Source organism: Micromonospora sp. NPDC002717 (assembly GCF_040295705.1).
Taxonomy (GTDB): domain Bacteria; phylum Actinomycetota; class Actinomycetes; order Mycobacteriales; family Micromonosporaceae; genus Micromonospora.
This window is the reverse complement of sequence record NZ_JBEOVW010000023.1, coordinates 54,807-95,600: the sequence shown is the minus strand read 5'-3', so window position 1 is coordinate 95,600 and position 40,794 is coordinate 54,807. Positions and strand designations below refer to the sequence as shown.

Here is a 40,794-nt window from a genome sequence, read left to right as displayed (position 1 = left end):
GCTGACGGGCTGACGGGCTGACGGGCTGACGGGCTGACGGGCTGACGGGCTGACGGGCTGACGGGCTGACGGGCTGACGGGCTGACGGGCTGACGGGCTGACGGGTCAGCCGTCAGCCCGTCAGCGGAGTCAGGCGTCGGCGCGTTCGCGCCACTGGGTGAGGGCGATGCCGTGGCCGTCCGGGTCGCGGAACGCGGCCGCCCACACCTCCAGCTTCGTGCCCCGGTTGACCACGCGGGGGGCGTACGTGAACCGGACGCCGGACCCGCGCAGCCGCTCGTACGCGGAGTCGATGTCGTCCACCTCGAGGTTGACGTGCACCAGGCGGCGGCTGATCGGCGCCGCCTCGGTCACCTCCCGCAGCACCAGCCGGGTCGTCCCGGAGGCGAGGACGGCGTTGCCGGAGCCCCGGTCGACCTCGGTGAAGCCCAGGTCCCGGTAGAAGGCCAGTGAACGCGGCAGGTCGGTGACCAGCAGCGTCAGGCCCACCCCGGCGATCGGCGCGCCGAGATCGTCCTCGTCCTCCACGACCCCGGTCTCGTCGTCACCGATGGTCGCCTCGGGACCGAAGATCGCCTCGTCCAGCTTCTCCGGGCTGATCCGCTCCTCGCGCGCCCGGTCCCGGGGCGGGATCGGGTCGTCCAGGGGCAGGTCGATCGGGTCGAGCGGCTCCGCCGGCGCGGGCGGGTCGGTGCGCCCGCCGGCCGGGGCCGGGGGGTCGAACCGCTCCTCGGCGGGCGGGCGGGGCGTCGGGGTGGCCCGGCGTGGCAGGGTGCCGGTCGTGGACTGTTCGACGAGGGTGCCCTCCAGCACGACCGGCCCGCCGGGGCGCTGGTGCACCACGACGGGCTCGCGCTCCTCCGGGTGCCTGACGGGCTCGCCGCCGAGCGGATCGCCCAGCGGGTCGACCAGCGGCTCGCGGAAGTCGTCCCGGAAGTCGTCGTCCGGCGCACGGTCGGCCCACGGCGGCGCCTCCTGCTGGAGCAGCACGTCGTCCAGCGGGTCCGGGCCCGCGTACTCGGGTGGGAGGTCGGCGGCGACGGTGGCGGCGGACTCGGCGTGGGTGGGCACCTCGTCCCAGAGCACCCGGACGTGCCGCTGGTCGTCCAGGGCCACCCGGATCGGCAGCGTCTGCCCCAGCGACGGCCACTTCGCCACCGGCACCCGCGGCTCGATGATCTTCTTGGAACGGGGCGGCAGGCCCGGCGCGTCGATCACCAGTTGCAGCTCGCAGCGGCCGAAGGCGTACTGGGTGGGTGGCTCGGAGGCGCTGTGCACGTGGCCCACGCCGACCACCCAGGTGCGCCCGCCGCCGCGCACGGTGGCCAGCGCGATGGCCAGCACCAGCAGGGCGACCCCGAGCGCCACGATCGCCCAGCTGGTCATGCCCAGCCCGAAGAGGATCACGAAGGTGGCCACGGTGCCGAGCACCGCGGCGATCAGCTTGCGTACCGGCGCGATGGGCCGGTTCCCGCCATTCGCCACTGTGGACCTCCCGGGGGTCAAGGGCCAGGCTAGGCCGGATCGGCCGCCGGGGGAAAGACCGGCCGCCGCGCCGGCGCCGGGACCGGGTCGCTAGGCTGACCGTACCCAGCCCGACCGCCTTTCGCGCACAGGAGGAATCCAGCGTGTCCAGCAGCAGCCCCGATGAGCGCACCCTCGTACTGATCAAGCCCGACGCGGTCCGCCGCGGGCTGGTCGGCGAGGTGATCTCCCGCTTCGAGCGCAAGGGGTTGCGGATCGACGCGCTGGTGTCCCGGACCATGGACGCCGCGCTGGCCGACGAGCACTACGCCGAGCACGTGGACAAGCCGTTCTACCCGCCGCTGAAGGACTTCATGACCGGCGGCCCGCTGGTGGCGCTGGTGCTCTCCGGCGACCAGGTCATCGACGTGGTGCGGGGGCTGGTCGGGTCGACCGACGGGCGCAAGGCGGCGGCCGGCACGATCCGCGGCGACCTCTCGCTGTCCAACCGCGAGAACCTGGTGCACGCCTCCGACTCGCCGGACAGCGCGAAGCGCGAGATCGCGCTCTGGTTCCCCGAGCTGGGCTGACGGCCGACCGACGCCGCGAGCAGCGGTCGTGCCGGACCCGGCACGACCGTCCGCTCAGGGCGTCCGCCGCGACGCGTCCAGGCTGTCGACCGGCACGACCGTCCGGTCAGGCCGTCCACGGCAGCTTGTCCGGGTTGCCGACCACGTAGAACCCGGTGATCCGGCCGCCGGCCGCGCCCAGGGTCAGCGCGTACCTGCCGCCGTCGGGGCGGATGATCAGGGCGGCCGGCTGGCCGTTGAGTTCCAGCCGGCGCGCGGTGAAGTGTCGGCCCGGGCCGTACAGGCCGACGAAGAAGCGGGCGACCCGGTCCGCGCCGGTGACGGGGTTGCGCGCCGCCTTGACCCGGCCGCCGCCGTCGGTCCAGGCGATGGCGTCCCTCGCCACCAGCCCGGTCAGCGCGGCCAGGTCACCGTCGCGGGCGGCGGCGAGGAAGGCGTCCAGCAGCCGTTCCTGCTCGGCCCGGCCGGCGGTGAACCGCCGCTGGTCCTGCCCGATCCGGGCCACCGCCCGGTGGTGCAGCTGCCGGCAGTCCGCCACCGACCGGTCCAGGATCTCCGCGATCTCGGCGTACGGCAGGTCGAAGGCGGTGTGCAGCACGTAGACCGCGCGCTCCGGCGGGGTGAGGCGTTCCAGCAGGTGCAGCAGGGCGGTGGAGATCGAGTCGCGCAGCTCGACGGAGTCCAGCGGCCCGAACGGTGACGGCGCGGTCGGCACCGGCTCGGGCAGCCACGGCCCGACGTACGTCTCCCGGGCGGCCCGCCGGGCGCGCAGCCGGTCCAGCGCCAGGTGGGTGACCACCCGGGACAGGTAGCGGCGCGGCTCGGCGACCGCCGCCCGGTCCGCCCCCAGCCAGCGCAGGTACGCCTCCTGGAGCACGTCCTCCGCGTCGTGCCGGCTGCCGAGCAGGCGGTACGCCAGGCCGAGCAGCATCGGCCGGTGCGCCTCGAGCGCACCGGCCGCCTGCGTCGCGTCGGTGACCGTCACACGTCCGTCGGGAGTTCGTTCCGGCAGGTCACGGCGATACGGTTCCACACGTTGATTGTCGCGATGGCCATCAGCAGGTCGACCAGCTCCTTCTCGGGCCACACCTTCGCCGCCGCGTCCCAGACCTCGTCGGGTACGCCGTGCTCGCCGAGGCGGGTCACCGCGTCGGTGAGCGCCAGCGCGGTCCGCTCCCGCTCGTCGAAGAAGGGCGCCTCGCGCCAGGTGGAGACCGCGAAGAGCCGCCGGCTCGACTCGCCCTCGGCGAGCGCGTCCCGGCTGTGCATGTCGACGCAGAACGCGCAGCCGTTCAGCATCGACGCCCGCATCTTCACGAGGTGGAGCACGGTGTGGTCGACGTTGGCCCGGACGTACTTCTCGAGCCCCAGCACCGCGTGGTACGCCTCCGGCGCCACCTTGGCCGCGTTGATCCGCTGCATGACAACCTCCCTGATCCGTGGTGGTGACACCGACACGACGACACGACGGGGGTTCGGCGTGACGGTCCGGGCCTGTGACGCCGGTCATGCCGGCCGGACCACCGACCACCCCGGACCACCGGAGTTCCGGCCCCGGTCACCCGGCACGCCGCCGCCGGTCATCTCCGCCCGGTAGACCCACGGGGGCAGTCCCCGATCCGGGAGGAACGATGACCGAACTTGACCGACGTACGTTGCTGCGCGCCGGCCTGATCGCAGGTGCCGGTGTCGCCGGCGGCGCCCTGCTCGGCGCGCCCGCCGCGCCCGCCGCACCGGCCTGGCGGCCGACCGGCCGACCGGTGCTCACCCACGGCGTGCAGAGCGGTGACGTGACCGCGGACTCGGCGCTGGTCTGGACCCGCGCCGACCGTCCCGGTCGGATGCTGGTGGAGGTGAGCCGCCGGCCGGACTTCCGCGGTGCCCGGCGGGTACGCGGACCGGTGCTCGACCCGACCGGCGACTTCACCGGCAAGGTGCGGCTGCGCGGGTTGCCCGGTGGCGAGCGGCTGCACTACCGGGTCCGGGTGGAGAGCCTGGACCGGCCGGGACTGGCCAGCGAACCGCTGACCGGCACGCTGACCACCGCCCCGGGTCGGCACGACCGCGGGGACGTCCGGTTCGTCTGGACCGGTGACATCGCCGGGCAGGGCTGGGGCATCGCCCCGGACCTCGGCGGCATGTCGATCTTCCGGGCCATGCGGGCCACCCGGCCCGACTTCTTCCTGTGCAGCGGCGACACCGTCTACGCCGACGGCCCGCTCGCCGAGACGGTGACCCTGCCCGACGGGCGGGTCTGGCGCAACCTGGTCACCCCGGAGAAGAGCAAGGTCGCCGAGACGCTGGCCGAGTACCGGGGGCAGTTCGCGTACAACCTGCTCGACGAGCACCTGCGCGCGTTCGTCGCGGAGGTGCCGCAGATCAACCAGTGGGACGACCACGAGGTGACCAACAACTGGTACCCGGGGGAGATCCTGACAGACGCGCGGTACACCGAGCGCCGCGTCGACGTGCTCGCCGCCCGGGCCCGGCAGGCGTTCGACGAGTGGCTGCCGGCGCCGGTCGACGGGCCGCGGTACCGGCGGCTGTCGTACGGGTCGCGGCTGGACGTCTTCGTGCTGGACATGCGGACCTGGAAGGACCCCAACGACGGCAACACCTACGCCGACCCGGCGCGTGGCCTGCTCGGCCGGGAACAGCGGGAGTGGTTGATCCGGGAACTGACCCGGTCCCGGGCCACCTGGAAGGTGATCGCCGCCGACCTGCCGATCGGGCTGGTGGTGCCGGACGGGGCCGCCGCCCAGGAGGGCGTCGCGCAGGGCGACCCGGGCGCGCCGGCCGGGCGGGAGCTGGAGTTCGCGCAGGTGCTCGGCGCGGCGCACCGGGCCGGGGTGACCGGGATCGTCTTCCTCACCGCCGACGTGCACTACACCGCCGCGCACCACTACGACCCGGCCCGGGCGTCGGTCGCCGAGTTCACCCCGTTCTGGGAGTTCGTCTCGGGGCCGGCGCACGCCGGCGCGTTCGGCCCGAACGCCCTGGACGGCACGTTCGGGCCGAAGGCGGTCTTCGTCAACGCTCCGCCGCGGGCCAACACCTCCCCGGCCGAGGGCTTCCAGCACTTCGGTGAGGTCGCCGTCGACGGCGCGTCCGGCGCCTTCACCGTCCACCTGCGCGACCGCGACGGGGTCTCCCTCTGGACGACCACCCTGCCCGCCCCGACCCGCTGACCTCGCCGTCCGCCCGTCGACCATGAGGCTGTCGCCACCACCCGCCGGGGCACCGTGACAGCCGCATGGTCGACGCGGGTGGGATCAGCGGGTGTCGAGCAGCGCCCGGCGGCGAGCGGCCGCCGTTACTCGGCGGCGATCCCGGCGGGCGGTCGGGTAACCTTGACGGCCGTAAGGCGATGACCCGGCCATCACCGGCGAGCCTCCGGAAGAACAGCCGGGTGACCGGCCCAGTAGAACCGGACGGGTCCGGCCCGTCACAGCCGGCCAACGAGCGGGCGGTCGATCCTGACCGCCAAGCGGGGTGGTACCGCGGGCCACCCGGGGCGCCGGCACGGCGTACCGGATCGGCTCGTCCTCGCAGACCCACACGACCGTGAGCTGCGCGAGGAGAGCGACCCCCGATGGCCTATCCGTTGCACGACCCGACCGCCGCCGTCCCGGCGAGCCCGGACCTGCCCGCGGTCGAACGCCGGGTCCTGGAGCACTGGACGGCCGACAAGACCTTCGAGGCCAGCGTCGAGGCCCGTCCCGCCGGCACGGACGGGAAGAACGAGTACGTCTTCTACGACGGCCCGCCGTTCGCCAACGGCCTGCCGCACTACGGCCACCTCTTCACCGGCTACGTCAAGGACGTGGTGCCGCGCTACCAGACCATGCGCGGGCGCCGGGTGGAGCGGCGCTTCGGCTGGGACTGCCACGGCCTGCCCGCCGAGGTGGTCGCCGAGAAGCAGCTCGGCATCACCAGCAAGGCGGAGATCCTCGACCTGGGCGTGGCCCGGTTCAACGAGGCGTGCCGCACCTCGGTGCTGGAGTTCACCCAGGACTGGGAGCGCTACGTCACCCGGCAGGCCCGCTGGGTCGACTTCGCCAACGACTACAAGACCCTCGACCTGGACTACATGGAAAGCGTCATGTGGGCCTTCAAGACCCTGCACGACAAGGGTCTGGTCTACGAGGGCTTCCGGGTGCTGGCGTACTGCTGGCGCTGCGAGACGCCGCTGTCGAACACCGAGACCCGGATGGACGACGTCTACCGGGACCGGCACGACCCGACGCTGTCGGTGTGGTTCGAGCTGACCCCCGACGAGAGCGCGCCGGAGCTGGTGCGCGGGCCGGTGCGGCTCGGCGTCTGGACCACCACGCCGTGGACCCTGCCGTCCAACCTCGCGCTCGCCGTCGGCCCCGACATCGAGTACGCGGTGCTGGAGCGCGACGGCGCGCGGTACGTCGTCGGGGCGGCCCGGCTGGCCGCGTACGCCAAGGAGCTGGAGGGGTACGAGCAGGTCGGCACCGTCTCCGGCCGCGATCTCGTCGGCCGCCGCTACACCCCGCTGTTCGACTTCCTCGTCGAGCAGGCGGGCCCGAACGCCTACCAGGTGCTCGGCGCGGAGTTCGTCACCACCGAGGACGGCACCGGGATCGTGCACCTGGCCCCGGCCTTCGGCGAGGACGACCAGAACACCTGCAACGCCGCCGGCATCCCGACCATCGTCACGGTGGACGACCACACCCGGTTCACCGCGCTGGTCCCGCCGTACCAGGGCGAGCAGGTCTTCGACGTCAACAAGCCGGTGATCCGGGAGCTGAAGGAGCGGGGGGTGGTGCTCAAGCAGGACACCTACACCCACTCCTACCCGCACTGCTGGCGCTGCGACACCCCGCTGGTCTACAAGGCGGTGTCGTCGTGGTTCGTCGCGGTGACGCAGTTCAAGGACCGGATGGTCGAGCTGAACCAGCAGATCAACTGGACCCCGGGGCACATCAAGGACGGCTCGTTCGGCAAGTGGCTGGCCAACGCCCGCGACTGGTCGATCAGCCGGAACCGGTTCTGGGGTTCGCCGATCCCGGTGTGGAAGTCCGACGACCCGAACTACCCGCGGCTGGACGTCTACGGCTCGCTGGAGGAGATCGAGCGGGACTTCGGCGTACGCCTGACCGACCTGCACCGGCCGGCGGTGGACGAGCTGGTCCGCCCCAACCCGGACGACCCGACGGGGAAGTCGATGATGCGCCGGGTGCCGGAGGTGCTGGACTGCTGGTTCGAGTCCGGCTCGATGCCGTTCGCCCAGGTGCACTACCCGTTCGAGAACCGCGACTGGTTCGAGCACCACTACCCGGGCGACTTCATCGTCGAGTACATCGGGCAGACCCGCGGCTGGTTCTACACCATGCACGTGCTGGCCACCGCGCTGTTCGACAGGCCGGCGTTCCGCAACTGCCTCAGCCACGGCATCCTGCTCGGCTCCGACGGGCGCAAGATGTCCAAGAGCCTGCGCAACTACCCGGACGTCTACCACGTGTTCGACTCGTACGGCTCGGACGCGATGCGCTGGATGCTGATGTCCTCGCCGGTGCTGCGCGGCGGTGACATGGCGGTCACCGAGTCGGGCATCCGGGACGCCGTCCGGCAGGTGCTGCTGCCGCTGTGGAACGTCTGGTACTTCTTCTCGCTCTACGCCAACGCCGACGGCCACACCGCGAAGCGGCGGGTGGACTCCACCCACCTGCTCGACCGGTACGTGCTGGCGAAGACGAACGAGCTGGTGTCGACCGTCGGCGCGCAGATGGACGCGTACGACATCTCCGGCGCCTGCGCCACCGTGCGGTCCTACCTGGACGCGCTGACCAACTGGTACGTCCGGCGCTCCCGGGACCGGTTCTGGTCCGGCGACGCGGACGCGTTCGACACGCTCTGGACGGTGTTGGAGACGCTGTGCCGGGTGGTGGCGCCGCTGGCGCCGCTGACCGCGGAGGAGATCTGGCGCGGGCTGACCGGCGAGCGGTCGGTGCACCTGACCGACTGGCCGGACGCGGCGCAGTTCCCGGCCGACCACGAGCTGGTCGCCGCGATGGACGCCACCCGGGCGGTCGCCTCGGCGGCGCTGTCGCTGCGCAAGGCCAAGGGGCTGCGGGTGCGGCTGCCGCTGTCGAAGCTGACCGTCGCCTCCCCGGCGGCGGAGCAGCTGCGACCCTTCGCCGACCTGGTCGCCGACGAGGTCAACGTGAAGGCGGTGGAGTTCACCGGCGAGGTGTCCGCGTACTGCCAGCAGGTGCTGACGGTGGTGCCGCGCGCGCTCGGCCCCCGGGTCGGCAAGCAGGTCCAGCAGGTCATCAAGGCGGTCAAGGCGGGCGAGTGGGAGCTGGTCGACGGCGCCCCGGTGGCCGCCGGCATCACCCTCGCCGAGGGCGAGTACGAGCTGCGCCTGGTCGCCGCCGACGCCGAGCACTCCGCGCCGCTGCCCGGCGGCGAGGGCGTGGTCGTGCTGGACACGGAGGTCACCCCCGAGCTGGCCGCCGAGGGGCTGGCGCGGGACGTCGTCCGGGTGGTGCAGCAGGCCCGCCGGGACGCCGACCTGGACGTCTCCGACCGGATCGCGCTGCTGCTGTCGGCCTCCGAGGAGGTGCGCGCGGCGGTGGCCGGGTACACCGACTTCGTCGCCCGGGAGGTGCTGGCCGACTCCGTCGACTTCGCCGACGGGGTGGCGGGCTTCACCGGCGAGGTCGGCGAGGGCGACCGGGTGACGGTCGCCGTCCGGCGGGTATGAGGCACTGAGACGGTGGCGGTCCGGCGTGCTCCGCCGGGCCGCCACCACCGGCCCCGCCCGCGCCCGACAGGCCCGCTCACCAGCCGGTCGGCCCGCCACCCCCGCGGGGCCACGTGGACCCGTCCGCTACCGTGACACCGCCTGCCCGCACACGATCCGCCGGAGGACCAGTGCCCCTGCTCTACACCATCGGCAAGCTCACCGTGGCGCCCGCGCTCCGGTTGGCCTTCCGTCCGACCGTGGAGGGGTTGGAGCACATCCCGGAGACCGGTGGTGCGATCTTCGCGGGCAACCACCTCTCCGTCGCCGACGAGCTCTTCCTCGGCACGGTCGTGCCCCGGCACCTGGCGTTCTGGGCCAAGTCGGAGTACTTCAAGGGCACCGGCCCGAAGGGCGCCTTCTCCAAGTTCGTGCTCACCGGCCTGGGGGCCATCCCGGTCGAGCGGGCCGGCGGCCGGGCGGCGCTGGCCGCGTTCGACGCCGCCATCCCGGTGCTCAAGGCCGGCGACCTGGTCGCCGTCTATCCCGAGGGGACCCGCTCGCCGGACGGCCGGCTCTACCGGGGGCGCACCGGCGCGGCCCGGCTGGCGGTGGCGGCCGGCGTGCCGGTCATCCCGGTCGGCATGATCGGCACCGACAAGGCGCAGCCCATCGGCACCCGGGTGCCCCGTCCCGGCCGCGCCAAGATCACCGTACGGTTCGGCAAGCCGCTGGACTTCACCGGCCGGCCGGACGACCGCACGTCGCTGCGGGAGATCACCGACGAGATCATGACCGAGATCCAGAAGCTCACCGGCCAGGAGTACGTGCCCCGCTACGCCCCGCCCCGCGCGCAGCCGCCGCTCGCCGGGGAGCCGGGCGCCGGCTGAGCTGTCACGGTGCGGCGTCGCCGCGCCGCTTCTCCTGGCGGACGACGTCGTCCACGTCGCCGAGCCGGCCGAGCTGGGCGATGGCGCGGGCCATCCGCGCGTTGGGCGGGATCCGGTCGCGGTTGCGGGCCAGGAAGGCCCAGTAGCCGGCGGTGTACGGGCACGCGTGCTCGCCGACCCGCTTCTTCGGGTCGTACCGGCAGCCGCCGCAGTAGTCGCTCATCCGGTTGACGAACGCGCCGCCGGAGACGTACGGCTTCGTGCTCATCCGGCCGAGGTCGGCGTACTGGCTCATGCCGACGACGTTGACCGTCATCACCCAGACGTAGCCGTCGACGAAGCTGCGGTGGAAGAAGTCCACCATCTCGGCCGGACGCCAGCCGCGCTGCAACCCGTAGTTGCCGAGCACCATCAGCCGCGGGATGTGGTGCACCCAGCCGTGGTCGCGCAGGTCGGCCAGGACGTCCGACAGGCAGTGCGCCTGCACCGCGTCGGCGTCGAGGTCGCGGAACCAGTCCGGCACCGACCGGCGGGCCGTCAGCTCGTTGCTGGCCTGGTAGCCGGGGCCGAAGTACCAGTACAGGTTCCAGACGAAGTCCCGCCAGCCGATCAGTTGCCGGACGAAGCCCTCGACGCTGGCCAGGGGCGCGCCGTCCCGGTGGTACGCCTGCTCGGCGCCGCGGACCGCCTCCATCGGGTCGAGCAGGCCGAGGTTGAACGAGGACGACAGCAGGCTGTGCGCCAGCCACGGGTCGCCGGCCAGCATCGCGTCCTCGTACGGGCCGAACTGGGCCAGCCGGTGCCGGAGGAAGTGCCGCAGCCGCGCCGTCGCCTCCTTCGTGGTGGCCGGGAACCGGCGCGGGCCGTCCCGCCCCACGAACCGGATGCCCTCCCGCTCCCAGCGGTCCAGGTCGGCCCGGACCTCGGCGTCGATGTCGTCCTCCTTCGGCATCGGCGGGGCGGGCAGGTCCAGGCGTTCGGCCCCCTTCGGCGGCGGCCGGCGGTTCTCGACGTCCAGGCTCCACCGGCCGCCGACCGGCTCGTCGGAGTCGACCAGCACCCGGTGGTGCTCGCGGGCGAACCGGTAGAACGCGTCCATCCGCAGCGCGCCCCGCTTCGCGTCCGCCCACCGGGCGAAGTCGTCCAGGGCGGTCACGAAGCCGCGCGGCGGCAGCACGGTGACCCCGTCCAGGCCGCGGACGAACTCCAGGGCTGCGCGCGAGGTCGGGTGGCACACGTCCAGCGGCTCGCGTACCTTCCGCAGCCCCTCCCGGTAGGTTTCGGTGCGCAGGAAGATCGCCTGGTCGCCCAGCTCCGCCGCCCGGTGACGCAGGGCGGAGAGGACCAGGTGCGCCTTCTGCCGGTGGAACGCGCGGCGCCGGAAGACCGCCTTCGACTCGATCAGCAGCACCGGCTGGCGGCGGTCGTCGAGGAAGTGCGGCCCCAGCTGATCGGCGAAGAGCCAACGCCGCGGCATGCCCGGATTGTCCCCCGGGAGCCAGCTTCGGCGGGGGAAGAAAGGCCCGGTTCAGCCCTGTTTGGCGGTAACGATTTGGTCCCGCAGGGTGCCGAGCAGGGTGGCGCTGTCGTCGACGGAGAGCCGGGTGAAGACCGCGGTGGCGATGCTGCCGTGGTCGACGGAGGTGCAGACCACCACGTCGCCGCCGTCGACGCGGCCCACCGCGCAGCGCGCGTGCCGGCCACGTACGCCGGTGTCGACCTCCTGCGCCTCGCCGAGGGAGTACTGCTCGGTGAGCCGGGTGATCTCGTCCTGCGCGTCCGACTCGGGGGTGAACCGGAAACCGGTGCCGCCGAAGACCGTCACCCGCTTGCCGCCGGGCGTGCCGTAGACGCCGGCGAAGGTGTCCTCGGCCAGCCAGTGCGCCTTGCGTACCTCCGCCTCCAGTTGCCTGGCGGTCTCCTTGCTGCGGCTGTCGTCGCGCAGCCGCAGGTCGGCCACCTCGGCGGGCAGGGCGGCGCTGGCCGGGTACTGCGTGACCATCGGCGTCCCGTAGTAGGCCGGGCAGCCGCAGCAGCAGGCCAGGGTGAGCAGCAGCACCCACGGCCAGCGGCGACGCTTGCGGACGGCGACCGGGACGTACCCCTTGGGGGCCTGGAAGCCGGGCGGCGGCCCGGCCGGCGGCGTCTTCGCCCGCCGCTGCCTCGGCGGCGCGGGCGGCGGGGGCGGGGCAGGCGCCGGCCGCACCGGGACGGGCGCCCGGGAGGCCGGCGGCGGGGCCGGGTAGGCGACCGGCGGCGGCGACACCGGGTAGGCGACCGGCGGCGGGGCGGAACGCGGCGGGGGCGGCGGCGCGGGGGAGCGGATGGGCGGTGCCGGCGGCACGGGGTGTGACCGGGCCGGTGGCGCGGCCGGGTACGGCAGCGTGGGTGGCAGCGGCGGCAGTTCGGCCGGCGGCAGGTCCCACCCGCCGGTGTCCGCGCCGGCCCACGGGTCCACCGGGGTGCGGTGCTCGGGCGGCTCCGTCGGGCTCGGCGGCACCGGCGTGGGCTCGGCCGACTCGCCCCAGGCCCGCTTGCGCGGCGGCGGGGGAGGGACGGGCGCGGAGCCGCTCCACCGGGGTGCGGGGGGCTGCTCGTCGGCGGGGAGCATGCGGGTGCCCTGCGGTCCGGCAGTCGGGCGGTCGGTCGGCGGTTCGTCGGCGGGGAGCATGCGGGTGCCCTGCGGCCCGGCCGCCGGGCGGTCCGTCGCGGGCCGGTCGGCGGGGAGCGGGCGGGTGCCCTGCGGTCCGGCGGCGTCGGCGCCCTCCGCTCCGGCGGCGTCGGACCCCTCCGCTCCGGCGGCGTCGGACCCCTCCGCTCCGGCGGTGTCGGACCCCTTCCCTCCGGCGGCGTCGGACACCTTCGGCCCGCTGGCGAGGGCGCCGTCCGGGGCGGTGGCCGCGTCCTGCCGGGCGTCGGCGGTGCCCTGCGGAGCGTCGGCGTCCGGCGGGGCGGTGGCGGTGGCGGCGTCCGGCGGGGCGGTCACGTCGGCGTCGGCGCGGTCGGTCGCGGTCGCCTCCGACCCCTCGACGGGCAACTCACGGGTGCCCTCCGGGCCCGTGGGGCCGGCGGGGGCGGAGGCTGCGGGGGAGGACGTGTGCTCCTCGGTGACCGCCGGATCCCGGCCCTGGTCCGGGCCCGGGATGCTCCCGTCGGCCGGCCGGTCCGGTCCCGGCTGCGGCTGCGGCATCGCGGCAATCTCCTCTCGCGCCGGTCCGAGGTTAGTACCGACCCGCCAGCGCGGCGATCCCGGCCACCGCTCGGGCGGCAGGGGCCGGGCCGACGTCCGGTCGGAAGCTGTGGCGACCGACCGGCCCGCGCGGCGGCGTCCGCGCGGTCGCCGCCGACGGGGCGCGTACCCTTGGGCATCATGAGCGTCCCGTCCACCACGCCGCGTCCCGTCGCGGCCAATTCCGTCTGGCCCCGGCTGGAGCCGCTGCTGCCCCAGGTGACCAAGCCCATCCAGTACGTCGGTGGCGAGCTGGGTGCGGTGGTCAAGGACTGGGACACCGCAGCCGTGCGCTGGGCGCTGATGTATCCCGACGCCTACGAGGTCGGCCTGCCCAACCAGGGCGTGCAGATCCTCTACGAGGTGCTCAACGAGCTGCCCGACGTGCTCGCCGAGCGGACGTACGCGGTCTGGCCGGACCTGGAGAAGCTGATGCGCGCCCACGGCGTGCCGCAGTTCACGGTCGACGCGCACCGCTCGGTGCGCGACTTCGACGTGTTCGGCATCTCCTTCTCCACGGAGCTGGGCTACACCAACCTGCTCAGCGCGATCGACCTGGCCGGCATCCCCATGCTCGCCGCCGACCGCACCGACGCCGACCCGGTGATCGTGGCCGGCGGTCACGCCGCCTTCAACCCGGAGCCCATCGCCGACTTCGTCGACGCCGCGGTGCTCGGCGACGGCGAGGAAGCCGTCCTGGAGATCACCGCGATCGTCCGGGAGTGGAAGGCGGAGGGCTCCCCGGGCGGGCGCGACGAACTGCTGCTGCGCCTGGCCCGCACCGAGAGCGTCTACGTGCCGCGCTTCTACGACGTGGACTACCTGCCCGACGGCCGGATCCAGCGGGTCGTGCCGAACCGGGCGGACGTGCCGTTCCGGGTGCACAAGCGCACGACCATGGACCTGGACGCCTGGCCGTACCCGAAGAAGCCCCTGGTGCCGCTCGCCGAGACGGTGCACGAGCGGTACGCGGTGGAGATCTTCCGGGGCTGCACCCGGGGCTGCCGGTTCTGCCAGGCCGGCATGATCACCCGGCCGGTGCGCGAGCGCTCCATCACCACCGTGGGGCAGATGGTGCAGCAGGGGCTGGAGTTCTCCGGCTTCCACGAGGTGGGCCTGCTGTCGCTGTCGTCCGCCGACCACTCCGAGATCGGCGACATGTGCTCGGGCCTCGCCCAGCAGTACGAGGGCACCAACGTCTCGCTCTCGCTGCCGTCGACCAGGGTCGACGCGTTCAACATCGACCTCGCGCAGGAACTGTCCCGCAACGGGCGGCGCACCGGCCTGACCTTCGCGCCGGAGGGCGGGTCGGAGCGGATTCGCAAGGTCATCAACAAGATGGTGTCGAAGGAAGACCTGATCCGCACCGTCGTCACCGCGTACACGAACGGCTGGCGGCAGGTGAAGCTCTACTTCATGTGCGGCCTGCCCACGGAGACCGACGAGGACGTCCTCGAGATCGCGGACATGGCGCACGAGGTGATCAGGGCGGGTCGGGCGGCCACCGGGTCCAAGGACATCCGCTGCACCGTCTCCATCGGCGGTTTCGTGCCGAAGCCGCACACCCCGTTCCAGTGGGCGTCCATGGAGCGGCCGGAGGTCATCGACGGCCGGCTCAAGCTGCTCAAGCAGGCGATCAACTCGGACCGCTCGCTGGGCCGGGCGATCGGCTTCCGCTACCACGACGGCGAGCCCTCGTTGATCGAGGGCCTGCTCAGCCGGGGCGACCGCCGGGTCGGCGCGGTGATCCGCAAGGTCTGGGAGAACGGCGGCCGGTTCGACGGCTGGAGCGAGCACTTCTCCTACCAGCGCTGGGTGGAGGCCGCGGCCGAGGTGCTGCCGCAGTTCGGGGTCGACCTCGACTGGTACACCACCCGCGAGCGCGACGAGCTGGAGGTCCTGCCCTGGGACCACCTGGACTCGGGCCTGGACAAGGACTGGCTCTGGCAGGACTGGCAGGATTCGCTCAGCGAGTACGAGCAGGACGACTGCCGGTGGACCCCGTGTTTCGACTGCGGCGTCTGTCCCGCCATGGACACCGAGATCCAGATCGGCCCGACCGGGAAGAAACTCCTCCCGCTCACCCCGATCAACGGCCTGAAGCTCCCCACCAGCGCCCAGCAGTAGCCCGCCGCGGGCGGGTGGCGCCCTCGCGCCGCCCGCCGCGCACCGGGTCGATCATGCGGCTGTCGTCAGCGGCACGCGCGTTGTCGCGCGGGTGCCTTCACGACCAGCCGGTCTCTGACACCGAGGAGCACGACGATCAGTAGGAAACCACAGCCAGAGGGCGGCCAGGCCCCGGTCGTCCAGCGCGTCCGGATCCGGTACGCCAAGCGCGGTCCGCTGCGCTTCACGTCGCACCGGGACTTCGCCCGGGCGTTCGAGCGGGCGCTGCGCCGGGCCGGCGTGCCGATCGCCTTCTCCCAGGGCTTCACCCCGCACCCCAAGATCTCGTACGCCAGCGCGGCCCCCACCGGCGTAGCGAGCGAGGCCGAATATCTGGAGATCGGCCTTCGTGAGCCGGTCGACCCGCAGGAGCTGCGCGCCGCCCTGGATGCCGCGCTCTCGCCGGGGCTCGACGTGCTCGACGCCGTCGTGGCCGGCGGCGGGAGTCTTGCCGACCGGATCGAGGCGTCGCACTGGCGGATCGAGCTGCCCGAGGTCGACCCCGCCGTCCTGGAACGGGCGGTTTCCGCCTTCACGGCCGCGGACGAGGTGCTCGTCGAGCGGATGACCAAACAGGGCCGGCGCACCTTCGACGCCCGATCAGCGGTGATTCACATCGATGTCGCGGCGTCGACGGAGACGCCTTCCGGGGTCCCGGCCGTACCGTGTGCGATACTCGAACTGGTCGTGCGGCAGGTCACCCCCGCCGTGCGGCCCGATGACGTCCTTTCCGGCCTCCGCGTGGTGGCCGACCTGGAGCCGCCGGTCTCCCCGAGGGTGATCCGGCTGGCACAGGGCACGTTGACCGCGCAGGGTGCGATCGCGGATCCGTTGGACGCGGACCGCGACGGGGCAACCATCGGTGAACGCTGACCGACGGTCGGCGTTCAGGCAGGCAGACTTCGGCGGTCGCGCACCCTGCGTGCCCGGCGGAAACACTTTTGCGGCAACCCTGCGTGGCAGCGCTCACCCGCGCCCGGGGCAGCCAGAACTGGAGAACGTCCATGCTCGAGAACGAGCCCGAGGGCGGCGAACGGACCGGTTCACAGCCGGCCGACGAGACCGCTGACAACAGCACCACCGAGAACGCCACCGGCGCGAGCGGCGCCACCGAGGCGGGGAGCACCGCCGGGGCGGAGAACGCCGCCGTCGGCACGGCGGACGCCGGAGCCACCGAGGCGGGACAGGCCCCGGTCGCGCCCGCCCGACGCCGTACCACCCGGCGCCGCGCCGCGCCCCTGAACCAGCCCGAGCAGACCGACGCGCCGGTGCAGGCGTCGACCGAGGCCGTGCCGGGCAGCGCCGAGGCGCCGCAGGCCGAGGTGCTCGCCCCGGTCACCGGCGACCTCGACGCCGCCCCGAAGGCGCCGCGCCGCCGCCGCAAGGCCACCACCGCCAAGGCCACCGGGGAGCCCACGGCGCAGGCCGAGGAGCCCGCGGCGCAGGCCGCCGGAGAGCCGTCGGCCGCGGTGGAGGAGGCCCCCGCCGAGGCGGCGAAGCCGGTCAAGGCCACCCGTGCCCGCCGGAAGAAGGCCGCCCCCGCGGCGGCCGAGCCGGCCGCGGAGACCCCGGCCGGCACCGCCGAGCCGGCCGCCGGTGACGAGGCCGCCCAGGCCGCGCCCGGCGAGGCCGAGCAGCCCGGCCGGGCCGAGCCGCAGGCCGGCACCGAGTTCGGCGCCGCCGCGCCGCCCGCCACGGCCGGCGGCGCGGAGACCCGCGCCGGCGAGGTGCCGCCGGGCGCCGCGCCCGCAGCGGAACCGACCGCCCAGGAGGAGGAGGCCGCCGCCGAGCCGGAGCCGCGTACCCGCCGCCGGCGGGCCGCGCTCTCCGCGCCCACCGTGCTCTTCATGGCCCCGCAGCCGGAGGAGATGCCGCTGGCCCGGGTCGTCACGCCCGCCCCCGCCGCCGTGGAGCCCGCCGCAGAGGAGGAGCCGGCCGAGCCGACCCGCCGCCGCCGGCGCGGCCGCCGCGACGTCGAGCTGGCCGAGGCCGTCGAGGCCGAGGAGGAGCCGACCGAGGAGGCCGAGGAGGCCGCCGAGGACGAGGAAGAGGACGAGGACACCGCCGCCCGCCGTCGCCGCCGCCGGGGCCGCCGGGGCCGGGGCCGGGGCAAGGGCGGCGCGGAGGACATCGAGGACGAGGAGGCCGAGGAGGCCGCGCAGGCCGAGGCGGAAGAGGCCGAAGGCGAGGAGGACGAGGAGGCCGAGGGCGGCGACGCGCTGACCCGCCGTCGCCGGCGGCGCCGTCGCCGGGGCGCCGGCGACGTCGAGGCGGGTGCCGACGACGGCGTGCCGACGGTCGTCAAGATCCGCGAGCCGCGCAAGACCGTCGACGAGGTGCAGGGCGTCTCCGGCTCGACCCGCCTGGAGGCCAAGCGCCAGCGCCGCCGCGACGGCCGCGAGCAGCGCCGGACCCGGCCGCCGATCCTCAGCGAGTCGGAGTTCCTGGCCCGCCGGGAGGCCGTCGACCGGGTGATGGCGGTACGCCAGCGCGGCGACCGGACCCAGATCGCCGTCCTCGAGGACGGGGTGCTGGTCGAGCACTACGTCACCCGCAACTCCTCCGGCACCATGGCCGGCAACGTCTACCTCGGCAAGGTGCAGAACGTCCTGCCCAGCATGGAGGCGGCCTTCGTCGACATCGGGCGCGGCCGCAACGCCGTGCTGTACGCCGGCGAGGTGAACTGGGACACCACCGGCCTGGAGGGTCGGGCCCGCTCGATCGAGCAGGCGCTGCGGTCCGGCGACTCGGTGCTCGTGCAGGTCACCAAGGACCCGATCGGCCACAAGGGCGCGCGGCTGACCAGCCACATCGCGCTCTCCGGCCGGCACCTGGTCTACGTGCCCAACGGCAACGCCTCCGGCATCAGCCGGAAGCTGCCCGACACCGAGCGCAAGCGGCTGCGGGACGTGCTGAAGAAGCTGGTGCCGGACGGCGCGGGCGTGATCGTCCGGACCGCCGCCGAGGGCGCCAGCGAGGACGAGCTGGCCCGCGACGTCAAGCGGTTGCAGGCGCAGTGGGAGGACATCCAGGCCAAGGCGGCCGAGGGCGGCGCCCCGGTGCTGCTCTACGAGGAGCCCGACCTGGTCATCCGGGTCGTCCGGGACCTGTTCAACGAGGACTTCCGCGAGCTGGTGATCGAGGGCGACGAGTCGTACGACGTGGTCGAGTCGTACCTGTCGCACGTCTCGCCGGACCTGGTCGCCCGGCTGCGCCGGCACGTCGGCACCACGGACGTCTTCGCCACGTACCGGATCGACGAGCAGATCCTCAAGGGCCTGGACCGGAAGGTCTTCCTCCCGTCCGGCGGCCACCTGGTGATCGACCGCACCGAGGCGATGACCGTGGTCGACGTCAACACCGGCAAGTACACCGGCGCGGGCGGCAACCTGGAGGAGACGGTCACCCGGAACAACCTCGAGGCCGCCGAGGAGATCGTCCGCCAGCTCCGGCTGCGCGACATCGGCGGCATCGTGGTGATCGACTTCATCGACATGGTGCTGGAGTCGAACCGCGAGCTGGTGCTGCGCCGGCTGACCGAGTGCCTGGGGCGGGACCGCACCAAGCACCAGGTCACCGAGATCACCTCGCTCGGCCTGGTGCAGATGACCCGCAAGCGGATCGGCGCGGGCCTGCTGGAGGCGTTCAGCGAGACGTGCGAGTGCTGCAAGGGCCGGGGCCTGATCATCCACACCGAGCCGGTGCCGGAGAAGCCGCGCTCCGGCGGCGGCGCGGGGGAGAAGGTGAAGGCGGTCGCCTCGGCGGTCGCCGCCCCGGCGGCCGAGCAGGGCGGCGGGGCGTCCCGGAAGCGGGCCCGCAAGAGCGCGCCGGCCGAGCGGACCGTGGCCGAGGTCACCGAGCCCGACACCGCGACCAGCCCGGACGCCGACTACCACGACACCATGGGCTACGACCTGTCCCGCTACGAGACGGACACCCCCGCCGCGCCGGAGATCGCCGACAGCCAGACGGGCGAGTCCGCCCGGCTGGCCGCCCCGGACGACCCGGACGCGCTGGCCGACACCGACGGCGACGAGCCGGAGGGCGGCTCCGGCCGGCGCCGGTCCCGGCGCAGCGGCGCGCGGCGGCGCACCCGGCCGTGACCGGCTGAGCAGCCCGGCGTTTGGCAGGGCCCCTTTCCCGGCAATGTCCCGGGGAGGGGGCCTTGTCGTATGGTCGATCCCCGGCCACGATCGGCCAACCCGGTCAGGAGAAGAACTATGCGCCGTCTGCTCGCCGTCGCCACGGTCATCGCTGTCCTGCTCACCGGCGCCGGGTGCGCGGCCGAGCGGCCGGAGCCGGCCGCCTCGGGCGCCGCGTCGAGCGGGCCCACCGGCGGTCCGGGCGGCGGGGCGACGGGCACCGGGCCGGGTGGCGGGCCGGGTGGCGGGCCGGGGGCCGGCAGCGGGGCGGCGGGCGGCAACGCCCCCGAGGTGTGCGCCGCCGCGCAGGCGGCCGGGGACACCGCCGTGCGGACGTACGTCGAGGAACTCGGCAAGATGGTCGCGGCGGTCGGGGCGAACGACGGCACCGCGGCCGAAACCGCCCGCAAGCGCATCTCCGAGGCGCTGACCGACTGGCGGGCCGCCCTGCGGCGGGAGTCGGGCCGGGCCGAGGACGCCCAGCTCAAGACGCTGCTCGCGGACATGGCGGCCGAGGTCGGCACGCTGGGCACCGACGTCGACGCGATCGACGAGACCGAGCTGGACCGGCTCCGGCAGCGGCTCGACCAGCTCTGCGCCCGCTGACCTGCGGGGCCGGTTTGGGCGTCGGCCCTCCCATGGCGTACGCTTGCCTGCGGCGCACTTTGGTGTGCCGAGTTCCCGCGCGCCCGCGCCGCCGTGCCTCTGCTACCCGGCGAGCCGCCGTGGGAACACCCGCCAGCAGCCTCAACGACAGGGAGTCCGCCTCCGATGTACGCGATCGTCAAGACCGGCGGCAAGCAGTACAAGGTCGCCGAGGGCGACGTGATCGAGGTCGAGAAGCTCGCCGGTGCGCCCGGCGACGCGGTGAAGCTCACCGCGGTGCTCCTCGTCGACGGTGACGACCTGGTGACCGACGCGGCGAAGCTTGCCGAGGTCGCGGTGTCCGGCGAGATCGCCGCGCACACCAAGGGCCCGAAGATCCGGATCCACAAGTTCAAGAACAAGACCGGCTACCACAAGCGCCAGGGTCACCGTCAGCCGCTGACCCAGGTCAAGGTGACCGGCATCTCCAGCGGGAAGTAGGTCGTCCTCAGATGGCTCACAAAAAGGGTGCGTCCAGCTCGCGCAACGGTCGTGACTCCGCGGCCCAGCGGCTCGGCGTGAAGCGCTTCGGTGGTCAGGTCGTCAGCGCGGGTGAGATCCTCATCCGTCAGCGCGGCACCAAGTTCCACCCCGGTGACCTGGTCGGCCGTGGCGGAGACGACACGCTCTTCGCGCTGGCCGCCGGTTCGGTCCAGTTCGGCACCAAGCGCGGTCGCAAGACCGTCAGCATCGTGCCGCAGCAGTAGTTTCTCCGGCGCAGCGGGCCGCGGACCTCGTGTCCCGGCCCGCTTCGCCTTTTCTCGTGCGGGGAGTCGACCTCGCTGGAAGGATTGACGCCCGTGGCGACGTTCGTTGACCGGGTCGTCCTGCACCTGCAGGCCGGCGATGGCGGGCACGGTTGTGTCTCGATCCACCGGGAGAAGTTCAAGCCCTTCGGCGGCCCCGACGGCGGCAACGGCGGGCACGGCGGCAGCGTGTCCCTCGTGGTCGACCCGCAGGTGACGACGCTGCTCGACTTCCACTTCCGCCCGCACGTCAAGGCCGAGAACGGCCGGGGCGGCGCCGGGTCGAACCGGGACGGCGCGAACGGCCACAACCTCGTGCTGAAGGTGCCGAACGGCACCGTCGTGCAGGCCCTCGACGGCACCGTGCTGGCCGACATGGTCGGCGCCGGCACGACCTTCGAGGTGGCCCGGGGCGGGCGCGGCGGCCGGGGCAACGCGTCGCTGGCCAACGCCCGGCGCAAGGCCCCCGGCTTCGCCGAGCTGGGCGAGCCCGGCGAGCAGCTCGACGTGGTGCTGGAACTCAAGAGCGTCGCCGACGTCGGCCTGGTGGGCTTCCCGTCGGCCGGCAAGTCGTCGCTGATCTCGGTGATCTCCGCCGCCAAGCCGAAGATCGCCGACTACCCGTTCACCACCCTGGTGCCCAACCTGGGCGTGGTCCGGGTGGACAACCACACCTTCACGGTCGCCGACGTGCCGGGCCTGATCCCGGGGGCGGCCACCGGCAAGGGCCTCGGCCTGGAATTCCTCCGGCACATCGAGCGCTGCTCGGTGCTGGTGCACGTCATCGACACCGCCACCCTGGAGCCCGGCCGGGACCCGGTGGCCGACATCGACACCATCGAGGCCGAGCTGACCGAGTACGGCGGCCTGGCCGACCGGCCCCGGCTGGTGGCGCTGAACAAGGTCGACGTGCCGGACGGCCGGGACCTGGCCGAGATCGTCCGCCCCGACCTGGAGGAGCGCGGCTTCCGGGTGTTCGAGGTCTCGGCGGCCACCCGGGAGGGTCTGAAGGAGCTGACGTACGCCATGGCGGAGCTGGTGGAGCAGGCGCGCAGCGCCGCGCCGCCGGCCGAGCCGACCCGGATCGTGATCCGGCCGAGGGCGGTCGACGACGCCGGCTTCACGATCGAGGCCGCGCCGGACGGCGGCTGGCTCGTGCGCGGCGTCCGTCCCGAGCGGTGGGTGCGGCAGACGAACTTCGACAACGACGAGGCGGTGGGCTACCTGGCCGACCGGCTGGCGCGCCTGGGCGTCGAGGAGAAGCTCGGGAAGGCCGGCGCGGAGCCGGGCGACCTCGTCCGGATCGGCGACCGCGAGTTCGACTGGCAGCCGACCCTCTACGCCGGCGCCGACTTCGTCCCGGGCAACCGGGGCACGGACGTCCGGCTGGAGGAGAAGTCGACCCGCGCCTCCGCGGCGGAGCGGCTGGCGGCCCGCAAGGCCCGCCGGCAGCGCCCGGCCGACGAGGTCGAGGCCGGCCCGTCGGACGAGGTCGGCCCGTACGACGGGGTCGGGGAGGGCGACGCCGAATAGCTCGTCGTGCTCCGTGAGCGGGTCGACTGCCGGAAACCTGCCCGAAATCCGCGCCGCCTAGCGTGGCCTGATGCTGATCGAGTCCCGCCCCGCCACGGATCCGGAGATCGACGCCCTGGTCACCGCCCAGCAGCGCGAGCTGCGTGAGGCGGACGGCGGGTTGGACGGCCAGGCGACCGTGACCCACGACGACATCCGCTACCTCGTGGTGGTGGCCGACGGGCGGGCGATCGCCTGCGGCGGGATCCAGGCGCTCGACGACGGCACCGGCGAGCTGAAGCGGATGTACGTCCGCCCGGCGTACCGGGGGCGGGGCATCGCCCGGCAGTTGCTGGCCGCGCTGGAGGAGTTGGCCTTCCGGCAGGGGCACGCGGTGGTCTGCCTGGAGACCGGCACGTACCTGCCGGCCGCGATCGGGCTCTACACCTCGTGCGGGTACGAGCCGATCCCGGTGTACGGCGAGTACGTGAGCAACCCGTACAGCGTCTGCTTCGCCAAGCGGCTGCGCGTGCCGGCCTGACGGCGCCCGCGCCCGGCGCCGGCCGGCCGGTCAGTCGCCGGTGTGCGAGTGCGCGGCGGTGACCGGCTTCGACTCCGGCGACGCGTGCTGACGCAGGAAGACGCTCAGCACGATCAACATCCCGACCGCGAGGAACTCGCTCTGCCAGTTCTGCATCGACTGGTACCAGAACTCGCTGGTGCCGAGGAACTCCCGGACGCCGATCGGTGGCGCGCCGGCCAGCAGCGCCTGCTCCTCGTTGTAGGTGGCCGTACCGCCGAGCAGATGGCCGAGGAACGAGCCGGCGAAGATCAGCAGCAGCGCGATCGAGAGGCTGTTCCGGTAGACCACCAGCGGCAGGCCGCTGACGCGCACCGGCCAGGGTGAGTCGGGGGTGGCGCGTCGCTCGTCGTCCTCGGGGCGGTCGGTCTGCCCGACGGGCTTCGACTCGGCCGAGCCCCGCTGCACCAGGTACGCGGTGAGCAGGACGTAGCCGCCCATCTGGAGGAACTCGGACTCCCAGTTCTCGAAGACGGCCTCGGCGAAGTGCCCGCTGCGCAGGTACGCCGGCCAGGCCACGGGCGCCGCGCCGAGATCGGTCAACTCCTCGTTGCGGGCGTGCCAGCCGAACACGCTCTGCAACGCGAGGAAGACGAGGAAGGCGCCGAACATCGAGATCGTCAGCGCGTGGTCCCGTAGCCGGCGGAGCATGACGACCTCCATGTCGCGATCCCGGGCCTCCGCGGTCAGGGGCGGTCGAAGGGCCTGTCCAGACGGCCGCCGGTGCCGACCTGGTTGGACAGCAGCAGCCCGAGGGCGAGCATGCCGAAGCCGAGGGCCAGGTGCAGCCAGTTGTCGGCGTCGTTGACCGGGATGAAGTTCAACACGGTCTCCCGGTCGATCGCGAAGCCGTACAGCCACAGGCCGAGGTAGAGCGCGCCGCCGCCGGCGAGGAAGACCCGGGCCCCGGCGACGGTGCGGGCCAGCACCAGCCCGGCCAGCCCGAAGCCCAGGTGCAGCGCGTTGTGCAGGATCGACACCTGGAACAGGCCGAGCAGCCGGGCCTCGGAGTGGTGACCGGCGAACGTCATGTCGCCGTAGTCGGTGGTGACGCCGGGGATGAACCCGAGCACCCCGACCAGGGTGAAGATCCCGGCCGCGGCCACCGCGGCGAACTGCACCGCGGGCTTCGGTCCCGATGGGGCGCCGCGTGCGTTCCGTGCCATCGATGTCACCTCCGTGGACCCGCGGAACGCCCTGCCCGCGGCGCGGGTCGCGGCGACCGACCGTCACTGTCCGTGATGGCATCGGCGTCCGGCCCGACGATCCTCCATTTTGTAGTCCTCCCGGGACGGGCCGCAGGAGAAGTCACGAACGAGGTATGGAAGCGGCGACGGAGGGTAGGTCAGAGGCGGCGACGGCAGCAACGGCCGGTCGCATCCCCCCAGCACAACCGCGACGACTTTCCGAGCGGAAGGGACATCATGACTTACGATCTGTCACCCACGACTTCCACGTACGGGCAGGAGTCGACCAACGGCGGCGGCGTCCGCGAGCAGGCCCGCCAGGTCGGGTCGGAGGCGAAGCATGCCGGCGGCGCCGTCGCCGGGACGGCCAAGGAACAGGGCAGGGAGGTCGTCGGCGAGGCGACCCGCCAGGCGCGCAACCTCTACGGCGAGGCCCGCAGCCAGGTGGCCAGCCAGGCCGGTGAGCAGCAGCGGCGTGCCGCCGGTGGGCTCCGCTCGCTGGCCGACGAGATGCGCTCGATGGCCGAGCAGGGCGGTCAGGCCGGGCCGGTGAGCGAGATCGCCCGCCAGGCCGCCGACCGGGTGCACGGCGTGGCCGGCTGGCTGGAGGAGCGGGAGCCCGGCGACATCATCGCCGAGGTGCGGGACTACGCCCGCCGCAACCCGGGCACCTTCCTCGTCGGCGCCGCCGTGCTGGGCGTGCTCGCCGGCCGGCTGACCAGGAACATCTCCGCCGCCGGCGACGGCCAGGGCGGCAACGGCCACTCCGCGTACGGCTCGGGTGCCGGCTACGACCCGGACCGGACGGCGGTCATCCCGACGACGCCGGCCGCGCGTGCGGTGCCGGACGCCGTGCCGCCGGGTGGCTACCTGGAGCCGGCCCCGGGCGCGTACGCCGATCCGCAGACCACCACCGGCTACGCCGACCCGGCGGGTGGCGTCGGTCAGCCGCTGCCGCCGGTGACCCGGACCGACCCGCTGCCGGGCGTGCCGTCGAGCGGGACCCGTCCGTGAGCCCACGAGTCATCCGAAGGGAGGCGGCGGCATGAGCGTGCCGACGCAGGGGTCGGGGCTGAACTCCGGTCACCATCCCCACGACGCGGACGAGGTCCGGGGCAGCTCGATCGGTGAGCTGATGCGTCAGGTCACCACCGACCTGTCCACCCTGATGCGGCAGGAGGTCGAACTCGCCAAGGCCGAGATCCGCCAGGAGGGCAAGAAGGCGGGCAAGGCCGCCGGTTTCTTCGGCGGCGCCGGCTTCGGCGGCTACATGGTGGCCCTGTTCCTGTCGCTGGCCCTCTGGGCCGGGCTGTCCAACGTGATGGACGCCGGCTGGGCGGCGCTGATCGTGGCCGTCATCTGGGGCGCGATCGCCGCGGTCCTCTACTCCATGGCCAGGAAGAACGCCGAGCGGATCCGTGGCCTCAAGCAGACCAACGAGAGCGTGCAGCGGATTCCCGACGCGCTCAAGCCCCACCCGCAGGAGGTCACCCGATGAGCACCGACCCGGACCAGATCCGCCGGGAGATCGAAGCCACCCGGAGCAACCTGAGCTCCGACGTGGACGCGCTGGCGTACAAGGTCAGCCCCGCCCGCATCGTCGACGACCGCAAGCAGCGGGCCCGCAACGCACTGCAGAATGTGAGGGACAAGGTGATGGGAACCGCTTCCGACCTGGGTCACAGCACCAAGCACGGCGCCCACTCGGTGGGCGACCACGCCTCGTCGGCGGCGTCCGGCGTCAGCGACAGAGCGCACTCGGCCGCTTCGACGGTCAGCGACGCCGCGCACTCGGCCGCTTCGACGGTCAGCGACGCCGCGCACCGGGCCCCGCACGCGATCCGGCAGAAGTCCGAGGGCAACCCGCTGGCCGCCGGCCTGATCGCCTTCGGCGTCGGCTGGCTCGCCTCCTCGCTCATCCCGGCCACCCGCCGCGAGCAGCAGGTGGCGACGCAGGTCAAGGAGAAGGCCGGCGGGCACGCCGGGGTGGTGAAGGAGAAGCTGGGCGAGGTCGCCAGCGAGCTGAAGGAGGAACTGCGGGAGCCGGCGCAGCACGCCACCGAGTCGGTGAAGTCCACCGCGCAGGAGGCCGTGCACGCCGTCAAGGACGACACCCGCTCCGCCGCGCAGGACGTGAAGGACCAGGCGCAGCAGTCGCGCGAACAGGTGCGGTACTGACCGACCCGGCCACCGCACGCCGCAGCTCGCGGCCACTCCCGGGAACGTTCCGGAGAGTGGCCGCGAGCTGTCGCGTGCGTCCCGCCCCCGCGCCGCCCTCCCGGCCGCCGCGATCTTGCAGTTTGTGCCCACCTTCCGCGGCGTTGTGGCCGGAGATGTCCGGGCAGAATGTGCAAGATCGCGTGGGCGTGGGCGTGGGCGTGGGCGTGGGCGTGGGCGTGGGCGTGGCGCGGGAGAGGCGTGGGGCGGGTCAGCGGAGGCGGAGGGTGCGGTCGAAGTGGGCGGCGCGCCGGACCCGGCCGCCGGCGTAGCGGACCCCGCCGAAGAGGAGTCGCCGGCCGAGGGCGAGCCAGCTGCACGCGCCGCGTTCCAGCACCCAGAGCGGCGCCGCCAGGGCGGCGGTCGGCGGGAAGACCGCGCTGCCGCCGGCCCGGCGCCGGCCCGCCTCGGCCAGCACCACGGTGGTCCCGGCCGCGCCGAGCAGCAGCCCCGGTCGCCGGGCCGCGACCGCCGCGGCCAGCGCCGGCAGGACCGCGAGCGAGGCCACCAGGCGGGCCGGCTGGGCCAGGTCGTCGTACGCCTGGCGCACCCGCTGGCGCAGGAAGTGGGCGGTGTCGGGCGGCAGCCGGCGTACGTGCAGCCAGGCGGGTGTCGCCTCGGTGCCCCCGTACGCGCGCACGGTGCGGATCAGCTCCAGGTTCTCGAAGAGCACGTCCGGGTCGTAGCCGCCCATGGCGAGGAAGGTGCTCCGGCGCACCGCCAGGGTGCCGGGGTAGTCCGCGCCGAGCGCCCGGTTGAGCAGGGTCCGCCCGGTGTCCCACCACGCGTGCCAGGGCAGCGGGTCGAAGTAGTTCTGCGGCCGGACCAGGTCCACCCGGTCGAGCAGCCGGTGCACGGCGCGCAACCCCGCCTCGTCGTACCGGACGTCGTCGTCGGCGATCACCACGTGCTCGTGCCGGGCCGCGGCGACGCCGGTGAGCACGCCGGTCACCTTCCCGTTGACGCCCCGTACGGCAGGATCGGGTGGCAGGTGCCGGACCAGCTCCCGCCAGGCCACCCGGTGCCGGGCGAACAGCTCCGGCGGCGACCCGTCCACCACGGTCACGTCGACCCGCGAGCTGAGCCAGCGCAGGTAGCCGGTCAGCGCGGGGAGCCCGGCGTCGTCGGTCCAGCGCAGCGGCAGGACGTACGCGACCGGCAGCCCGCGGTCGTCGACGGTCGCGGCGTCCGGTGCGAGGTGGGCGTACGTCTCGTCGTGGACTTGGGCCACGTGCCGGCCGTACTCGCTGGCGTCGAAGGACAACGGGTCTCCCGGTGACAGTGGGTGCCCGCAGCAGGTGCCCGCATGTCGGCCGGTCAAACCGGTTCGCCGATCCGTCGGGCGGTCACGGGCGGCGCGCCGGGAGCGGGCGGCCCGTCCCCGGGCACCGGTCGCCGACCGACCAGACCGGCCGGGGTGGTGCGCTCAGGCGGTGCGGCGGACGTTCGTGATCACGAAGCCGCTGGGCGGCAGCGCCGGCATCCGGCTCAGGCTCAGCGCCAGATCCTGCGGGGGCACGTCGTAGCGCATGGCGGTGGTCAGGTTCGTCACCGCCCGCCTCATCAGCTCGATGGTGATCCACTCACCGGCGCAGCGGTGGCCGGACAGATGGTTCCCGCCGCCCTGGGGGACGAAGCGGAACGGGTCGCCCCGCCAGCCGGTGAAGCGCTCCGGGCGGAACCGCTCCGGCTCGGGCCAGAGCTCCGGGTGGTGGTCGGTGCCGTACAGGTCGAGCAGCACCCGCCGGCCGCGCGGGAAGTGGTAACCCTGCCAGTCGAAGGAACGACGGACCCGGGCGGCGGCCACCGGGAAGAAGGGGTAGAAGCGGCGTACCTCCTGCACGAAGCTCTCGGTGGCCTCCTCGCTCTCGCGGGTCCGCTGCCGCCAGGACGGGTGGTCGTGCAGCGCGAGCGCGGCGAACACGACGAACCGGTCGACGGCGACGGTGGGGCGCAGCACGTTGAGCAGTTCGACGGCGGCGATCCGGCGCGGGAGCAGCCGCCCGCGGGCGTCGCGGTGCTCGGCGATCACCCGCAGCGCGCTGCCCTCGGGCGCCGGGAGCGTGCCGACGCGCTCGCGGTCGATGACGCCGCCGATCCAGCGTTCGCCCCGGCGGCGGCCCAGCAGGCCGCGCCAGTGCCGGGGGCCGAGCGCCGCCGGCCCCTCGATCATCGCGTGCAGGTCGGCGGTGCGCCGGTCGACCTCGGAGGCCGCCAGCGGCACGCCCGCCCAGGCGCAGACCGCGCGCGTCAGCATCCGGCCGACCTCGTCGTACAGCACGACGGGCCCGCCCGCCTCCCAGGCCGGGACGCGGGCCCGCCACTCGTCGTCGAAGAGTTGGCCGAGGTGCCGGACCGCGGTCGGCGTCATGATCGACATGATCATGGCCTTGCGGTCGCGGTGGTCGGCGCCGTCCAGGCCCTGCACGCCGCCCCGGCCGGTCAGGGTGCGCTGCGCCCGCATCGGGGTCGCACCCGCGCGGACGAACCGCTCGGTGTCGTAGAACAGCTCGGCCGCCGGGCGGCCGCGCAGGCAGATGGTGCGCTCCAGCAGCAGCCGGGCCTGGAAGATGTCGCCGCCGTGGCGGTCGCAGCGGCGGCCGACGAAGCGGTAGCCGTCGCGCAGGAACGCCACCGAGCTCTCCGGGCTGCGCTCCGTCGGGATGGTCGCCATCGGGCCTCCTGCAGCGGGCGGCGGCCGTTGCCGGCCGGCCGGTCTCGTCGATGCCTCTGCGTCTACCCAGGCCGGCCGGGCGCAATCCCGCGGCAGGCGGAACGTGAGGGGAGGGGGCCAGCGCACGGCGCGCCCGCTGGCCCCTCCCAGGGGAGCGGAAAGCTGGTTGGCTCGGGGGAGCGGTCCGGTCGGGCCGCCGACGGCGTGCCGACGGCAGGCAGCCGGGCCGGAACCCGGGCGGGTCACCTGGGGGAGGGCCGCGTCCACGATCGCCACGGGAGGACCCATGCGGGACAACAGGCCGCCGTACTGGCGGCAGCGGCAGGCGCTGGGGGCGCTCGGCGCGACACGGGACGCGGCCGGCGCCCCGTTGATCGCGCCGCCTCGCCGCCCGGCCCGGCCGGGCCGGTTCTTCACCGTGCACCTCGGCTTCACCGCGCCCGACCTGGAATCGGCCCGGGAGGTCGCCGTCGGATACGCGGAGGCGCTGAGCCTGCTGCGACCCGAGCTGGCCCTGGGCGCGTCGGCGCTGTCGCCGGCCGAGGCGTGGCAGAACGCCGAGCGGCTGTTCTGCGGCGCGTCCGGGCCGGACGGCGAGCGCTGCGTCGACGTGGCCGGCCACCCCGGCTTCCACCACGCCCCCGGCCCCGGCGGGCTGGGCTGGGGCGACGGCGACTAGGGCCGCGCGGCCCACGGGATGCCCGGCCCGCCCGCGGGGGCGGGCCGGGGGCCGACGGCGGTGTCGCCGACCGACCCGACCGGCGTCCTCGGCTCAGTCCAGGTCGAACTCGCCGTCCTGGGCACCGGCGACGAAGGCGTCCCACTCGGCCTGGGTGAAGACGAGCACGGGGCCGTCCGGCTCGGCGGAGTTGCGCATGCCGATCAGGTCGTCGACGAAGGCCACCTCGACGGCGCTCTCGGAGGTGTCGCCTTCGGCCCGCTGCCAGACCGCCCGGGAGAGGTCGAAGTCGCCCTTGGGGTGCGAAGCCATGGTTCAGTCCTCCAGTGCCACGGGGTCATGGGAAACACGTGCGGATCCCCATCGGGCAGGATAAGCGGATGCCGAGCCTGACCCGTGTAGAGGCGACCGCGCGTGGCGCGGCGATCACCGTCGAGTCCTACCAGGTGGACCTCGACCTGACCGGCGACGGCGAGCGGTTCCGCTCGACCGCCACCATCCGGTTCCGGGCCGCCGCCGGGGCGCAGACCTTCGTCGACGTCAAGCCCGCGAAGCTGCTGACGGTACGCCTCAACGACCGGGACCTCGACCCGGCCGCGCTGGCCGACGGCCGGTTCCCGCTGGCCGACCTGGCGGCGGAGAACACGCTCACCGTCACCGCCGAGATGGCGTACTCGAACACCGGCGAGGGGATGCACCGCTTCGTCGACCCGGCCGACGGCGAGACGTACCTGTATGCGATGTCCTTCCTGGACGAGGCGCCGCGCATCTTCGCCGCCTTCGACCAGCCGGACCTGAAGGCCCCGGTGACGCTCTCGGTCACCGCTCCAGCGGAGTGGACGGTCGCCGCCAACGGGGCGCTCGCCGCGAACCCCCGGCCGGGGCGCTGGGAGTTCGCCCCCACCGCCCCGCTGGCCACGTACTTCTTCTCGGTGGTCGCCGGCCCCTGGCACGTCCGCCGCGACTCCCACGACGGCATCCCCCTCGGCGTGTACTGCCGCCGTTCCCTCGCCGCCCACCTGGACGCCGACCTCGACGAGATCCTCACCGTCACGAAGCAGTGCCTCGACCGCTTCCACCAACTCTTCGCCGATCGCTACCCGTTCGGCAAGTACGACCAGGCGTTCGTGCCCGAGTTCAACGCCGGCGCGATGGAGAACCCCGGCCTGGTCACCTTCCGGGACGACTACGTGTTCCGCTCGGCGGTCACCGACAGCCAGCGCGAGGTGCGCGCCACCACCATCGCGCACGAGATGGCGCACATGTGGTTCGGCGACCTCGTCACCATGCGCTGGTGGGACGACCTCTGGCTGAACGAGTCCTTCGCCGAGTACCTGGGCACCCGGGTGACCGCCGAGGCGACCCGCTTCGACCGGGCCTGGACGACCTTCGCGATCCGCCGCAAGTCCTGGGGCTACACCGCCGACCAGCGGCCGTCGACCCACCCCGTCGCCCCGGCCGAGGTCGCCGACGCCGCCGAGGCCCTGCTCAACTTCGACGGCATCTCGTACGCCAAGGGGGCCAGCGTGCTGCGGCAGCTCGTCGCCTGGCTGGGCGACGAGGTGTTCCTCGCCGGGCTGAACGCGCACTTCGCGAAGCACCGGTTCGGCAACGCCACGCTGACCGACCTGCTGGCCGCCCTCGGCGACGCCGGCGGGCGGGACCTGGGCGCCTGGGCCGACCGGTGGCTGCGCAGCGCACAGGTCAACACGCTGCGCATCGAGACCTCGGTCGACGCCGACGGGCGCTGGCGGGACGCGGCGATCGTGCAGACCGCCCCCGCGTCGCACCCGGTGCTGCGCCCGCACCGCGTCGGCGTGGGCCGGTACGCCGACGGCACGGCGAGCCGCTTCGAGGTCGACCTGGACCCGGACGCCGACGGCGGGCGGACCACGCTCACCCCGCTGCTCGGCGAGGCGGCCACCGGGCTGCTGCTGCCGAACGACGGCGACCTGACCTTTGCCAAGATCCGCCTCGACCCGGCTTCGGCCGACGCGGTGCCCATGGTGCTGCCGGGGCTCGCCGACCCGCTGGCCCGGGCCCTGCTCTGGGGCGAGGCGCTCGACGCGGCCACCGACGGGGAGCGCCCGGTCACCTCGCTGGTCGCCCTGGTCGCCGCGGCGCTGCCCGCCGAGACGGAGGTGACGATCGCCGAGGAGGTGCTCACCCTGAGCCGCCGGCTGATCGACCGCTACCTGGACCCGCTCGCCCGGGACGCCGCCCTGCTCCGGGTCGCCGGGGCGTGCGCGGCGCTGCTCGCCGGGGCGCCGGCCGGGGGCTCGTTGCAGCTCGCCGCCGCCCGGGGCCTGATCGCCGCCACCACCGACACCAGGCTGCTCGCCGGGTGGCTGGCCGGTGACGGCGTGCCGGAGGGCCTGGCCGTCGACGCCGACCTGCGCTGGGCGCTGCTGCTGCGTCTGGTGGTGCTGGGCGCGGCCGGCGAGGCGGAGATCGCCGCCGAGGCGGCCGCGGACCGTAGCGCCACCGGGGCGGAGCGGGCCGCCTGCTGCCGGGCGGCGCTGCCGGACGGGGAGGCCAAGCGGGTCGCCTGGGAGATCGTGGTGCGCAACACCGAGCTGTCCAACCGCCTCGTGGAGGCGACCGCCGAGGGTTTCTGGCAGCCGGAGCAGGCCGAGCTGACCGCACCGTACGTCGAGCGGTACTTCGCCGACATGCCGGCGGCGGCGAAGCTGCGTACCCCCTGGGTGGCCGACGATGTCACCGTGCGGGCCTTCCCCCGGTACGCCGTGGCGCAGCCCACCCGGGAGTTGGCCGCGGCCCTGCTGGCCCGGGACGACCTCACGCCCGGCCTGCGGCGCTGGGTCACCGACCTGGACGACGACCTGCGCCGGGCGCTGGTGGCCCGGACGGCGACGGCCGCCGCGTCGGCCTGAGCGGACCGTAGGCCGGGACGGCCGGCGGCCCCGGGTCGCCGTCGGCCGTGCCCGGCCTACGATCATCGGATGGAGGAGGACATCCGGCGGATCGGCATCATGGGCGGGACCTTCGATCCGATCCACCACGGGCACCTCGTCGCGGCCAGCGAGGTGGCGGACCGGTTCGGCCTGGACGAGGTGGTCTTCGTCCCCACCGGCCAGCCGTGGCAGAAGGAGGACCAGCCGGTCAGCCCGGCCGAGGACCGCTACCTGATGACGGTGATCGCCACCGCCTCCAACCCCCGCTTCCAGGTCAGCCGGGTCGACATCGACCGGGGCGGGCCCACCTACACGGTCGACACGCTGCGTGACCTGCACGCCGAGTACGGCCCGAAGGTGCAGCTCTTCTTCATCACCGGCGCCGACGCGCTGGAGAAGATCCTCTCCTGGAAGGACCTGGACGAGATCTTCGAGCTGGCCCACTTCATCGGGGTGACCCGGCCCGGCTTCGAGCTCACCGACGCGCACCTGCCCGCCGACACGGTGAGCCTGGTGCAGGTCCCGGCGATGGCCATCTCGTCCACGAACTGCCGCGCGCGGGTCGCCCGCGGGGAGCCGGTCTGGTACCTCGTGCCGGACGGTGTGGTGCAGTACATCGCCAAACGGCGCCTCTACCAGCAGTGATTCGACCCGGTATCGGGTGGTTCGGCCGGGTAACGCGTCAGAACTGACGAGTCCGGATTCCGCCGTGTGTGAGAGGCTTGGAGGATCGCACGGTTGATCGAAGGAGAACGGTGACAGTTTCCGAACGCGCTCACGAGTTGGCGATCGCCGCCGCCCAGGCCGCGGCCGACAAGAAGGCGCAGGACATCGTCATCATCGACGTGGGCGACCAGCTCGCCATCACCGACGCGTTCCTGCTCGCCGCCGCCCCGAACGAGCGTCAGGTGCTCGCCATCGTCGACGCCATCGAGGAGCGCCTGCTCCAGCTTCCGGAGAAGGCCAAGCCGGTCCGGCGCGAGGGTGAGCGGGGCGGCCGGTGGGTGCTGCTGGACTACGTCGACATCGTGGTGCACGTCCAGCACACCGAGGAGCGCGAGTTCTACGCCCTCGACCGGCTCTGGAAGGACTGCCCGACGATCCCGTTCGTCGACCGGGACCTGGTCGACGCCGAGTCCGGCACCGGCTCCGCCGCCGCGGAATGACCCGTCTGATCATCTGGCGGCACGGCAACACGGACTGGAACGCCGCCAGCCGGGTCCAGGGACAGACCGACGTGCCGCTGAACGACCTCGGCCGCGAGCAGGCCCGCACCGCCGCGCCCCTGCTCGCCGCGCTGCGGCCGGACGCCATCGTCGCCAGCGACCTGAGCCGCGCGGCGGACACCGCCGCCGCGCTGGCGGCGCTGACCGGGTTGCCGGTGCGCACCGACCCGCGGCTGCGGGAGCGGCACTTCGGGCTCTGGCAGGGCCTCGTGCTCACCGAGGCGGCCGAGCGACACCCCGCCGAGTTCGCCCGCTGGCGGGCCGGTGACCCGGATCCGGGCTCCGGCATCGAGACCCTCGACGATCTCGGCAAGCGGATCGGCGCGGCGTTCCAGGACGCCGCCGACCTGGCCCCCGGTGGCACCGTCGTGGTGACCACCCACGGCGGCGGCGCCCGGCAGGGCGTCGGCCAGCTGCTCGGCTGGGAGCACGCGGTGCTGCGTACCGTGGGGTCGCTGTCCAACTGCCACTGGACGGAGCTGCGGCACGACGACGCCCGGGGCTGGCACCTGCGCGCCCACAATGTCGGCCTGATCACTGTGCCGGCCACCACCGAGGCCGTCTGACCCCGGCGTTCCCCGCCGCGATCGGCTAGCGTGCCGGGCATGCCCGTCGCGGTCGTCACCGACTCCACCGCCTACCTTCCGCCCGAGCTGCTGTACGCCCGCCGGCTGACAGTGGTGCCGTTGACCGTCGTGCTCAACGGCGCGGAAGGGCTGGAGGGGGTGGAGGTCACCCCGGCCGACGCCACCCGGGCGCTCGGCGGGCGACGGGTCTCGGTGAGCACCTCCCGCCCCGCCCCCGAGCAGTTCGCGCGGACGTACCGGGACCTGTTCGACTCCGGTGCCGACGGCATCGTGTCGGTGCACCTGTCGGCCGAGCTCTCCGGCACGGTGGAGGCCGCTCGGCTGGCCGCCGCCGAGTTCGACGACCGGGTCGCCGTGGTCGACAGCCGCTCGACCGGCATGGGCCTGGGCTTCCCGGCCGTCGCCGCCGCCACGGCGGCCGAGCGGGGCGGGGACCTTCCGGGCGTACGCGACGCGGCGCTGGCGGCGGTCGACCGCACCAGCATCTGGTTCTACGTCGACACGCTGGAGTTCCTGCGCCGGGGCGGCCGGATCGGCGCCGCGGAGGCGCTGCTCGGCACCGCGCTGTCGGTCAAGCCGATCATGCACATGCCGGACGGGGCGATCGTCGTCAGGGACAAGGTGCGCACCGCCAGCCGGGGCGTGGCCCGGCTCGTCGACCTGGCCGTCGAGGCGGCCGGCGACGACGACGTCGACCTGGCCGTGCACCACCTGGCCGCGCCACAGCGGGCCGAGGCGCTGCTGGAGACACTGACCGCCCGGCTGGGCGACCGCCTGCACCACGCGTACGTCTCGGAGGCGGGCGCGGTGGTCGCCGCGCACGCCGGGCCGGGCCTGGCCTGCGTGGTCGTGCACCGCCGGCCGCCCGTCACCGGCTAACGTCGATTCCGCGACGGGTCGTGCCCCGCCGACGCTGTCGAGCTGCCCCACCGGACGGGGCAGCGGGGGCGGCCGACACGCGGCCGGCGGCGCCGCCGACGGAGTCGGGGAGGATGCGATGTCCTGTGTGGTGACCGGTGGCGGGCGCGGGATCGGCCGGGCCGTCGTGGAGCGGCTCCTCGGCGCGGGGGACGCGGTCGTGGTCGTGGAGCACGATCCCGACGCGGTGGCCTGGCTGACCGCGCACCCGGCCGCCGACCGGCTGGCGGCGGTCGTCGGTGACGCCGGCGATGAGCAGGTCGCCGCCCGGGCCGCCGACCTCGCCGAGGAGACCGGGCCGCTGACCGGCTGGGTCAACAACGCGGCGGTGTTCCGGGACGCCACGCTGCACGCCGATCCGGTCGGCGAGGTGCTCGACCTGATCGGGCGCAACCTGCGTTCCGCCGTGGTCGGTGCGGCGACGGCGGTGCGCCGTTACCTGGCGGCCGGCACGGGCGGGGCCATCGTGAACGTCTCCTCCCACCAGGCTCGGCGGCCGGTGCCCGGCTGCCTGCCGTACGCGACCGCGAAGGCCGCCGTCGAGGGGCTGACCCGGTCGCTGGCCGTCGAGTACGGCCCACAGGGCATTCGGACCAACACCGTGGCGTTGGGCTCGATCGCCACCGAACGGCACGCCGCCTTCCTGGCCGGGCAGGAGCCGGCCGCGGCGGAGTGGATCGACGCCGAGCTGACCCGGCTGCACCCGGTCGGCCGGATCGGCCGGCCGGAGGAGGTGGCGGAGGCCGTCGCGTACCTGCTGTCGCCGGTGGCGGGCTTCGTCAACGGGGTGACCCTGCCGGTCGACGGGGGACGGTCGGTCTTCGGTCCGGATCCGGAGGCGCGCTGACCTGCGGCTTGCCGGGGCCTAGCACAGCTTGGGCATGATCAGGCGGTTGTCCACAGGGGGCTGCGCCGTCCACAGCCGGCCTCGCGGCCCCCTCCGGACGGCCACCGCGGTCCTAGCCTCGCGTCGTGTCAGACGACGAGGAGACGGTGGTCCGGGAACGGCTGCGCCGGCTGGTGACGGGCCCGCCCTCGGCCGGTACGCCGGCGCGCGAGGCCCGGTTCGCCGAGCACACCGGATGGTCTCCGTCGGCACCGGCCGGGACCGACCCGGAGTCGTGGCCGGGGCCCGGTCCCGGCACCGCTCCGGCGTTCCGGTCGGCGCCGGCCCTCGCCCCGGTCCCGGCCGGGCGGACGGCGCCGCCGGAACCCGATCCGCCGCCCGGGACCACGGCGGCCACGGCCGAGGCGGCGACGTCCTCCCGGTTGCCGGGGCCGGGCGCGTTCGACCCCGGGCGGCGGGGTGTGCGGGCGCTGGCCGTCGTCGCCGTGCTGGTGGTGCTCGGGGCCGGCTTCTGGGCCTGGCGGTCCCGACCGCAGGCCGAGCCGGTCCGGCCGGTGGCCACCGCCGAGCCGCCCGTGGTGTCGGCGACCGGGCCGGTGGAGCCGGGGGTGTCCCCCGCCGGCGAGCTGGTGGTCGCGGTCGCCGGCAAGGTACGCCGTCCCGGGCTGGTCCGGGTGCCGGCCGGCGCCCGGGTCGCCGACGTGGTCGAGGCGGCCGGCGGGGCGCTGCCCGGAGTGGACGTGGCCCTGCTCAACCCGGCCCGGAAGGTCACCGACGGGGAGCTGATCCTGGTCGGCGTCGCCGCCGCGCCGGGCGCGACACCACCGCCCGGCGCGGCGCCCGGCGGGGCTCCGGGAGCGGCACCCGGCGCGGGCGGCCGGCTCAACCTGAACACCGCGACGCTCGCGCAGCTCGACGCCCTGCCCGGAGTGGGTCCGGTGCTCGCCCAGCGCATCCTCGACCACCGCGACCAGCAGGGCGGCTTCCGCTCGGTCGGCGACCTGCGCCAGGTCGACGGCATCGGCGACGCCCGGTACGAGCAGCTCAAGGACCTGGTGACGGTGTGACCGCGGGCGGAACGCCGGCGCGGGCCGAGGGACCGTCGCCGGTGACGGCTGCCGTCGGCGGCACGCCGGGCGCCGTGGGGCGCCGGCCGGCGGAGGAGCCGGACCTGCGGCTGGCCGGCCTGGCCGTGGCGGCCTGGCTCGCCGCGCTGGCCGGGCTGCACCTGACCGCCGGCGTGACGCTGTTGCTGGCGGCGGTGGCCGCCGGGGTGGCGGGCCTGGCCGGGCTCCACCTCGTCGGCGTCCTCGGCCGGCCGTCCGCCCCCGTCCGGCGGTACGGCTGGATCGCCGTCGCGGTGCTGATCGGCGTGGTCTGCGGCGCGACGGCGACCGCCGCCCGGGTGTCCCTCCGCGACGCCGGGCCGGTACGCGCACTGGTGGAGGAGCGTGCCGTCGTCACCGCCGAACTGGTCGTCCGCGACGATCCCCGCCCCGTACGCGGTGTCGCCGGGCGGCCGGCCACCCTGCTCGTGCCGAGCGAGCTGACCGGGGTCACCGGCCCGGACGGGCGGCGGGTCGTCGCGCCGGTCCGCGTGCTGGTCCTCGCCGCCGACCCGGGCTGGAAGGGGTTGCTGCCCGGGCAGCGGCTGACCGCCGAGGGGAGGCTGGCCGTCCCGCGCGGCGGGGACCTGACGGCCGCCGTGTTGAGCGCCGCGGGCCCGCCGGAGCGGCACGGTGCCGCGCCGACGTCGCAGCGGGCGGCCGGGGCGCTCCGCGCCGGCCTGCAACGCGCCTGCGCGCCGCTCCCCGACGAGCAGGGCGGCCTGCTGCCCGGCCTGGTCGTGGGCGACACGAGCCGGTTGCCGCCCACGGTGGAGGAGGACTTCCTCGCCACCGGCATGACCCACCTGAACGCCGTCTCCGGCTCCAACGTGGCCATCGTCGTCGGCGCCGTGCTGCTGCTGGCCCGTTGGGCGAGGGCCGGCCCCTGGCTGGCCGCCGGGCTCTGCGGGCTGGCCCTGGTGGGGTTCGTCGTCCTGGTCCGCCCCTCGCCGAGCGTGGTGCGGGCCGCCACGATGGGCGCGATCGGGCTGGCCGCGCTGGCGGCCGGGCGTCCCCGGGCGGCCCTGCCCGCGCTGTCCGCCGGCGTGGCCGTGCTGTTGCTGTTCGACCCGGAACTGGCCGGTGACGCCGGCTTCGCGCTCTCCGTGCTGGCCACCGGCGGCCTGCTGCTGCTCGCTCCGAGGTGGCGCGACGGGCTGCGCCGCCGCGGCGTGCCGGCCGGGTTCGCCGAGGCACTGGCGGTGCCGGCCGCCGCGCAGTTCGCCTGCGCCCCGGTGGTGGCCGGGATCTCGGGCACGGTGAGCCTGGTCGCCGTGCCGGCGAACCTGCTCGCGGTGCCGGCGATCGCGCCCGCCACGGTGCTCGGCGTGCTGGCGGCGGCGGTGTCGCCCGTCTGGCCCGCCGGGGCCGAGTTCCTCGCCTGGCTGGCCAGTTGGCCGGCCTGGTGGCTGGTCACGGTGGCGCGGCACGGGCGCGGCTGCCGGCCGGGACGCTGCCGTGGCCGGGCGGGGTTCCCGGGGCCCTCCTGCTGGCCGGGCTGACCGTCGCGCTGCTGGTGGCCGCCCGACGCCCGGTGGTCCGCCGGCTGGTGGCGGTGGTCGTCGTCGCGGTGGTGGCCGGCGCGCTGCCGGTGCGGCTGGCGGCCCCCGGCTGGCCCCCGGCGAACTGGGTGGTCGCCGCCTGCGCGGTCGGCCAGGGCGACACCGTCGTGTTGCCGGTCGCCCCGGGCCGGGCGGTGGTGGTCGACGCCGGGCCGGATCCGGCGGCGGCGGACGGCTGTCTGCGCCGGCTCGGCGTACGCGAGGTCGCGCTGCTGGTGTTCAGCCACTTCCACGTCGACCACGCGGGCGGTGTGGCGGGCGTGTTCCGGGGACGGCCGGTGGACGCCGTACTCGCTCCGCAGTGGGCGGAGCCGGCGGCCGGGCGGGATCTCGTCCGCGCCGAGGCGGCGGCGCACTCGACCGAGGTGATCGCCGGCCGGGCCGGTTGGCGGTACCGGGAGGGCGTGCTCGATCTGGTCGTCGTCGGTCCGCCCCACCCGCTTCGGGGCACCCGGTCGGACCCGAACAACAACTCGCTGGTGCTGCTCGCCACGGTCGCCGGGGTGCGGGTCCTGCTCGCCGGCGACGCCGAGACCGAGGAGCAGCGGGCGCTGCTCGACAGTGCCGTGCCGGGCGGGTTGCGGGCCGACGTGCTGAAGGTGGCCCACCACGGCTCCGCCTACCAGGATCCGGCCTTCCTGGACGCGGTCCGCCCGGCGGTCGCCCTGGTGCCGGTCGGGGCCGGCAACACGTACGGGCATCCGCACCCGGCGGTGCTGGGGCGGCTGGTCCGGGGCGGGGCGCGGGTGCTGCGTACCGACACCGACGGGGACGTGGCGGCGGTGCTCGGCCGGTCGGGCCTCGCGGTCGTGACGCGCGGCATCCCGCCAGGCCGACAGCCGTAGGAGTCGATGCCAATTCTCGGCTTTGGCGGCGTACTGAGATAAATGTCTGGATTTGCACTGAGTGCGGGCTCTGCCGTCACAGTGCGGATGAGCAGGCTGGATCGGGCCGCCGGCCGTGCGAATATGGGCGGCGTGACCGCCGCCAGCCTCGCTCCCATTCTGCTCGTCCTCGGCGACGAGGAGCTGCTCGCCACGCGCGCGGTCACCGAAGCCGTCGCCCGGGCCCGCAGTGTTGACCCCGACGTGGACGTCCGCGAGTACCAGGCCGGCGCCCTGACCGTCGGCGAGATCGCCGAGATGCTCAGTCCTTCCCTCTTCGGCGGGCGGCGGGTGCTGGTGCTCCGCGCCGGCCAGGACGCCCGTAAGGACCTGGTGGCGGCCCTGCTGGCGTACGCGAAGAACCCCGACCCCGAGGTGCAGCTCGTCGTGCTGCACCTCGGTGGGGCCAAGGGCAAGGCGTTCGCCGACGGGCTGAAGGCGGCCGGCGCGACGGTCGTGCCGGCGGCCAAACTCAAGGGGCACCGCGACCGGGTGGCGTTCGTCCGCGACGAGATCCGCCGCGCCGGCGGGAAGTGCACCGACGACGCCGCTGAGGCGCTCATCGCGGCGGTCGGCAACGACCTGCGCGAGCTGGCCGCCGCCTGTTCCCAGCTGATGGCCGACACCGACGGCCGGATCGGCGCCGACACGGTCGCCCGCTACTACCGGGGCCGGGTCGAGGTGAGCGGCTTCACGGTCGCCGACGCCACCATGGTCGGCAACGTGCCGGCCGCCCTGGAGGCGCTGCGCTGGGCGCTGCATGTCGGGGTCGACCCGGTGCCGATCGCCGACGCGATCGCCGACGGCGTACGCACCGTGGCCCGGGTGGCGTCCGCCGGTCGGGGCAGCCCCTACCAGTTGGCGAGCAGCCTGGGCATGCCGGCGTGGAAGATCGAGCGGGCGCAGCGCCAGGGGCGCGGATGGACGCCCGAGGGCCTGGTCGAGGCGATGCGGGCCGCCGCCGAGTGCAACGCGGCCGTCAAGGGCGGGGCGGACGACCGGGCGTACGCGCTGGAGCGGGCCGTCTTCTCGGTCGCGGCCGCCCGGCAGGGTGGCGCCCGGTGAGCGGAGCCCTCCGCGGCTCGTGGGCCACGATCCCCGCCGACGAGGAGCGCTACCGGCCGCTCTACGCCCGGGTCCTCGGGCTGCGCGTCGTCAACCCGGGCGGGGTGCTCTGCTTTCTCTTCTTCGAGGGCGCCGTCGCGCTCGCCGCGCTGCTCGCCCTCGCCGAGCTGGTCACCTGGTGGGCGGTGCTGATCCTGCCCGCGACGGTGGCGGTGATGGTGAAGCTCAACGACATGGTGGCCGCCATG

General features: G+C 74.5%; 35 protein-coding genes and 1 pseudogene (1 of these 36 cut by a window edge). 26 read left to right on the top strand and 10 right to left on the bottom strand.

Annotation, left to right across the window (positions count from 1 at the left end):
* Positions 1-129 precede the first annotated feature (129 nt).
* Positions 130-1,485 carry a VOC family protein gene (locus ABT006_RS27185; RefSeq protein WP_350710884.1) on the bottom strand — a complete coding sequence of 452 codons (1,356 nt, stop codon included), beginning with the start codon at positions 1,483-1,485 and terminating at the stop codon, positions 130-132.
* A 143-nt stretch (positions 1,486-1,628) separates the two neighbouring features.
* Here ABT006_RS27185 and ndk point away from each other — a divergent pair, with 143 nt between their 5' ends.
* Positions 1,629-2,054, top strand: a complete 426-nt coding sequence (gene ndk, locus ABT006_RS27180) for a nucleoside-diphosphate kinase (RefSeq protein ID WP_350710882.1) — start codon at positions 1,629-1,631, stop codon at positions 2,052-2,054.
* A gap of 106 nt (positions 2,055-2,160) precedes the next feature.
* Here the strand turns inward: ndk and sigJ are convergent, their stop codons facing one another.
* On the bottom strand, positions 2,161-3,039 hold the full coding sequence (gene sigJ / locus ABT006_RS27175; protein ID WP_350710880.1) for an RNA polymerase sigma factor SigJ: 879 nt from the start codon (positions 3,037-3,039) through the stop codon (positions 2,161-2,163).
* Positions 3,036-3,476: a carboxymuconolactone decarboxylase family protein gene (locus ABT006_RS27170; protein ID WP_350710878.1), complete on the bottom strand. Its 441-nt coding sequence runs from the start codon at positions 3,474-3,476 to the stop codon at positions 3,036-3,038. The genes sigJ and ABT006_RS27170 overlap by 4 nt, the downstream gene beginning before the upstream one ends.
* Positions 3,477-3,685: 209 nt before the next feature.
* Here ABT006_RS27170 and ABT006_RS27165 point away from each other — a divergent pair, with 209 nt between their 5' ends.
* The 3 genes from ABT006_RS27165 (at position 3,686) to ABT006_RS27155 (ending at position 9,659) form a co-directional block, all read left to right on the top strand.
* On the top strand, positions 3,686-5,242 hold the full coding sequence (locus ABT006_RS27165) for an alkaline phosphatase D family protein (RefSeq protein WP_350710877.1): 1,557 nt from the start codon (positions 3,686-3,688) through the stop codon (positions 5,240-5,242).
* A 404-nt stretch (positions 5,243-5,646) separates the two neighbouring features.
* Positions 5,647-8,790: an isoleucine--tRNA ligase gene (gene ileS, locus ABT006_RS27160; protein WP_350710875.1), complete on the top strand. Its 3,144-nt coding sequence runs from the start codon at positions 5,647-5,649 to the stop codon at positions 8,788-8,790.
* Between the two features lie 170 nt (positions 8,791-8,960).
* Positions 8,961-9,659 carry a lysophospholipid acyltransferase family protein gene (locus ABT006_RS27155; RefSeq protein ID WP_350710873.1) on the top strand — a complete coding sequence of 233 codons (699 nt, stop codon included), beginning with the start codon at positions 8,961-8,963 and terminating at the stop codon, positions 9,657-9,659.
* A 4-nt stretch (positions 9,660-9,663) separates the two neighbouring features.
* Here the strand turns inward: ABT006_RS27155 and ABT006_RS27150 are convergent, their stop codons facing one another.
* Complete coding sequence (locus ABT006_RS27150; RefSeq protein WP_350710871.1) at positions 9,664-11,136, bottom strand: cryptochrome/photolyase family protein; 1,473 nt, start codon at positions 11,134-11,136, stop codon at positions 9,664-9,666.
* A gap of 51 nt (positions 11,137-11,187) precedes the next feature.
* The gene (locus ABT006_RS27145; RefSeq protein WP_350710912.1) at positions 11,188-12,270 is read right to left on the bottom strand and encodes a hypothetical protein; all 1,083 of its coding nucleotides are present in this window, start codon (positions 12,268-12,270) and stop codon (positions 11,188-11,190) included.
* Between the two features lie 759 nt (positions 12,271-13,029).
* On the opposite strand from ABT006_RS27145, the gene ABT006_RS27140 reads away from it, so the two are divergent.
* The 8 genes from ABT006_RS27140 to ABT006_RS27105 all read left to right on the top strand — a co-directional run bounded on the left by ABT006_RS27140 (position 13,030) and on the right by ABT006_RS27105 (position 22,640).
* Entirely contained in the window at positions 13,030-15,015 is a 1,986-nt protein-coding gene (locus ABT006_RS27140; protein ID WP_350710869.1) for a TIGR03960 family B12-binding radical SAM protein, read from the top strand.
* A 192-nt stretch (positions 15,016-15,207) separates the two neighbouring features.
* Positions 15,208-15,927 carry a TIGR03936 family radical SAM-associated protein gene (locus ABT006_RS27135; RefSeq protein ID WP_350710910.1) on the top strand — a complete coding sequence of 240 codons (720 nt, stop codon included), beginning with the start codon at positions 15,208-15,210 and terminating at the stop codon, positions 15,925-15,927.
* Between the two features lie 131 nt (positions 15,928-16,058).
* Complete coding sequence (locus ABT006_RS27130) at positions 16,059-19,157, top strand: Rne/Rng family ribonuclease (protein WP_350710867.1); 3,099 nt, start codon at positions 16,059-16,061, stop codon at positions 19,155-19,157.
* Positions 19,158-19,274: 117 nt separating this feature from the next.
* Positions 19,275-19,802, top strand: a complete 528-nt coding sequence (locus tag ABT006_RS27125) for a hypothetical protein (protein ID WP_350710865.1) — start codon at positions 19,275-19,277, stop codon at positions 19,800-19,802.
* A gap of 165 nt (positions 19,803-19,967) precedes the next feature.
* The gene (gene rplU / locus ABT006_RS27120; RefSeq protein ID WP_088982529.1) at positions 19,968-20,282 is read left to right on the top strand and encodes a 50S ribosomal protein L21; all 315 of its coding nucleotides are present in this window, start codon (positions 19,968-19,970) and stop codon (positions 20,280-20,282) included.
* An 11-nt stretch (positions 20,283-20,293) separates the two neighbouring features.
* Positions 20,294-20,548 (top strand): 50S ribosomal protein L27, encoded by a 255-nt coding sequence (rpmA, locus tag ABT006_RS27115; protein WP_013288010.1) that lies wholly within the window; start codon positions 20,294-20,296, stop codon positions 20,546-20,548.
* Between the two features lie 93 nt (positions 20,549-20,641).
* A complete protein-coding gene (gene obgE, locus ABT006_RS27110; protein ID WP_350710862.1) occupies positions 20,642-22,120 on the top strand; it encodes a GTPase ObgE in 1,479 nt (492 codons plus the stop codon).
* Between the two features lie 70 nt (positions 22,121-22,190).
* Positions 22,191-22,640: a GNAT family N-acetyltransferase gene (locus tag ABT006_RS27105; RefSeq protein WP_350710860.1), complete on the top strand. Its 450-nt coding sequence runs from the start codon at positions 22,191-22,193 to the stop codon at positions 22,638-22,640.
* A 30-nt stretch (positions 22,641-22,670) separates the two neighbouring features.
* Here ABT006_RS27105 and ABT006_RS27100 read toward each other — a convergent pair whose 3' ends face one another.
* Together ABT006_RS27100 and ABT006_RS27095 are read right to left on the bottom strand one after the other, a co-directional pair.
* Positions 22,671-23,342, bottom strand: a complete 672-nt coding sequence (locus ABT006_RS27100) for a DUF6766 family protein (RefSeq protein WP_350710858.1) — start codon at positions 23,340-23,342, stop codon at positions 22,671-22,673.
* Between the two features lie 23 nt (positions 23,343-23,365).
* The gene (locus ABT006_RS27095; RefSeq protein WP_350710856.1) at positions 23,366-23,845 is read right to left on the bottom strand and encodes a DUF4383 domain-containing protein; all 480 of its coding nucleotides are present in this window, start codon (positions 23,843-23,845) and stop codon (positions 23,366-23,368) included.
* A 258-nt stretch (positions 23,846-24,103) separates the two neighbouring features.
* Between ABT006_RS27095 and ABT006_RS27090 the strand changes: the two genes are divergently transcribed.
* The 3 genes from ABT006_RS27090 to ABT006_RS27080 are packed head-to-tail and all read left to right on the top strand — an operon-like array spanning position 24,104 to position 26,044.
* Positions 24,104-24,880: a hypothetical protein gene (locus ABT006_RS27090; protein WP_350710854.1), complete on the top strand. Its 777-nt coding sequence runs from the start codon at positions 24,104-24,106 to the stop codon at positions 24,878-24,880.
* A 31-nt stretch (positions 24,881-24,911) separates the two neighbouring features.
* Positions 24,912-25,364 carry a phage holin family protein gene (locus ABT006_RS27085; protein ID WP_350710852.1) on the top strand — a complete coding sequence of 151 codons (453 nt, stop codon included), beginning with the start codon at positions 24,912-24,914 and terminating at the stop codon, positions 25,362-25,364.
* Positions 25,361-26,044, top strand: a complete 684-nt coding sequence (locus ABT006_RS27080) for a DUF3618 domain-containing protein (protein WP_350710850.1) — start codon at positions 25,361-25,363, stop codon at positions 26,042-26,044. The genes ABT006_RS27085 and ABT006_RS27080 overlap by 4 nt, the downstream gene beginning before the upstream one ends.
* 250 nt (positions 26,045-26,294) lie before the next feature.
* Here the strand turns inward: ABT006_RS27080 and ABT006_RS27075 are convergent, their stop codons facing one another.
* Positions 26,295-27,347 carry a glycosyltransferase family 2 protein gene (locus tag ABT006_RS27075; RefSeq protein ID WP_350710848.1) on the bottom strand — a complete coding sequence of 351 codons (1,053 nt, stop codon included), beginning with the start codon at positions 27,345-27,347 and terminating at the stop codon, positions 26,295-26,297.
* A 162-nt stretch (positions 27,348-27,509) separates the two neighbouring features.
* Positions 27,510-28,757, bottom strand: a complete 1,248-nt coding sequence (locus ABT006_RS27070; protein ID WP_350710846.1) for a cytochrome P450 — start codon at positions 28,755-28,757, stop codon at positions 27,510-27,512.
* A gap of 286 nt (positions 28,758-29,043) precedes the next feature.
* On the opposite strand from ABT006_RS27070, the gene ABT006_RS27065 reads away from it, so the two are divergent.
* Positions 29,044-29,436, top strand: coding sequence for a hypothetical protein (locus tag ABT006_RS27065; RefSeq protein WP_350710844.1), 393 nt, complete (start codon positions 29,044-29,046; stop codon positions 29,434-29,436).
* Between the two features lie 93 nt (positions 29,437-29,529).
* Here ABT006_RS27065 and ABT006_RS27060 read toward each other — a convergent pair whose 3' ends face one another.
* A complete protein-coding gene (locus ABT006_RS27060; protein ID WP_088992395.1) occupies positions 29,530-29,748 on the bottom strand; it encodes a DUF397 domain-containing protein in 219 nt (72 codons plus the stop codon).
* Between the two features lie 68 nt (positions 29,749-29,816).
* Here ABT006_RS27060 and pepN point away from each other — a divergent pair, with 68 nt between their 5' ends.
* The 10 genes and pseudogenes from pepN to ABT006_RS27010 form a co-directional block, all read left to right on the top strand.
* Entirely contained in the window at positions 29,817-32,330 is a 2,514-nt protein-coding gene (gene pepN / locus ABT006_RS27055; protein WP_350710842.1) for an aminopeptidase N, read from the top strand.
* A 69-nt stretch (positions 32,331-32,399) separates the two neighbouring features.
* Positions 32,400-32,996 (top strand): nicotinate-nucleotide adenylyltransferase, encoded by a 597-nt coding sequence (gene nadD, locus ABT006_RS27050; RefSeq protein WP_350710840.1) that lies wholly within the window; start codon positions 32,400-32,402, stop codon positions 32,994-32,996.
* 110 nt (positions 32,997-33,106) lie between these two features.
* Positions 33,107-33,517, top strand: coding sequence for a ribosome silencing factor (rsfS, locus tag ABT006_RS27045; protein ID WP_350710838.1), 411 nt, complete (start codon positions 33,107-33,109; stop codon positions 33,515-33,517).
* Positions 33,514-34,143, top strand: coding sequence for a histidine phosphatase family protein (locus ABT006_RS27040; protein WP_350710836.1), 630 nt, complete (start codon positions 33,514-33,516; stop codon positions 34,141-34,143). The genes rsfS and ABT006_RS27040 overlap by 4 nt, the downstream gene beginning before the upstream one ends.
* A gap of 39 nt (positions 34,144-34,182) precedes the next feature.
* Positions 34,183-35,043: a DegV family protein gene (locus ABT006_RS27035; protein WP_350710834.1), complete on the top strand. Its 861-nt coding sequence runs from the start codon at positions 34,183-34,185 to the stop codon at positions 35,041-35,043.
* Positions 35,044-35,161: 118 nt separating this feature from the next.
* A complete protein-coding gene (locus ABT006_RS27030; RefSeq protein WP_350710832.1) occupies positions 35,162-35,929 on the top strand; it encodes an SDR family NAD(P)-dependent oxidoreductase in 768 nt (255 codons plus the stop codon).
* Between the two features lie 125 nt (positions 35,930-36,054).
* On the top strand, positions 36,055-36,996 hold the full coding sequence (locus tag ABT006_RS27025; RefSeq protein ID WP_350710830.1) for a ComEA family DNA-binding protein: 942 nt from the start codon (positions 36,055-36,057) through the stop codon (positions 36,994-36,996).
* 41 nt (positions 36,997-37,037) lie between these two features.
* A pseudogene (locus ABT006_RS27020) lies at positions 37,038-39,442 on the top strand (ComEC/Rec2 family competence protein).
* A gap of 123 nt (positions 39,443-39,565) precedes the next feature.
* Positions 39,566-40,546, top strand: coding sequence for a DNA polymerase III subunit delta (holA, locus tag ABT006_RS27015; RefSeq protein WP_350710908.1), 981 nt, complete (start codon positions 39,566-39,568; stop codon positions 40,544-40,546).
* Positions 40,543-40,794, top strand: partial view of a hypothetical protein gene (locus tag ABT006_RS27010; RefSeq protein ID WP_350710828.1) — the 5' portion only. 189 nt of this gene lie beyond the right edge of the window; only the first 252 of its 441 coding nucleotides appear in the window; it begins with the start codon at positions 40,543-40,545; its stop codon lies off the right edge, out of view. Before holA ends, ABT006_RS27010 begins: the two co-directional genes overlap by 4 nt.

What these genes read in the sequence shown, in the direction of transcription:
- ABT006_RS27170 (WP_350710878.1), bottom strand. Translation starts at nt 3,476, where the DNA reads ATGCAGCGGATCAACGCGGCCAAGGTGGCGCCGGAGGCGTACCACGCG.
- ABT006_RS27165 (WP_350710877.1), top strand. Translation starts at nt 3,686, where the DNA reads ATGACCGAACTTGACCGACGTACGTTGCTGCGCGCCGGCCTGATCGCA.
- ileS (WP_350710875.1), top strand. Translation starts at nt 5,647, where the DNA reads ATGGCCTATCCGTTGCACGACCCGACCGCCGCCGTCCCGGCGAGCCCG.
- ABT006_RS27150 (WP_350710871.1), bottom strand. Translation starts at nt 11,136, where the DNA reads ATGCCGCGGCGTTGGCTCTTCGCCGATCAGCTGGGGCCGCACTTCCTC.
- ABT006_RS27145 (WP_350710912.1), bottom strand. Translation starts at nt 12,270, where the DNA reads ATGCTCCCCGCCGACGAGCAGCCCCCCGCACCCCGGTGGAGCGGCTCC.
- ABT006_RS27140 (WP_350710869.1), top strand. Translation starts at nt 13,030, where the DNA reads ATGAGCGTCCCGTCCACCACGCCGCGTCCCGTCGCGGCCAATTCCGTC.
- ABT006_RS27130 (WP_350710867.1), top strand. Translation starts at nt 16,059, where the DNA reads ATGCTCGAGAACGAGCCCGAGGGCGGCGAACGGACCGGTTCACAGCCG.
- ABT006_RS27125 (WP_350710865.1), top strand. Translation starts at nt 19,275, where the DNA reads ATGCGCCGTCTGCTCGCCGTCGCCACGGTCATCGCTGTCCTGCTCACC.
- rplU (WP_088982529.1), top strand. Translation starts at nt 19,968, where the DNA reads ATGTACGCGATCGTCAAGACCGGCGGCAAGCAGTACAAGGTCGCCGAG.
- rpmA (WP_013288010.1), top strand. Translation starts at nt 20,294, where the DNA reads ATGGCTCACAAAAAGGGTGCGTCCAGCTCGCGCAACGGTCGTGACTCC.
- ABT006_RS27105 (WP_350710860.1), top strand. Translation starts at nt 22,191, where the DNA reads ATGCTGATCGAGTCCCGCCCCGCCACGGATCCGGAGATCGACGCCCTG.
- ABT006_RS27100 (WP_350710858.1), bottom strand. Translation starts at nt 23,342, where the DNA reads ATGGAGGTCGTCATGCTCCGCCGGCTACGGGACCACGCGCTGACGATC.
- ABT006_RS27095 (WP_350710856.1), bottom strand. Translation starts at nt 23,845, where the DNA reads ATGGCACGGAACGCACGCGGCGCCCCATCGGGACCGAAGCCCGCGGTG.
- ABT006_RS27090 (WP_350710854.1), top strand. Translation starts at nt 24,104, where the DNA reads ATGACTTACGATCTGTCACCCACGACTTCCACGTACGGGCAGGAGTCG.
- ABT006_RS27085 (WP_350710852.1), top strand. Translation starts at nt 24,912, where the DNA reads ATGAGCGTGCCGACGCAGGGGTCGGGGCTGAACTCCGGTCACCATCCC.
- ABT006_RS27080 (WP_350710850.1), top strand. Translation starts at nt 25,361, where the DNA reads ATGAGCACCGACCCGGACCAGATCCGCCGGGAGATCGAAGCCACCCGG.
- ABT006_RS27070 (WP_350710846.1), bottom strand. Translation starts at nt 28,757, where the DNA reads ATGGCGACCATCCCGACGGAGCGCAGCCCGGAGAGCTCGGTGGCGTTC.
- ABT006_RS27065 (WP_350710844.1), top strand. Translation starts at nt 29,044, where the DNA reads ATGCGGGACAACAGGCCGCCGTACTGGCGGCAGCGGCAGGCGCTGGGG.
- ABT006_RS27060 (WP_088992395.1), bottom strand. Translation starts at nt 29,748, where the DNA reads ATGGCTTCGCACCCCAAGGGCGACTTCGACCTCTCCCGGGCGGTCTGG.
- pepN (WP_350710842.1), top strand. Translation starts at nt 29,817, where the DNA reads ATGCCGAGCCTGACCCGTGTAGAGGCGACCGCGCGTGGCGCGGCGATC.
- nadD (WP_350710840.1), top strand. Translation starts at nt 32,400, where the DNA reads ATGGAGGAGGACATCCGGCGGATCGGCATCATGGGCGGGACCTTCGAT.
- ABT006_RS27040 (WP_350710836.1), top strand. Translation starts at nt 33,514, where the DNA reads ATGACCCGTCTGATCATCTGGCGGCACGGCAACACGGACTGGAACGCC.
- ABT006_RS27035 (WP_350710834.1), top strand. Translation starts at nt 34,183, where the DNA reads ATGCCCGTCGCGGTCGTCACCGACTCCACCGCCTACCTTCCGCCCGAG.
- ABT006_RS27030 (WP_350710832.1), top strand. Translation starts at nt 35,162, where the DNA reads ATGTCCTGTGTGGTGACCGGTGGCGGGCGCGGGATCGGCCGGGCCGTC.
- holA (WP_350710908.1), top strand. Translation starts at nt 39,566, where the DNA reads ATGGGCGGCGTGACCGCCGCCAGCCTCGCTCCCATTCTGCTCGTCCTC.